The sequence below is a fragment of the Sphingomonas aurea genome (assembly GCF_030678875.1).
Classification (GTDB): Bacteria; Pseudomonadota; Alphaproteobacteria; order Sphingomonadales; family Sphingomonadaceae; genus Sphingomonas; species Sphingomonas aurea.
In genome coordinates, this window is record NZ_JAUUDS010000003.1 from 226521 (window position 1) to 281377 (window position 54857).

The window sequence follows — 54857 nt, forward strand, 5'->3', positions numbered from 1 at the left end:
TCACCCAGGCGGTGGCGCGGATCGCCCTGCCCAACGAGGGGTCGATCGCGCTGCACGAGGCGGTTGGCTTTCGCCGCGCCGGCGTGCAGCGCGAAGTCGGCTACAAGTTCGGCCAGTGGATCGATGTCGGCCTGTGGCAGCGGGAGCTGGCCGAGCCGTCCACGCCACCCGCCGAGCCGCGGCCTTTCGCCGACGTGGGCGTGGTGCGGCTGTAGCGACGCGACACCGGCCTCACCTGCGAGGACCAACGCGGCGGCGACATCACTGGTCGCCGCGATAGGGCGGCAGCGCGATCTTCCAGTGCATGGCGGCGGCACGCAGCGCGAAACCCGCCGCGGCCGCGATGATGGCGGCAAGCGTCGGGTCTAGCCCCGCGGCACCGAGTGCGACGAAGCTGGCGGCCGACAGCGCCGCGGCGGACACGTAGAGTTCGGGTCGCAGCAGGATCGACGGTTCGCTCGCCAGCACGTCGCGGATGATGCCGCCGACACATGCCGAGATGATCCCCATCAGCGCCGCCGGCACCGGCGGCACGCCGTACCGGATGGCCTTTGCGGCGCCGTACACCGCATAGGCGGCAAGCCCGATCGCGTCGAACCAGTCGAGCGCGGCGCCCGCCCACCAGCGGGCCGGGGTCATCCAGATTACCACCGCCACCACTAGGCACAGGGCGGCGACGTGCGGGTCGCGCACCCAGAACACCGGCGCCCCGATCAGCAGGTCGCGCACCGTTCCCCCACCGACCCCGGTGATGAGCGCGAAGAACGCCATCGTCACGAAGGTCTGCCGCGTCCGTGCCGCCGCCAGCGCCCCCGACGCGGCGAACACCGCCAGGCCGGCGAAGTCGAACCAGGGTGCGGCGATCGGCAGCACGGGGGCAAGGGCGGGCGTCAGCATCGCCGGGCCTATACGCGGGGCGCGGCTGGATTCACCAGCCGGTGAAGAAGACTGGAGAGATACCGCCCCCTGCCCCACCTTCCGGCATGCCGGGGAATTGCACGTATCTCCCAATCTGCCGGCTCCAACATGACGGACGAACGATGATCGCCAATGACCGCGCGATCGATACCGGCAGCAACTCAAGTCTTTGCCGATCCTGCGGATTTGCCTGCAACGCGAAGCTGAACCTCAGCGTTAACCTTCGTTGTTTTGCGTTCATGCAACCGACAGCGCAGCGTCACGTTACGCTACCGTATTGTTGGACAGAGAGGAACGAGAGTGATGCGTAAGATGATGCTCGCCCTGGGTTGTGCCGCGATGGTTGCCCCGACGCTGGTCGCCACCGTGTCCGACGCGGATGCGCAGCGCCGGTACAAGTATCGCGAGTGGCGCGACGACCGCGGCCGCACGCGCTGCCGCAAGCCGGACGGCACGACCGGTCTGGTCGTCGGCGGCGTCGCCGGTGCGCTGCTGGGCCGCACGATCGACACGCGCGGCGACCGTACGCTCGGCACGCTGGGCGGCGCCGCAGCAGGCGCGCTGGTCGGCCGCGAGGTCGACCGTGGCAGCAGCAAGCGCCGCTGCCGCTGACATCACGAGGTTTCGTCGGGAGGGGGCGTCGCGGTCGATCCGCGGCGCCCCTTCTCGTTCCCGCTGCCCGTGTGGTTCGCGCTGTCGCGGCGATGAACGCGACGTAGTTATGGGTTCACGCAACCTGGCGTAGAACCGGACCGTTCTCATCCCACCATAAGGAGAGTGAGTATGCGTTTCGCCTTCTTGACCGCGGCCCTGGCCGCCACCGTCGCGACGGCCGCGCCCGCGGTCGCACAGGATACCCGCCGCGAGGCCGACCGCGAGTATCGCGACCAGGTCCGCGACGCACGGCGCGACTATCGCCGCGACATGCGCAATGCCGACGATCGCGGCGACGTGCGCGATGCGCGCCGCGACTATCGCCACGAAGTGAACGACGCGCGGCGCGACCGGCGCAACGACCTACGCGATATTCGCCAGGATCGTGCGCGCGACTGGCGTCGGTATCGCAGCTACGACTACAACCGTTTCGAGCCGGGGCAGCGTACCTATTACGCCGACCGCTATTATCGCGACGGCCGCTACTATCAGCCGCGCCGACTGGGCCGGAACGACCGCGTCTATCGCGGCTATAACGGGCGCTATTACTGCCGCCGCGGCGACGGCACGACCGGGCTGATCGTCGGCGGCGTCGCGGGCGGCGTGCTGGGCAGCCTGCTGGACAATGGCCGGTCGAGCCTGCTCGGCACGCTGCTGGGCGCCGGTGGCGGCGCGCTGCTGGGGCGGTCGGTCGATCGCGGGCAGGTGGTCTGCCGCTGAATAGGGAAGGCCCGGAGCGATCCGGGCCTTTTTTTCTTAGATGATGCCGCCGCCCAGCATCAGGCGGAGGGCGAAGATGACGATCAGCACCAGGTTCATGTTACGGCCGCCGTTGCTCGACGACATGGCGCCGATCGCCGCGCCGACGATGCCGATCGGGATGACGAGCCAGTTCATCCAGCCGAGCAGCGGCACGAACGCGATCAGGCCCAGGGCCAGCGTGACGAAGCCGATGACGATCGAGACCAGATTGAGCAAGTTGCGGCTCCCCTTCCACCCGGCCGCATCATCGCCGCCGGTCACCGATGGTCAACCCCCGTCGCTGCGGCGGGTTGCATCCCCTGCTCCGCCCCGCTTCCGCTTCGACGCCGCGTTTGCCGCGCCGCCGCCTTCGCGCTAGGGCGGCGAGATGCCCTCTCTTATCCTCGTGATGCTCGGCGGCGCGCTCGGCTCGGGTGCGCGGCACCTGACCGGCCGGGCGATGCTCGCGCTGTTCGGGCCGGACCTGCCCTGGGGCACGCTGACCGTCAATCTGGTCGGCGGGCTGCTGATGGGGATGCTGGTCGGCGTACTGGCGCGCATGTCGGCGGCAGAGCCGTGGCGGCTGTTGCTGGCGGTCGGCGTGCTGGGCGGGTTTACGACCTTCTCGTCCTTCTCGCTCGACGTCGTGACACTGGCCGAGCGGGGGCAAGTGGGAATGGCGATGGGCTATGCGCTGGTTTCGGTGGCGGGATCGGTGACGGCGCTGGTCGCCGGGCTGGCGATGACACGGAGCTGGGCATGACCGATACGAAGGACGTCCGGCAGTTCACCGTCGGCTATGACGACGACGACATCCGGCTCGATCGCTGGTTCAAGCGACACTTGCCGGACACCAGCTTCACCACCGTCGCCAAATGGGCACGCACCGGCCAGCTGCGCGTCGACGGATCGCGTGCGACGCCGGGTGACCGGATCAAGGCCGGGCAGATCCTGCGCGTGCCCCCGGCCGAGGCCGCGCCGCTGCCGGGTGCCAAGCCCGAGCGGGTGCGTGCGCCGCTGGCCGAGGACCAGATCGCCTTCATGCGCGAGCTGGTGATCCACCGCGACCCGCAGGCGTTCGTCCTCAACAAGCCGCCCGGCCTCGCCACGCAGGGCGGGACGAAGACGACCCAGCATATCGACGGGCTGCTCGACGCGCTGCGTTACGACGACGAGGGGCGGCCGAAGCTGGTCCACCGGCTGGACAAGGATACGTCGGGTGCGCTGCTGGTGGCGCGCACCGCGCGCGCGGCGGCGTTCTTCGCCAAGGCGTTCTCGGGCCGGACCGCGCGCAAGGTCTATTGGGCGCTGATCGTCGACGTACCCTCGATCGAGGACGGCATGGTCGAGCTGCCGATCGGCAAGCAGCCCGGCACCGGCGGCGAGAAGATGCATGTCGACGAGGAGAACGGCCAGGCGGCGCGCACCCGCTATCGCGTGATCGAGCGGGCCGGCAACCGCGCGGCCTGGGTCGAGCTGCAGCCTTTTACCGGGCGCACCCACCAGCTGCGCGTGCACATGGCGGCGATCGGCCACCCGATCGTCGGCGACGGCAAATATGGTGGTCCGGCGGCGTTCCTGACCGGCGGGATCACCCGCAAGATGCACCTGCACGCGCGCCGCATTCGCGTCGACCATCCCGATGGCGGCCGGATCGACGTGACCGCCGACCTGCCCTCGCACTTCGCCGAGAGCCTCGCCAGCCTGGGCTTCGACCCGGCGCTGGGCGACGCGCTGGAGTTGCAGGAAGACAAGGGCCCGCCGCCCAAGGCGGTGCTGAAGCAGCGTGCCAAGGCGCATGCCAAGTCGGTCCGCAAGGAGCGTCGCGGCGAGCGGCGGGGCCGCGGGTCGCGGGACTGATGCACCCGGCACCGGCGTTCCGCAGCGACGAGGACTGGCTGGCGCTGGCAGGCACGATCGGTTTCGCCCACATCTTCCTCGCCGGGGCGGAGGGCCTGATGGTCGTCCACGCGCCGGTGACGCGCCATGGCGACCGGCTGCGCTTCCACGTGTCGCGCGCGAACCGGATTGCGCCGCACCTGCCGGGGGCTGCGGCGCTGGTCAGCGTGCAGGGCGTCGACGGCTATGTCAGCCCCAACTGGTACGCGGCGCCGGTCGATCAGGTGCCGACCTGGAACTATGTCGCGGTCGAGATCGACGGCATCGTCGCGCCGCTGGACGAGGCGGAACTGCTGGCGCAGCTCGACGAACTGGCGGCGGTGCACGAGCCGCGGGTCAACCCGGCGGCGCCGTGGACGCGGGACAAGACCGATCCCGCGCGGATCGTGGCGCTGCTGCGCGGCATCGTCGGTTTCGAGCTGACCCCGACCGCGATCCGCGGCACCCGCAAGCTCAGCCAGAACAAGACCACCGCCGATCGCGCCGGCACGGTCGCCGGGCTGGACGCTGCCGGCAACGTGGCGCTGGCTGCGGCAATGCGGAGCTAGGCCAGCGCCCACTCCACCGCCGCCAGCGCGTGGAGGCGGGTCGTGTCGAACAGGGGAACGGGGCTGTCGCCCTCGCCGACCAGCAGCATGATCTCGGTACAGCCGAGCACGATCGCCTCCGCACCGCGCGCGACCAGCCGGGCGATGATCGCGCGGTACGCGTCGCGGGAGGCGGGCTCGATACGGCCGGCGACCAGCTCGTCATAGATCACGCGGTGCACGGTGCGGCGGTCCGCCTCGTCGGGTACCAGCACCTCCAGCCCATGCTGCGCGAGGCGCTCGGCATAGAAGGGCTGCTCCATGGTGAAGGCGGTGCCGAGCAGGCCGACGCGGCGATGGCCGGCGGCCTTGATCGCGCGGCCAGCCGCGTCGCCGATATGAAGCAGCGGAATGGCGACCGCATCCGCGACCTGCGGCGCGAGCAGGTGCATCGTGTTCGTCGCGATCAGGACGCACGCGGCGCCGCCGCGCTCCAGCGCCTGCGCGGCGGCCACCATCTCGTCGCCCAGTCGCGCCCAGTCGCCGGCATGCTGGAGCGCAGCGATCCGTGCGAAATCGACCGACAGCATCAGGATGCGTGCCGAGTGGTGACCGCCCAGCCGCGCGCGCACCGCCTGGTTGAGGATGCGGTAATATTCGAGCGAGCTTTCCCAGCTCATGCCCCCGATGATGCCGATCGTCCGCATCCTGGCCTCTATCGCAGCATCAGCCGCGCAGTGTGGCGCAGGACGAGCGTGCCGGCGAGATAGCTGGCGATGGCGAGCGCGATCGACAGCGGGATGATCCACAGGCCGAGCAGTTCGGGCGCGTTCGAGGTCGGGATCAGTATCCCCGCTTCCCAGCCCGAGCCGACGCGCCAGGCACCGACTCGGCCGGGGGCGAAGGGCTTGATCGCGGCCATGGCGGCAAAGATCAGCGCACAGAGATAGCAGAGAATCGCGACGAATACCGCACTGGCGCCCGCCACGCGGCGCGTGCTGCGGCCGAGCAGCGCGACCAGCAGCCGCCGTGGCCCCGAGCCGGAGACGGCGCCGGCCAGTTCATACTCCTCGACGAAGCGGCGGCCGAGCGCATAGGGCGTGTCGAGCCCGGCCAATGCGCGGTCGAGCGCATCGGTGCCCGCCGCCGCGCTCTCGATAAGGTGGCTGCGGATCTCGTCGACCAGAGCGGTACGCTCGGCGGGATCTAGGCGCTGGAGCGACCAGCCCAGGCGGCGGACATAGTCGTTGATGCGGTGTTCGTCGGTCATCGTCATTCCTCCACCAGCTGGTCGATCGTTTGTCGAAATGCCGCCCAGCGCCCGCGCATCGCGGCGAGCAGCTGGCGGCCTTCGTCGGTCAGGACATAATATTTGCGCGGATTGCCCCCCGCCTCGGGCAGCACCCATTCGGCCGCGATCCGGCCGGCTTTCTCCAGCCGTGCGAGCAGCGGGTAGAGCCCGCCCTCGGTCACCAGCTCACCGCCGGCATTGATCGTGGCGAGCAGTTGCAGTCCGTACGCGCGTTGCCGGTCGAGAGCGGCAAGCACCACCAACTCCGCGGCCCCTTTGCGCAACTGCGACTGCCATGATTCGACATCCATGCTGCCTTTTGTCACACGTATACATGCATTGCAAGGCATCATGATGTTGCATCCGTGTTGGCGGCGGGCCAGAGCATGCGGATGATGGGTGAACAGGCATGACGGTAAGGCTGGCGGTATTCGACTGCGACGGGACGCTGGTCGACAGCCAGGCCAATATCGGCCGGGCGATGGATGAGACGTTCGCCGCGGCGGGGCTTGCCGTGCCGCCACGGGCGGCGACGCGGGCGATCGTCGGGCTGAGCCTGGCAGAGGCGATGCGGGTACTGGCGCCCGGGCTGGCGGATGCGGATCATCACGCGCTCGCGGCGGAATATAAGCTGGTCTATCAGCGGCTGCGCCGCGACGACGCGCTAGACGACGAACCCTTGTTCGAAGGCGTGGCAGCGGCGATCGACGGGCTTGCGGCGGCGGGATGGACGCTGGGCGTGGCAACCGGCAAGTCGGATCGCGGGCTGGCGCATGTGCTGGAGCGGCACGGGCTGACGCATCGCTTCGCCACCCTCCAGACTGCCGACCGTCACCCCTCCAAACCCGACCCGGCGATGCTGCTGGCGGCCATGGCGGAGGTCGGCGCGACCCCGGCCAACACGGCGATGATCGGCGACACCAGCTTCGACATGGCGATGGCCAGGGCGGCAGGTGCGCGGGCGGTGGGCGTCGCCTGGGGCTATCACGACACGGCCGAACTGGCGGACGCCGGCGCTGCGGTGATCGCGCAGCACGCCGACGAGCTGGTCGCGATGCTGGAACGGGCACCGGCGTGAGCGTGCCGGACTCGGTCGCGCGGCGGCGCTGGCTGGCCATCACCGGGGTGCGGGTAGCGGGCGTCGGCGGCGCGCTGCTGGGGCTAGTGCTGCTCGGCCGCGCGCAGACGCTGGCGCCGCAGGTGATCGGGGTGGCGCTGGTCCTGTCGGCGATGCTGATGATGATGGTCGTGCCTGCCAGCCTGGCGCGCCGCTGGCGGAGCCCCAAGCGATGAAGCGTTTCTGGACCGAAGTGACGGTCGCCGACGGCGGCGTGCTGCTCGATGGGCGGCCGGTGCGCACGCCGGGGCGGCTGCCGCTGGTGCTGCCGACCGCGGCGCTGGCCGATGCGGTGGCGGCGGAGTGGCGCGCGGTCGAGGGCGATATCGACCCGCGCGCGATGCGGCTGACCGGCTTGGCCAACGCGGCGATCGAGCGGATCGCGCCAGCGCCGGGCGTGTTCGCGGCGGGGCTGGCCAGCTATGCCGAGACCGACCTGCTCTGTTACCGCGCGGATGAGCCGGCGGAGCTGGTCGCGCGGCAGGCGGAGATGTGGGACCCGCCGCTCGACTGGGCGCGCGGGCGGTACGACGTCCACTTCACCCTCGCGACCGGGATCATCCACCAGGCGCAGCCGGCGGCGACCGTCGCGCGGCTGGCCGAGGCGGTGGCGGCACAGGACGCGTGGGTGCTGGCGGCGCTGTCGCCGATCGTGACGCTGACCGGATCGCTGGTGCTGTCCCTCGCGCTGGTCGAAGACGCCATCGCGCCCGGCGCGGCTTGGGATGCGGCAGAACTCGACGCGACGTGGCAGGCGGAGCGCTGGGGACAGGACGCGCTGGCTGCCGAGGCACTGGCGGCGCGCCGGATGGAATATGACGCCGCCGTCGCCTTCCTGCGGCTGACGGATCAGCGGATGCGGACGCGGTAGCGGAGCTGAAACGACGTGCCCGTCGCGAAGGTCGCGCCCAGCTTGACGCGGATCGCGCGAACGTTGCGGTCATAACCATCCGCGTCGGCGACCGGCTGATACGCCCAGCTGGTGCCGTTATAGAATTCCAGCCCGTCGGTGGTCGATGCCAGCGCGGTGAAGGCATAGGTCAGCCCGCTCGCCGCCAGCCCGGTGCCGAGCAGGCTGCCGTCGGAGAACTCCACCGGCCCCTTGCCCGCGTTCAGGTCGGCGACGCGCAGGTCGACATTGGCGGGCAGCTCTTCGAGCAGGACGATGTCGCCCACCGGCTTCAGCAGGTTGGCCGTCGGGTTCTCGGCGCGGGTGCGATAGTCGGCGACGGAGCCGGGCAGCGACCGGGGCAGCAGGTTGCCGAGCGGGTCGGACACCATCGTCACCGTCTTGGTAATGGTCAGCGGTGCCGCGGTGGCGGGCGTGGCGGCCAGCAGCGCGGCGGGGAGGAGCAGGCGCCGCATCACCGCCCTGCCCGCCCGACGCCGAACAGCGTCTGGTCGAACTTCAGCCGCAGCGTGACATAGGGGCCGGCGCGGGTCTGGCGCTCGGCGGAGAAATCGCGGTCGCGATAGCCCGAGATGTTGTAGCCGACGCTGAACCACAGGTTCTTCGCCGGCGAGACGCCCAGCATCGGCCCGACGCTGAACTTCAGCGCGTGGCGACTCCAGGCATGCTGCGCCGATGCCTGCACGCCGATGTCGAGCGAGGGTGCGATGTCGAGGCGGAACTCGGCGCCGGTGACGTCGACATAGCCGGTATATTCGTCGCCGCCGAACTTACCGCGCACCCACTTGGCGCCGTAATAGACGGTTGCCTCGACCCCGTGGCCGACACCCTCGTCGCCGCTGCGATAGTTGAGCGCGAGGTTGTTGATCGCGCGCAGCGACGCCTGATAGCTGCCGCCGATCGCCGGCACGCCCAGCACGTTGCGGTCGGTGAAGCCGGCATCCGCCCGCTCCTTGCGGAACTGAAGCCGGTCGAGCAGCGACCAGCGGCTGTCGAGCGGGCGCCAGGCGAGCGCCAGGTCGGCAGTCGCGCTCGACGCGATCGCACCATTGTCCTGCCGCACCTGGTACCAGCGCAGCGATGAGGCGAGCGTCCGTCCCTCGCCCAGCGAGCGCAGCGCGTTGCTGGTGATGCCGAAGCGGTTGCCGCTGCCGCCGTCGCGATACTCGGCGCGGCCGTTCCACGACCAGCGCGCGGCGCGGAAGGCGGCACCGAGGGTGACCGCGGCATAATCCCCATTGACGCGGTCGCCCTGGGAGAGAGACCCGCCGGAGGCGACCGGCTGGAACGCGTTGATCGCCGCGCCCTCCGCGATGCGGCCGCGCACCGTGCTGCTGGCGTCGAGCGTCGCGTCGACCGTCCAGTTCCGGCCCAGTGGCAGCGACTGGCTCAGTCCGTATTGCGCGAAGGTGCGACCGGCATTCTCGCTGATGCCCTGCTGGTTGAGCGTGCTCATCAGCTTGGCCCCGGTCCAGGGAGCGACGTCGAAGCCGAACTGGGCGGTGCGGGCGGTGAAGTCCTTGCCGTCGGCAATCTCGTAGCCGCCGATCAGGCGGATGCCGGGACGCAGGCGATAGGCGGCGGTGATCTGGTGGCGGACGGGGAAGTCGACGCTCGCCTTGCTGCCGCCCGGCGCGACCTGGGTCTGGGCGGAAAGCGACAGCCGCCCGCCCATCAGCGCCTGGGTGCCGCCCAGCGTCAGCAGGCGGGAGTCGCGATCCTCGCCGTCGAGACCGCGATCCATCGCCCATTGCGTGCCGATAAAGGCGCTGCCGGTGGCGCGACGCCATTCGAGCCGCGCGTCGAGCGCGGTGCGGCGGCCGGCGCTGTCCAGCTGCTGCTGGTGCCAGGCGGTGCCGGTCAGCGACACCCGGTCGGTCAGGCGGACCCGCCCGTCCAGGCCGAGCTTGCGGGTGCCGCCCTCGACGATGTTCTGCTGGTTGACGCCGAAACCGCGATCCTGCTGGCGCGCATAGCCGATGACGTCGAGCGCCGATCCGTGATGCTCCGCCTCGACCAGCCAGGCCCGCCCCGCGTCGAGCCCACCGCGCCCGCCCGCCGCCGCCTCGGCGCGGATCTCGGTGGTGTCGTCGGGGCGCAGGCGGGTGTCGACGGCGAGGACGGTCGCGTTGCCGATCGTGTCGTCGTGAAGCGCTGTGACGCCCACTTCCACCCGGCCGCCAGCGGTGCGTGCGGCGACGCGGCCGCCGGCGGCGACCTTGCGGCTGGTGCCGTAGCTTTCATAGTCGACGACGATGAAGATCGGGTTCAGCTGCGCGTCGCGGGTCAGCACCGGCTCGCGGAAGCGGATCGTGCCGGCAACGGGATCGATGTCGTAATCGATGTGGCGGGTCATCGCGGTCGATGCGACGATCCGTTCCGAGCGGAAGCGGTCGCGCACCTCGATGCGCAGCTTGTCGCTGTTGGGCACGATGTCGCGCGCCGACAGGCGGTACGGGCCGCTGAGGCCGTTGCCGGCGATCTCGTCGCGGGCATAGCGCTCGTCGGTGTGCGCGGCGAAGGCGGTGAAGGTCAGCGCGCCATTCTCGTACGCGGCCTTGGCGCCGTTCAGCGTCCGGCTGTAGCGGCCGAGGCGGGTGTCGGTCAGCCCGGTCTCGAAATCGCCGAACAGCGCGTAGAACTCGCGGCGCTCGAGGCGGAGGTACAGCTTGCCGGCGGTCGGCGCGTCGTAAGCCTGCTGCGATCCGTCGCCATAGACGGTGTAGTAGCGGTCGGGATCGATCGTGCCGAGCAGCCCGCGGCTGCGGTCGCGGCGGCGGTCGCTGTCGTATGCGATCGTCGCCAACCACGATCCCCTGATCCGCCCCTTGGCATAGAGGGCGAGCTGGCCATCGGCGTGCACCTCTCCCGCCCCACGGGTCGCCATCGGGCGGCCGTGGCGCTGGAGCATGTCGTAGCCGAAGGTGCCGGCGCCGAAGCCTACGACCGTCCAGTCCTTGGCCGATGCCGCCAGCCAGGCGCGCAGCTCGGTGGTGCGGACCAGCGTGTCGTCGGTCAGGCTGACGGTGACGCGCGCGTTGCCCGCCTGGGTCGTCGGCTGGAGCGCGATAAAGGCGACGCCGTCGTCGCCGACGACGCGGGCGGTGGCGGCGGGCGTCACGGCGCCGGCGTCCTGGCGCCGCGCCTGCTCCAGCGCGACGTCGAGCGCGGGCGCATAGGGCCGCGCGACCTGATAGGGCACCAGCGTACCGGCACGGACCGGACGGCCGGCCCGGTCGGTGACGCGTACCGCGATCAGCGGCCGGGTGACGCCGTCCGCGACCAGCCGGCCCAGATCGGGCATGGCCGTGACGTGCGCGGCGACGCCCGCGACGTGGACGGAGCGGGTCAGCGTCTCGACGACCTGCCCGTCGGCGCCGAGTACGCGCGCCTCGATCCGGTTGTCGCCCACGGCCAACGGCAGGCCGCTCCAGCGCGAGATGGCGATGGTGCCCTCGGCATTCCTGTCGGTCGCGTCGAAGGCGATCGGGTCGGACAGGGCGCCGTTGATCGACAGGGCGACGCGCTGACCGGGAGCATGCTTGATGACGACGCGGACGGCGGGGCTGCGTGGATTGTGATCGGCCTGCGGAAACAGCATGGCGATGCCGGGCTGCTGCCCCGCGAACCAGTCGCGATCACCACCGGCGGCGGCGGCATCGCTGGCGACGGTGATCGGCAGCACCTCGGCCGCGACCGCGCGACCGGTGGGGCGCAGCTGGAAATCGACGCGCTTCAAGAGGCCACCCTGGCTCTCGACGAAGCGGGAGATGGCGCTGCCGGCCTGGCGCGTGTCGTCGTCGCAGGCCACCGGCTCATAGGCGGCGGGCATCGTCGCGGTGTCGAGCTGGACGACGTGGCGGCCCGGCCGGATGCCCTCGACATGGTAGAGCCCGTCGCGGTCGGTGACGACGAAGGTGCCGTCCTCCAGCATCAGGCGCACGCCGGCAATGCCCCTGCGCCCCGCCGCGGGCGCGTTGCAGGCACCGGCGGTGACGCGTCCGATCAGCGAGAAGCCGTCGGTGAACAGCAGCGGCCGGATGCGGACAGAGGCCGACGCCTCGTTCGCAGTGGCGCCGGCCGAACCCGAGGCGAGGACGCGGTTCACCGCCTCCCCCGGCTTCGCGCCGGGGGCGACCGACATGACGTAGCTGACGTCGACGCTGGATCGGGCGGCGACAGTCGGCAGGGCAAAATCGAGGTTGCGGCCGTCCGCCGACAGCAGAGGCTGCTCGCTGCCCCGCGCGGAGCCATGCTCGTACCGCAGGCCAGCGGGCATGATGTCGGTCAGGTGGATGCCCGACACGGGCGCATCGCCGCGATTCTCCAGCGTGACGCGGAACTGGACGAAATCGCCGGGCGACGCCTCTCGCACCGACGCGGTCTTGGTCAGCAGCAGCACCGTGTCGCCGTGCCGGTCGAGCGGAATGTCGGCGAAGAAGGGATCGGGGTTCGACAGGGTGAAGCGACCGGAAAAGGATGCCGGATTGATGAGGAACGGCCGGCCGCTCGGATCGCGCAGCGCGGCGAGTACCGCAGGGTCCTGCACCGAGGGGGCGGTATAGCTGCCGGGCGGGACGATGCGCAGGTGATAGGTGCCGGCGGCGACCAACGGGAAACGGTAATTGCCCTGCGCGAAGCGATAGCGACGGCCGCTGGCATCCTGCGCGCCGTCGCCGCTGACGACGGTAGAGGGATAGCGGCTGACGCCGTCCTCGCCGTACACGATCGCCGGCCGGTCCTGATCGTCGAGCAGCGTCACCGTCGCGCCGTCGATCAGCGCGCCGGTGGTGGAATCGAAGACATAGCCGGCCGGATCGATCAGCGTCGCGCTGGTCGATGCCAGGCTGTAATCATCCTCGTGGAAACTCAGCACCAGGCGGCTGCCGCGCGCGAAGCTGGGATCGCAGGCGGACAGTTCGGGATGGGTGCCGATCGGCGGCAGGCCGCCGGCGAAGACGCCGGTGTCGACGCCCGTCTCCATCAGCTCGATACGGCCGCTGAAGTTGCCCGACGACACGCTGATCCACGCACCCTCGACCGCGGTCGGGTCATGGTTGCCGCCCGGATTGTCGAGGACGAAGATCATCGCCGCCTGCGGCTCCAGCGTCACCGCCGGCGGCGAGGCGGCGAGCGTGGCGGCGTCGATCGGGGCGGGCGTGAAGCGATGCGTCGCGGCGTCGCAGGCCATCCCGCTCATCCGGTATCCGGGCGGTGGCAGGCGAAAGCTGAGCGAGGTCGCCACCTTGCTGCGCTCGACCGTCATGGCAACGGTGTTCGACTGCACCGCCTGCCGCGCGCCGGTGGTGCCGAACGACAGGGTGGCGGTGTTCTCGACACGCGCGACCTGCCCCCCCGCCGGCACGGCAGGAGCCAGCCCGATCAGGGCCGCGGCAAGGGCAAGGCGTCGCGCGATGGACATGCGGGGTCGGTCCCCGGCGCGTACCCACGCGCCGGAGCGGCTTCTCCTGATCTGTCGGGAATGGGGCCGGCTGGGCGCTAGTTGATCGTCACGCGGAACGATGCGGCGATACGCCCGCCGCCGGCCACGTCGCCGACATTGGCGGTCACCGTCTTCGTGGCGGTATCGAACGAGGCGGTCAGCCCGTCGGTCTCGGCCGCATCGTCGGCGTCGTCATCCTCGGTACTGCCGTTCACCACACAGGCGACGCCGAGCAGCCCCGGCGTGCCGATCGAGATCGATCCGGCGACATAGGTGGTGTTGGCGGGCACCACGTCGGTCAGCGCGACGGCTGTCGCCGGAGTCGTGGTCGTCGCATTGTTGACGAGCAGGCAATATTCCACCGTCGCACCCGGTATCGCCTTGGGATTCAGCGTGTTGACCCCGTCCGACAGGATGCGTGCGGACTTGCTGACGGTGAGCGCGACGTTGCGGACACCGACCTGATAGCCGGAATAGGCGCGCCCCTGCCCATTGCGGGCGATGTCGCCCAGATTGAGCGCACCGTCGCTGTCGTCGTCGGCGAAGACGATGTCGACGGTATTGTCGGCGTTGCCCAGGTTCAGGTCGGTCGCGATCAGCGCCGCGCCCTTCGTCCCGGTCGCGCCACCGGCGGCGGCGGTGACGTGGAGCGAGTCCCACGCGATCGACGCGCTGGGCAGGTTCGGCACGTTGCCGACGACGAACACCGCGACCGAGGCATCGGGTGCCAGCTCGTCGATATAGGTCTGGGTGTCGACGCCCGGATCATAGACGCCGTTGTTGTTGCTGTCGGCGAAGACGCGCAGGTTCAGCATGTCGAAATTGTCGGTGCCGATCAGGAGGCCGGTCAGCAGCCCCGGCTGGTCGGCATCGAGCAGGAAGTCCTGCGTGCCGTTGGTCAGGTTGGTGACGCGGAAGGTGGTGACCGCGTTCTGCTGGTTCAGATTGACCTGGGTGTAGCCGCTCTGGTCGGTGACGACGGTGAAGTTCACCTTGCGGTCGACGACGAAGCTGGCGGTCGTCGAGTTGGTCGTCTGCGCCGTGCCGTTGACCGTATAGCTGACCGACGCGGTGTTGCTGATGACGGTGCCGGCGGCGGTGGTCTGCGCGGCGGGCGTGGTGGTCTGGGCCTGCGCGGCCCCGGCCGCGCCGATCGCAGCCGTACCGGTGAGCAGTGCGGCGACGGCCTTCTTTGCGAACATCTGGCGATTCCCCTGGTGGATGGTGGCGAGCGGGCGGCGGGTCACTTGAGCACCGCCTGAAAAGCGAGGCGGCCGGCGGCGCCGGGCGCGAGCGGCGCGCCGAGGCGCCAGCGGACGCGGGTCACGTCGGCGGCGGTGGCGGCACGGGTGCCGCCGCCCGGCAGCGCGACGTCGAGCGTGGCGAGCGGACCCCAGCGGCGACCGTCGACGGTCAGCTCCGGCGCGGCCGAGCCCTCTGCCGGCGCGCGGTAGGCGATGGCGGCAGGCACCGGATTGTCGAGGACGATGTCGGCGAGCGGCTGGCGCCCGGTGTTGCGATAGGCGAGCTGGAAGACGACGCGGTCGCCCGGCACGACGCGCGTGGCGGGCACCAGCGCGACGCGGGTGGTGCCGTCCGTGGCACGCTGCTTCGCCTCGACCAGGATGTGGGCGGTAACCTCGAGCGGGCCGGCAGCGATCGCGGGCGCGACCATCAGCAGGCCGAGCGCGGATACCGAGACGGCGGCGCTGGAGAGGAAGCTGGGAAACATCGGCGCGGTCCTCATTGGATGCGGGTCTGGAACTGGATGGTGCGCACGGCCGCGACCGGGACGTCGCCCAGGGCAATGCGGACGGTGGTGCCGTCGAAGGCGGCGGCGTCGCCGTCGGCCGCGTCGGTCAGCGTCCGGCCGTCGAGCGTGATGCTGCCGGGAACGAAGACGGTGCCGGCGGGCACGGCGTCGGCGATCGCGACATCGGGCGTCGGGCCGGTGAAATGTGCCTCCAGCCGATAGGTGATGATCGCGCCGGGACGCGGGCGGGCGGAGCCGTCGGCGGCAAGGACCGACTGGAACTTTTCCAGCCGCGGCCCGGCGTCGGCGCCGTCGACCAGCACGGTGCGTGCGGTGGCGCTGGCGCCGGTCTGGCCGATCACCGCGCCCGCGACGACGGTACCGGGTGCGCCATGCCCCTTGGCGGCGGTGGCGGCGAGCGAGACGGTGGTGCCGCTGGCGCCGGCGCGCAGGCCGACGACGACGTGGCGGCTCTCGCCGGGCGCGAGGGTGATGCTGGCGTCGGGCGCAACCGGCTCCGCCCCGCGATCGGCGGTGGCGAGCAGGGTGAAGGCGGCGCTGGCGTTGCCGGTGTTGGTGACGACGAAGCCGACCGGCAGCACCGTGTCGGGCGCGGCCACCGCCAGCTGCGGATGATCCGCGACGACGGTGACGTCGAGCAGTTCGTCGACGGTCATCACGACGGTGTTGCTGGCGACACGATCGGTGCCGGCCGACAGGGCGGCGGTGTTCTCGATCCGGGTGCCGGCGGGCGTCGTCGCGGCGGCAGCCGGCGCGGCGGCAAGCGCCAGCGCCGTAAACCCCGTTCCGATGACTCCTTGCCGCGGCATGTGTCGCCAATTCCCCCTTTCGCCGATTTGTGCGAAACAGGTCAGGCCTGAAAGTCGTTAAACGGACCTTACACCGGCAGAGCGCGACCCGGCCGATTCGACCAACGTCGTAGGTAGGCTATCCGATCGCCCTGGCGATGGCCCGGTCTCTGCGGCCTCAATCCGGCAGGCGCGTCAGTCCAGTGGCATAGGCGGCGGCGCGGGCGGCATAGTGAGCGGCGGACAGCCGCAGCCCGCCGATCGCCTCGGCCGACAGCGTCCGCACCGCGCGCGCGGGAGCGCCGACGATCAGGCTGCCCGGCGGGAACGTCTTGCCCTCGGTCACCAGCGCGCCGGCGCCGATCAGGCAGTCGTCACCGATCACCGCGCCGTTCAGCACCGTCGCCCCCATCCCGACCAGCACATTGTCGCCGATCGTGCAGCCGTGGAGGATCGCATGATGGCCGACCGTCACCCCCTCGCCGATGGTCAGCGGACTGCCCGGGTCGGAGTGGAGCATCGCCCCCTCCTGCACATTGGTCCGCGCGCCGACCAGGATCGGGGTGTTGTCCGCCCGGATGACGGCGCCAAACCAGACGCTGGCCCCCGCCCCCAGATGCGCGTCGCCGATCACGTCGGCGGACGGCGCGATCCACGCGCCCTCGCCCAGCTGCGGTTTCTTGCCGTCGATGGCATAGCGGGGCATCAGCCGGCGTCCCGCTGCTTGGCCTCGGCGCGGTAGCGGTGGAGCAGCGGTTCGGTATAGCCATTGGGTTGCGCTGTCCCCTCGAACACCAACGCGCGTGCGGCCTGCCAGGCCAGGCTGTCGTCCTCGTGCCCCGCCATCGGGCGATAGAGCGGGTCGCCGGCATTCTGGGCATCGACCTTGGCGGCCATGCGGACGAAGGCAGCGTCGACCTGCGCGGCGTCGGCGACGCCGTGGAGCAGCCAGTTGGCGATGTGCTGCGACGAGATGCGCAGCGTCGCGCGATCCTCCATCAGGCCGATGTCGTGGATGTCGGGCACCTTGGAACAGCCGACGCCCTGATCGATCCAGCGAACGACATAGCCGAGAATCCCTTGCGCATTATTGTCCAGCTCTGCGCGGACCTCGTCCGGCTGCCAGTTGCGCCCTGTCGCGACCGGCACCTCAAGCAGCGCGCCCAGCGGCGCCACCGGCTCGCCGCGCCGCTCGGCCTGGCGGGCGGTGACGTCGACGCGGTGGTAATGGGTCGCATGGAGCGTCGCTGCAGTCGGGCTCGGCACCCAGGCGGTGGTGGCGCCGGTACGCGGATGCGCGATCTTCTGGTCGAGCATGTCGGCCATCCGGTCGGGCGCCGCCCACATCCCCTTGCCGATCTGCGCCCGCCCGCCGAGCCCACAGGCGAGGCCAATCTGGACGTTGCGATCCTCATACGCCCTGATCCACGCGGCGTTCTTCATCTCGCCCTTGGGGATCATCGCGCCGGCGCGCATCGACGTGTGCATCTCGTCGCCGGTGCGATCGAGGAAGCCGGTGTTGATGAAGACGATCCGGTCGCGGACCGCGTGGATGCAGGCAGCGAGGTTGGCGGAGGTGCGCCGCTCCTCGTCCATCACTCCGACCTTGATCGTATGGCGCGGCAGATCGAGCAGATCCTCGACCGCGTCGAACAGGTCGTTGGTGAAGGCCGCCTCGTCGGGGCCGTGCATCTTGGGCTTGACGATATAGATGCTGCCGGCGCGGCTGTTGCGCCCGCCGCCGCGCAGATCGTGGAGCGCGATCAGGCTGGTGACGATCGCGTCGAGCACGCCCTCCGGCGCCTCGCCGCCGTCCGCGAGCGTGACGGCCGGCGTGGTCATCAGGTGGCCGACGTTGCGCACGAACATCAGGCTGCGGCCGGGCAGCACCAGCTCGCCGCCGCCGTCCACGGCGGTGTAGCGGCGATCCCCCGCCAGCGCGCGGGTGACGCTGCGCCCGCCCTTGTCGAAGCTGGCGGACAGGTCACCCTTCATCAATCCCAGCCAGTTGGCATAGGCGGCGACCTTGTCCTCGGCATCGACCGCGGCGACCGAGTCCTCCAGGTCGGCGATCGCTGTCAGCGCCGATTCGAGGATGACGTCGGCCAGCCCTGCCGGATCGTCGCGGCCGATCGGGTGGTCGCGATCGACGACCAGCTCCAGATGCAGGCCATGGTGGCGCAGCAACAGCGTGTCGCCGGCGCGGCCGACCAGTTGCGCCGGATCTGCAAGCACCGGATCGCCCCCGGTCCACCCGGTCCACGATCCGGATGCGAGCGGCACCACGTCATCGAGAAACGCCTTCGCCCAGGCGATCACCTGCGCCCCGCGTTCCGGGTCGTGGCCCTTTCCGGTCGCCGCACCGGGCAGCGCGTCCGTACCGTAGAGCGCATCGTACAGGCTGCCCCAGCGCGCGTTGGCGGCGTTGAGCAGGAAGCGGGCATTGAGGATCGGCACGACCAGCTGCGGTCCGGCGAGCGACGCGACCTCCGCATCGACCCGGGTCGCCCCGATCGCGAAGGGCGCGGGTTCTGCAACCAGGTAGCCGATCTCGCGCAGGAATGCCTGATACTCGGCCTGCTCGATGACCGCGCCCGCGCGGCTGTCGTGCCACGCGTCGATTTGCGCCTGGAGCGTATCGCGGACCGCCAGCAGCGCCGCATTGCGTGGGGCGAAGCGCGCGAAGATCGCGGCGGCGCCCTGCCAGAAAGCGTCCGGCGACACGCCGGTGCCGGGCAGCGCCTGCTCCTCGACAAAGGTGGCCAGCAGGCTGGCGACGCCCAGTCCCGCGCGTTCGATCTGCTCGGCCAACCTCGATCTCCCCTTTGTTCTGTCCGCGGCGATAGCCGGTCCGTGTCGCCATCGGTAGTCGTCCGATGACCGATCGCGGCATGCCATCGCCCTGTCGCCTTTGCGACATAGGGGCGGCTTCGCAAGGCCGCCGCTTTGCCGTAGAATGGCGCTACCTGCAGGAGAAATGGGTGCCCGTAAACACACGGTTCACGACCTCGAGGCTAGAGGCCAGACCCGACAACAGGGGCATGGAATGACTGTCGATTTCGACCGGGACCGCAGCGTCGGGGCGGATATGGAGCGCGTGTTCGGCGCCGCACCGGCGCTGACCGACGACACGCGTGTCCGGCCGGTGGCGGAAACCGGCGCCGCACCGCGTCCGCTCGCGCCGCCCGCTTCGGTCGAGCCGTCCGCCCCCTCGCGGCGTTGGCTGCTGCTTGCCGCGCCGGTGCTGGCAGCCCTGTTCGTTATCGCGCTGGCGGTGCGGTTCGCGTTGACCCTGGTGCCGGGCAACACCACCACGCCGGTCGCCGAGCGGCCCGCGCCCGCCGCCTATGTCGCCGCCGCCGCCCTGCCCCGCGCGGTCACCGATCCGGGTGTCGAGGACGGGCGCGAGCGGGTCGAGACGCTGAGCGCCGATGATTTCGGCCCGGCCCCGGTCGACGACCGCCCGGCGCTGCGTCCGGCGGTGGCGGTCGAGCGGGACGAGGACACCGATCGCTCCGCCGCGCCGGTACGGACCCGCCGCGCGGCGGCGGCGCGGCCGGCGGTCCAGAACGACTGCCCGCCCGGCGCGGACGAGGATCACTGCATCTACCGCGACGTGATCGGTGCCGACCGCCGGCTGCGCGCCGCCTATGACGATGCGACCCGTGCCGGCGTGCCGACCGACGAGCTGGTCGCCGTGCGCCGCCGCTGGGATCGCGCCCGCGCCATCTCGCTGAACGAGCCCGACGAGACGATCCGCCGGTATGACAGGCTGGCCGAGCGGCTGGACGACCTGACCCGTACCGAGCAACAATAGGCGATGGGCAGCGAACCGATCCCGGCCATCGAGGTCGTGCGCCGCGCGGACGTGTCGCGCGAGGCGGCGTCGGGCGCGACCGACGGGCAGATCGTCTACGCGATCGGCGACGTCCATGGCTGTTACGAGCTGCTCGTCCGGCTGCTGGCGGCGATCGCCGACGATGCCAAGGGGGTGAGCCGCGCCGGGGCCGGCCAGCGCCAGCCGCTGCTGCTGTTCGCGGGCGACTATGTCGATCGGGGGCCGCAGTCGGACAAGGTGCTGTCGACGCTGGTCTGGCTGGCGCGCCACTCGCCCTTCGACCTCGTGCTGCTGAAGGGCAATCACGAGGCGATGATGCTCGATTTCATCGAGCGGCCGTTCCACGCCAAGGGCTGGCTGCGGGTCGGCGGGGCCACCACGCTCGCCAGCTATGGCATCGCCCTGCCCGAGGGCGAGCAGGCCGTGGCCGACCGGTGCGAGCGGATCCGCGACGAGCTGATGGACCGGCTCCCCGCCTCGCACCTCGACCTGCTGCGCGCGCTGAAGACCAGCGCGACGCGCGGCGACTATCTGTTCGTCCATGCCGGGGCGCGACCGGGCCTGCCGCTCAATCGCCAGGACGAGCGCGATTTCCTGTGGATCCGCGACGATTTCCTCGAGAACAGCCAGCCGTTCGAGAAGATCATCGTCCACGGCCATAGCTGGACCTCTTCGACCCCCGTACTCGCGCAGCATCGGATCGGGATCGATACTGGTGCGTATCGTACCGGTGCGCTGACCGCGGTGCGGCTCGGCACGCCGACGATCGAGTTTCTTCAGGCAAGACAGGTGCAGCCCCCGGCATGAACAGGTTACGGATGTGCGCGGCCATGCTGTCGATCGCATCGCTGATGATGGCGGCGATCCTGCTGATGCTCCCGGCGATCGGCTTCACCACGATCGGCCTGCTGGTCGGCGGTGCGGCGTGCCTGGCGATCGTGGCGCCGTTCGATGCGATGCAGCCGCCCGCCCGCAAGCGGGTGGTGGCGGCGACGCTGGCCTATGTGCTGACCACGATCGCCGCAGCAGGCGTAGTGGCGGTGACCGACGGCGGGCACCGGCCGCTGTTCGTGCTGGCGGCGCTGGCGGCGTGCGGGCTGATCCTGTTTGGCTGGGCGTTCAAGACGCGCAATCGCCGCCGGCGGGCGGGCTGGACCGATTATTTCGACTGAGCGGAGCGGCGTCGCGGCTTGACCTGCGGGCGGTCCCGGTTTCTCCTTCCGCTCCCATGCCCGGGAGTTGCCCCATGCGTCGCCTGATCGCCGTCATCGCCCTTGCCCTTCCAGTCACGGCCGAGGCGGCGCCGACGCAGAGCTGGGGCAAGCCCGGCGCCGCCCGCGCGGCGTTCGAGGCCGGCGGCGTCGAGTGCAGCTTGCGCGCCGCCAGGGCGGATGTGGCCGGACGGCCGGAGACGACCGCCTATGTTCAGGGCTTCGAGGCCCTGGAGCGCGAGAACAACATGCCGGCCATGCCGGCGCCAGCGGGTGACAACGACACGTTCGCACGCGCGAAGCGGCAGGTGCTGCTCCGCCGCATGTACAGCCCCGACAAGAAGGTCGACGCGCTGCAGACCTCGCTTCAGGGCGAGGTCGACGCCTGCCTGACCAAGGCCGGCTATGTCCGCTACACGCTGACCCGCGACCAGGACCGCCGCCTGCGCAAGCTGAGGCCCGGATCGGAGGAGCGGAAACTCTACCTGTTCACGCTCGGCACCGATCCAGAAGTGGTGGAGCGGCAGCGGGTAGAGTGAAGCATCAGAAAAACGGCGATAATGCATTGCCCCTGAGCGACTACATCGCTTTCCGTCCGTTCGAAAAACGATAGGACCGCCATCGCGGCATTATCATTTGGCGCCGAGATCATCCAACGCTCTGAGCAACGCGCACTTGCTCTCAGTCCGACGATTGCCGGCGTTGCGCGGCATTGCCGGCTCACCCATCAGCGCCCGTCGAGCCGCCAATCTCGCTGTGAAATCGTCATGGCTCATGAACCGGCCCTGCCAGCCGGCGGCAGGGTCACTCTTGGAGATCGGCGATGCCATGGTCGTTTCCCGTTTCCTCGCGGATGCGCCGCTACAGATACGCCATGTCGAGATCGGGATGAAGCCGATACCGCGTCTGTGCCTGGCCAAGCATTTCCGGCGCCGTTCCCGATGCATATTGACCCATCCGATCAGCGATCAGATCCTCGATCGGGATGACGACGAACGCTGCCCGGTCCGCAAGACCTTCCACCAGCAACAGGCGACCACGATCGACCATGCCGTCGAACGGCATCTCGGCGACCACTTCGAAACCTAGGCGCAGGTCCGGATGAACCCAGCCGAGCGTCGTATGTCCGACACCTTCCGGCTTGGTAAACCCGAGCCGGAGCAACTCCTCTTCGAGTTCCACCTGCGCCGGTGAGGTAAGATTCACATCACCGGTCATCAGCGCGCTACCCGAGAAATACTCAGCCGCGGCACCGCCGACCAGTACCGGCCGAGGCAGCCCGCGTCGGCACATCGCCTCGCTCACCTGCGCGAGGATCGCCAACGCCCGCAACAGTTCGGGTCGATGCGGAGCCCTCACTCCGCCGCCTCCCTCCCGCGTTCGAGCAGCGGCGCGAGATAGCGGCCGGTGTAGCTGCGCGGTTCCGCCGCGACCTCTTCCGGGGTGCCGGTCGCGACGATCTCTCCACCCTTAACGCCGCCTTCCGGTCCCAGGTCGATGACCCAGTCGGCGGTTTTGATGACGTCCAGATTATGTTCGATCACCACCACCGTATTGCCCTGCTCGACCAGCGCGTGGAGCACTTCGAGCAGCTTGCGGACGTCCTCGAAATGCAGGCCCGTGGTCGGTTCGTCGAGAATGTAGAGCGTGTTGCCGGTCGCGCGGCGGGCGAGTTCCTTGGCGAGCTTCACCCGCTGCGCCTCGCCGCCCGACAGGGTCGTCGCCTGCTGGCCGACCTTGACGTAGCCCAGGCCTACCTCGACCAGCATCGCCATCTTGTCGCGGATGGGGGGCACGGCCTTGAAGAATTCGGCGGCGTCCTCGACCGTCATGTCGAGCACGTCGGCGATGCTGTGGCCCTTGAACTTCACCTCCAGCGTCTCGCGATTGTAGCGGGCGCCGTGGCAGACGTCGCAGGTGACATAGACGTCTGGGAGGAAGTGCATCTCGATTTTCAGCACGCCGTCGCCCTGGCACGCCTCGCACCGGCCGCCCTTGACGTTGAAGCTGAACCGGCCGGGTTTGTAGCCGCGCGCCTGCGCCTCCGGCAGACCGGCGAACCAGTCGCGGATCTGGGTGAAGGCGCCGGTATAGGTGGCGGGGTTCGACCGGGGCGTGCGGCCGATCGGCGACTGGTCGATGTCGATGACCTTGTCGAGATGCTGGAGGCCCGACACCTTGTCGTGCTTGCCCGCCAGGATGCGCGCGCCGTTCAGCGCGCGGGCGGCGCTGGCGTAGAGCGTATCGATGGTGAAGCTGGACTTGCCCGATCCCGACACGCCGGTGATGCAGGTGAAGGTGCCGAGCGGGACGCTGGCGGTGACGCCGGTCAGGTTGTTGGCGCGCGCATTGTGGACGGTCAGCTTCTTGCCGCTGCCCTTGCGCCGCTTCGCGGGCACCGGCACCTCGCGGACGCCGTTCAGATAATCGGCGGTGATGCTGGTCTTCGACTTGAGCAGCTGTTTCAGCGTCCCCTGCGCGACGATCGCACCGCCATGGACGCCCGCGCCCGGCCCCATGTCGATGACATAGTCGGCGGTGCGGATCGCATCCTCGTCATGCTCGACCACCAGCACGGTGTTGCCGAGGTCGCGCAGCCGGCGCAGCGTCGCCAGCAGCATGTCATTGTCGCGCTGATGCAGCCCGATCGACGGCTCGTCGAGGACGTAGAGCACGCCCGACAGGCCGCTGCCGATCTGCGACGCAAGGCGGATGCGCTGGCTCTCGCCGCCCGACAGCGTGCCCGAGGTGCGGTTGAGGTTCAGATAGTCGAGGCCGACATTGTTGAGGAAGCCGAGCCGCTCGACGATCTCCTTCAGGATGCGCTCGGCGATCGCGCGCTGCTGATCGCCCAGATGGTTGGGCAGGTCGGAGAAGAAGGCGAGCGCGTCGACCACCGACAAATGGGTGGCGTGGGCGATGTCCTGCATCGCCACCTTCACCGCCAGCGCCTCCGGCTTCAGCCGCGCGCCACGGCAGACCTCGCACGCCTGGCTCGACTGATACTTGCCCAGTTCCTCGCGCATCCAGGCGCTCTCGGTCTGGAGCATCCGGCGGTTCAGATTGCCGATCACGCCCTCGAACGGCTTGTTGACGTCGTACTTCTTCTTGCCGTCGATGAAGGTCAGGACGACGGGCTTGCCCGCGGTGCCGAACAGGATCTTGTCGGCGACCTCGGGGTGCAGGTCCTTCCACGGCGTATCGAGCGAGAAGTCGAACGCCTTGGCGAGCGATGCCAGCACCTGCATGTAATAGGGGCTGGGTGGGTTCGACTTGGCCCAGGGGACGATGGCGCCCTTCTTGATCGACAGCTCGTGATTGGGAACGACGAGGTCTTCGTCGAAGATCAGCTTCTCGCCAAGGCCGTCGCAGGCCGGGCAGGCCCCCTGCGGCGCGTTGAACGAGAACAGCCGCGGCTCGATCTCGGCGATGGTGAAGCCGCTGACCGGACAGGCGAACTTTTCCGAGAAGACGATGCGGCCCGGCGGCGCGTGGTCGCCCAGCACGACGCTCTCGGGCGTGCGCGGCTCGTATTCGTCCTTGGCGGGGTCGGCGGGATCGACATAGGCGAGCCCGTCCGCGAGCTTCAGCGCCGCCTCGAAACTCTCCGCCAGCCGCGTGGCGATATCCTCGCGCACGACCAGGCGGTCGACCACGACCTCGATGTCGTGCTTGTACTTCTTGTCGAGCGCGGGTGCCTCGTCGATCTCGTGGATCGTGCCGTCGATGCGGACGCGGGTGAAACCCGCCTTCTGCCACTCGGCCAGTTCCTTGCGATACTCGCCCTTGCGGCCGCGCACGACGGGGGCGAGCAGGTAGAGGCGCGTCCCCTCCGGCAGGGTCATGACCCGGTCGACCATCTGGCTGACGGTCTGCGCGGCGATCGGCTCGCCCGTGGTCGGGCTGTACGGGATGCCGACCCGCGCCCAGAGCAGGCGCATGTAATCGTAGATCTCGGTCACGGTCGCGACCGTGGAGCGCGGGTTGCGGCTCGTCGTCTTCTGCTCGATCGAGATGGCGGGCGACAGCCCCTCGATATGATCGACGTCGGGCTTCTGCATCAGCTCCAGGAACTGGCGCGCATAGGCCGACAGCGACTCGACGTAGCGGCGCTGTCCCTCGGCATAGATGGTGTCGAAGGCGAGGCTCGACTTGCCCGAACCCGACAGGCCGGTGATGACCGTCAGCGTGTCGCGCGGAATGTCGACGTCGACGTCCTTGAGATTATGCTCGCGCGCGCCGCGGACGGAAATTTTGGTCAGCATGGATCTCGTTCTACTTCCGTTCTGCGGCCGGGAACAGGGGGCATGAGGGGCAGATAGGAACGAAGAGGCGGCGAAAAAGTACCGCACGCCTTTTCCACTCGACCGGCGGCAAACTCCATGCCAGCGTCCTCGACGGGGATGGCGACCGTCCGAACGGCGGCCGTCAGAGGGGAGCGATTGATGACGACGACACGGAGCAGGGCCGCTGCGCTATGCCTGGGCCTGGCGCTGGCCTCCTGCGGGAGCGATGGCGGCGGCAGCAGCGGCGGCGGGGTCGCGGTCGTTCCCGCCCCCTCCCCCTCGCCAACCGTCGCGGCATCGTCACTGAGCGTCTCGCTGACCCCGATGCAGAGCAACCTGCGCGGCTATGACGACAACAGCGACGTCGCGCTCACCATCGAGGCGACGCGCGCGGGCACCACCACGGACGCGGTCATCCCGGACGTGCAATATGACCGGACCAAGCTGTCGATCCCCGACGGGATCGAGGCGGGCAGCGATGGCCGGTACACGATCCGCGCCCATACGGCGCGCGGGCTGGCGCTGGGCCGGTACAGCGGCGAGCTGACGTTCCGGCTGTGCCGCGACGCGGGCTGTGCCAGCGTCTATCCGGGCACCACCCAGACCGCCAGCTACACGCTGGACGTGAGCATGCGCGAATGGAGCATGTTCCAGCGCAATCCCGCGCACACCGGTTATGTCCATGCCAGCTTCTCGCCGGCCGCGTTCCGCCGTGCATGGGAATGGGCGCCAGCGGCGTACCGGCTGTCGCCGGCATCGTCGCACGACGGCATGGCAATGGTGACCGCGTACAACCGTGATGGCACGACCAGCGTCCATGCCCTCGACATCGCGACGGGGGCCCAGCGATGGGGCTATAATCTGGGGCAGGTGCATTTCGCCAGCGGCCCCGCGATCGGCAACGGCCGCGTCTTCCTGACGACGATGACGGTGTCATCGGACGAGAACCGGATCGTCACGCTGGACGCGGCGACGGGCGAGTTCCGGTCGCCGGTCATGCTGTTCTCGGCGCAATGGTCCTTCTTCCTGCCGCCGACGCCGTTCGACACGTCGTTGTACATGTCTGCCGGCTATCAGGGAAACACCGTCTACGGGTTCGACATCGCCGCACAGACGCAATGGTCGGTCGCGGGCGAAGGTGCCGGCATCTGGGATGGCGAGACCCCCGCGGTCGACGATCGCTACGCCTATTACTATGCCGGAAAGGCGATGGTCCTGATCGATCGACGCACCGGCCAGGTCAAGGAAGCGATGGCCGACCCGTTCTTCCAAGGAAGTGGCAGCAGCTATTATGGCGCTCCCATCCTGGCCCCGTCGTCGGGACTGGTGTTGGCCTATGCCGGTACGCGCGGATCGGCGTCGTCCTCGCCATTGGCGGCCTGGGCTCCGGGAAGCGGACTGCGGTGGCGTTCCGCCGACGCCTATGTCACCACGCCGGCCGTTACGAACGGCATGATCTATCTGGCGCGCAACCAGCCGTCCCGCCTCGACGCCCTGCGCGAGGCATCGGGAGCACCGGTCTGGTCGTGGACGCCGCCCGCCGACGAACGCTTCATCGGCAACACCATCGCCACCGATACCCTGGTGTTCGTCAGCACCGACAAGGCCGTCTACGCCATCGCGATCGACGATCCCGCACATCCGGTGGCATGGTCCGCGCCGACGCCCGGCGCGATGGCGATCACCGCCGACGGCACGCTGCTCGTGACGCAGGAGATGCCCCTGGAATATTCCAGTTCGACCATGCCGCAGAAGCTGGTGGCCTATCGATTGCGATAGCGACACCTTGTCAGGGCTTTCCTCGTGTCCCATGTGTATTATCGCAACAAGACAGTTGGAGGCAGCATTGGGCAAGAAGAAGCATCGCAAGGACAAGCACGGTACGGGCGACAGCCGGCGTGACCCGCTGGCACCGCTGGCCGGGATCGCAGCGGTGCTGGTCCAGCAGGCCAATCGGCCCGAGGCGCGGCAGCTGCTGGCGAGCGGGCTAACCATGGCCGCCGCGGCGGCGAGTGCGGCGCTGATGAAGGGGGCGACCGACACGACCGCCGCCGCGCCGGTGGCGCCGGCTTCTCCGGTACCGCCGGTCCCACCTGTCCCGCCGGTGTCACCGGTTCCGCCCGTCCCCCCGGTGCCGCCCGTGCCGCCCGTGCCGCCCGTGCCGCCGCAGGGAACGACGACCGCGCCCGACCCGCACGAGATCGGCGTCGCGCTGGGCAAGGCGGCAGAGCAGGTGCTGGGCGCGTTCCTGCGCAAGAAGCCGGGGATCTAGCGCCAGATCAGGCTTCCCTCTCTGGGCATGGGAGGGGAGAACCGCGGTCAGCCGGCTCCCGACCGACCTTTGCCGCGCCATGCCAGCGACTGGCGGTTGAGCGCTGCCAGATCCGCATCGCCCGCCACCACGGCGCGGCCCATCGCGACCGCGCGGGCCAGGACGGCGTTGTCGGCATGGGCATAAGCGGGACGGCCGGCGATATGGTCGTACCACCTGCCGCCACAGGCCGTGTCGAGCAGGATGCGCTGGAAGCAGTGGTCTGCCCGCACCGGCCAATGCCGATCGGCCGCAAGCCCGGGCAAGGTCTCACGCGTCAGGCGCAGCCACTCGGTCTGGAGCGCGGCACGATCGGTCAGTGCGCGGGCTCCTGCCAGACGCGAACGTAGTCAATCTCCATCGTCTGGGGCAGCGCGGCGTCGTCGATGCCCTTCGCCCCGCCCCAGTCGCCGCCCATCGCCAGGTTCAGGATCAGGCGGAACGGCTGGTCGAACGGCCAGGCGCCGCGCCCACCGGGCTTGTCGTCGGCGACGCGGAAATAGGCGCGATCGTCGATGCCGATCGTGATCGCGCCCTTGTCCCAGGCCAGCTGATAGCGGTGAAAGGCGGTGCAGGCGGCGGGCACCGCGATCTCCGCGCCGCGCTGGGTACCGCGCGAGTGGACGTAGAGCGCGGTGTGGACCGTGCCGTGCACCACATGCGGATCCCAGCCGACATGCTCCATGATGTCGATCTCGCCGTCCTCCGGCCATGCCGCGCCCGGAGCGAGCGGCAGCATCCAGATCGCCGGCCAGGTGCCGCGCGCGCAGGGCAGCTTCGCGCGGATCTCGAAAAAACCCTGCCGCCAGCCGTCGGTGCTGGTGATCCGGGCGGAGGTGTAATCCTGCCTGCCCCAGTCGGCGTAACGCTGCGGATCGAGGCGCTCGCGCCGGGCGGTCAGGATCAGCCGGCCGCCGGCGACACGCAGGTTCTCCGGCCGGTCGGCGGCGTAATATTGCCGCTCGTTGTTGAACCAACCCTGCTTGTTGAACGCCGTTTCCGATGCCCAGCGACGCCGGTCGAGGCTCTTGCCGTCGAACTCGTCGTGCCAGACGAGCCGCACGGTGGGCGAGCGGCGGAGTGGAGCGTCGATGCGGTAGTTGTTGGCGCCGAGGCTCGGCGGCGGCGCGGGAGCCTGGCCGAGCAGGAGGAGGGCGGCGGCGGCGATGTAGGGGCGCATGGCCGGAGTGTTGTGGATTATGGGAAGCCCGGCAAGCACTTCTGCCCCCCTCCCCCCCGCAAGGAAGAGGCTGGGTGTGGGTGCGAGTCGTAGCGAGCTCCGACGACTGTTGCGTGTTGCCGCCGACCTCTTTCAGGTACGGCATTCGGCCGGACAGCCGTCATGGGAGTAAATCCCATGACGTCGGACGGCGCTTAAGCGCCGCCGGCCGATCTGGCCGCGGGCGCGGCGCTGCTGCGCTGCGCCTGCTGCGGCTCAGATGTGGATCGGCTTGCCCTGAACCGCCATCGCGGCCTCCTTCAGCGCCTCCGCATGGGTCGGATGCGCGTGGCAGGTATAGGCGATGTCCTCGCTGGTCGCGCCGAACTCCATCGCCTGCGCGGCCTGGGCGATCATCGTGCCGGCGAGCGACGAGATGATCCAGACACCCAGCACCCGGTCGCTCTTGGCATCGGCGATCACCTTGACGAAACCGTCGGTGTCGCGATTGGTCTTGGCGCGGCTGTTGGCGGCGAAGGGGAACTTGCCGACCTTGATCTCGCCCGCTTTCTCCTTGGCGGCTTCCTCGGACAGGCCGACGCCGGCGATCTCGGGCATGGTGTAGACCACCGACGGGATCACGTCGTGGTTCACGATGCCGGTCTGGCCGGCGATGTTCTCCGCCACCGCGACGCCCTCGTCCTCGGCTTTGTGGGCGAGCATCAGGCCGGGCGCGACGTCGCCGATCGCCCAGATGCCGGCGACGTTGGTGCGGAAGTCGTGGTCGATGCCGACCTGCCCGCGCTGGGTCAGCTGTACGCCGGCGGCCTCCAGATTCAGGCCGTCGATGTTCGGCTTGCGGCCGATCGCGACGAGCACGGCATCGGCGTCGAGCGTGGTGCCCGCGCCGCCCGCGGCGGGCTCGATCGACACGGTGGCACGGCCGCCGTTCACCGCGACGCCGGTGACCTTGGTCGAGGTCATCAGCTCGAAGCCCTGCTTCTTGAACAGCTTGGCCGATTCCTTGCGGACCTCGCCGTCGAAGCCCGGCAGGATCTGGTCGACATATTCGACCACCGTCACCTTTGCACCGAGCCGCTTCCAGACGCTGCCCAGCTCCAGCCCGATCACGCCGCCGCCGATCACCACCAGATGCTCGGGCACCTTGGGCAGCGCCAGCGCGCCGGTCGAGTCGACGACGACCTGCTGGTCGACCTCGACACCCGGCAGCGGCGTGACGCTCGACCCGGTGGCGATGACGATGTCCTTGGCGGTCACCGTCTGGTCGCCGACCTTTACCGTATGGCCGTCCTGGAACGCCGCCTTGCCCTTCAGCCAGGTCACCTTGTTCTTCTTGAACAGGAACTCGATGCCGCCGGTCAGCTCCTTGACCGCCTTCGCCTTCTCGGCATGCATCTGGTCTAGGTTCAGGGTCGCGCCCTGAATGTCGACGCCGAATTTGGCGAGGTGACCGCCGGTCGCCTCCTCGTACAGCTCGGATGCGTGGAGCAGCGCCTTGGACGGGATGCAGCCGACGTTCAGGCAGGTGCCGCCCAGCGTCTCGCGCGCCTCGGCGCAGGCGGTGCGCAGGCCGAGCTGCGCGGCGCGGATCGCGGCGACGTACCCGCCCGGGCCGGCACCGATCACGAGGACGTCATAGTCGTACTGGTCTGCCATCTTCATCTCCGTTCCCCGGCGGAGGCCGGGGCCCAGTTTCGGCAACGGCATATGGTAAGCGCCGCGCCCGGTTACATCGGCCTTCCCGACTGGGCCCCGGCCTCCGCCGGGGTACAGGCCCGCGATTACAGGTCGATCAGGATCCGGGTCGGATCCTCAATCGCGTTCTTCAGCGCGACGAGGAAGGTCACCGCCTCGCGCCCGTCGATCAGGCGGTGGTCGTAGCTGAGCGCCAGATACATCATCGGCCGCACCACGACCTGGCCGTTCACCACCACCGGGCGATCCTCGATCCGGTGCAGGCCGAGCACGGCCGACTGCGGCGGGTTGATGATCGGGGTGGACATCAGCGAGCCGAACACGCCGCCGTTGGAAATGGTGAAGGTGCCGCCCTTCATCTCGTCCATCTTCAGCGTGCCGTCCTTGGCGCGCTTGCCGAAATCGCCGATCGTCTTCTCGATGCCGGCGACCGACAGGTCCTGCGCGTCGCGGATGACCGGAACGACGAGGCCACCGGGCGAGGACACCGCGACCGAGATATCGGCATAGTCGTGATAGACGATCTCGTCGCCCTCGATCGAAGCGTTGACCGAGGGGATGTCCTTCAGCGCCATGGTCGCGGCCTTCACGAAGAAGCCCATGAAGCCAAGGCGGACGCCGTGCTTCTTCTCGAACAGGTCCTTGTACTTGGCACGCGCCTCGATCACGGCGGTCATGTCCACGTCGTTGAACGTGGTCAGCATGGCGGCGGTATTCTGCGCCTCCTTCAGGCGCTTGGCGATGGTCTGGCGCAGGCGCGTCATCTTGACGCGCTCTTCACGCCGGCCAGTGCCGGCGCGGCCGGCGGAGGCAGCGCCACCGTCCGACGCCGTGCCCGCGGCGGCGGGCGCGGCGGCTGGCTGCGACTTGGACGAAGCGGCGGCGGCGACGTCTTCCTTGGTCAGGCGACCGTCCTTGCCGGTGCCCTTGATCGTCGCAGGGTCGACGCCGTGTTCCAGCACCGCGCGGCGGACCGAGGGAGAGAGTGCGACCGCGTCACCAGCCGGCTCGGCCGGGCTCTCGGTCACCGCCGGTTGCGGGGCGGCGGCCTGCGCCGGTGCGGGCGCGGAGGCGCTGCCGGCGGCGTCGATCGTCGCTATCATCGCGCCGACCTGTACCGTGTCGCCGACCGCGACCGCGTGCTGGCCCATGACGCCGGCAACCGGCGACGGCACCTCCACCGAGACCTTGTCGGTTTCCAGGCTGGCGATCGGCTCGTCGGCGGCGACCTTGTCGCCGGGCTGCTTCAGCCACTCGCCGACGGTGGCTTCGGTGATCGATTCGCCCAGCACGGGGACGAGAACTTCGGTGGCCATCTCTACTTCCTTTTGTGTCCCCGCAAAGGCGTGGACCCAGTTACTGGGCGCCCGCCTTCGCGGGCGCACATTGGGTGGTTACGCGCCGGCCTTGCCGGCCTTCTTGTCACTCTCGCGGCTGCGGCGGATTTCCTCGCGGACGCTGTGGCCGAGCGCGTCGGCGACCAGCGCGCCCTGCTCGGTCGTGTGGCGCTTCATCAGGCCGGTGGCGGGCGACGCGGCGGCCGCGCGGCCGGCATAGCGGGCGCGCTTGACGGTCGATCCGGCGGCGGCGAGCGCCTCCTCGATCAGCGGCTCGGTGAAGAACCAATAGCCCTGGTTCTTCGGCTCCTCCTGCGCCCAGATCACCTCTTCCAGGTTCGGCATCCGCTTCACCCGCTCGGCCAGCGGCTCGCCCGGGAAAGGATAGAGCTGCTCGATGCGGACGATCTGGATGCCCTGGTCTGCCGCCGCGTCTCGCGCCTCGATCAGGTCATAGGCGACCTTGCCGGTGCACAGCACCAGCCGCTTCGTCTCCGCATCCGCCGCGCCGTTGGTGTCGGATATGATGCGCTGGAAGTGGCTGTCGCCCTGGAAATCCGCCGCTTGCGACACCGCCAGCTTGTGGCGGAGCAGCGACTTGGGCGTGAAGACGATCAGGGGTTTCCGGAAGCTGCGATGCATCTGGCGGCGCAGCAGGTGGAAATAATTGGCCGGCGTGGTGCAGTTGGCGACCTGCATGTTGTCGCCTGCGCACAGCTGCAGGAACCGCTCGGGCCGGGCCGACGAATGTTCAGGCCCCTGCCCCTCGTACCCGTGCGGCAGCAGCATGACGAGACCGTTGGCGCGCAGCCACTTGGCCTCTCCGCTCGCGATGAACTGGTCGATCATGATCTGCGCGCCGTTGACGAAGTCGCCGAACTGCGCCTCCCACATTACCAGCGTCTTCGGGTCCGCGAGCGCATAGCCATATTCGAACCCGAGCACGCCGTACTCGGACAGCGGCGAGTCCAGCACCTCGAAACTGCCATGCTCCACGGTCGAGAGCGGCACATACTTATGCTCGTCGGTCTGGTCGACCCAGACGGCGTGGCGCTGGCTGAACGTGCCGCGACCGGAATCCTGGCCCGACAGGCGGACGCCGTATCCCTCGGCCTGGAGCGAGCCAAAGGCGAGCGCCTCGCCGGTCGCCCAGTCGAAGTTCGCAGCCGTAGCGAACATCTGCCGCTTGGCATCGAGAACGCGCGCCAGCGTCTTGTGGACCTGGATCGTGTCGGGGATCGTCGTCAGCGTGCGGCCCAGGCTGTCGAACAGCTTGGGATTGATGCCGGTTTCGGCGGTGCGGCGATCGGTCAGGCGCTCGGTCGGCGCGGACAGGCCGGTCCAGCGGCCGGCGAACCAGTCGGCCTTGTTCGGCTTGTAGCTCGCGCCCGCCTCGAACTCGCCTTCCAGACGCGCGACATATTGCGCGACGTTGTCATCGACCCACTTCGCGTCGACGACGCCCTCGGCCTCCAGCCGCTTGGCATAGATCGCGCTGACCGGCTGATGATCCTTGATGACCTTGTACATCAGCGGCTGGGTGAAGCTCGGCTCGTCGCCCTCGTTATGGCCGAAGCGGCGATAGCACCACATGTCGATGACGATGTCGCGGTGGAACTTCTGGCGGAATTCCATCGCCATCTTGGTGGCGAAGGTCACCGCCTCCGGATCGTCGCCGTTGACGTGGAAGATCGGCGCCTGGACACCCTTCGCCACGTCGGACGAATAGGGCGAGGAGCGCGCGAACTGCGGGCTCGTCGTGAAGCCGATCTGGTTGTTGATGATGAAGTGGACGCAGCCGCCGGTGTTGTAGCCGCGGATGCCCGAGAAGCCGAGGCACTCCCACACGATCCCCTGGCCCGCGAACGCGGCGTCGCCGTGGATCAGCACGGGCAGCGCGGCGGTGTGTTCCTTCAGGTCGTTGGTCAGCGTCTGGATCGCGCGGGTCTTGCCCAGCACGACCGGGTCCGCCGCCTCGAGATGCGAGGGGTTGGCGACCAGCGACATATGGACCTTGTGCCCGTCGAACTCACGGTCGGTCGAGGTGCCCAGGTGATACTTCACGTCGCCCGAGCCGCCGATATCGTCCGGGTTGGCCGATCCGCCGGCAAACTCGTGGAAGATCACGCGCAGCGGCTTGGCCATGACATTGGCGAGTACGTTCAGCCGGCCGCGATGCGCCATGCCGATCACGATCTCGCGCACGCCGGCCTGGCCGCCATATTTGATGACCGATTCCAGCGCCGGGATCATGCTCTCGCCGCCGTCCAGGCCGAAGCGCTTGGTGCCGACATATTTACGGCCCAGGAACTTTTCCCACTGCTCGGCCTCGATCACCTTGTTCAGGATCGCCTTCTTGCCGTCGGTGGTGAACTCGATCGCCTTGTCCTGGCCCTCCATGCGGTCCTGGAGGAAGCGACGCTCCTCGACATCGGCGATGTGCATGAATTCCAGCCCGACATTGCCGCAGTAATTCTTGCGCAGCGTGTCGACGAGCTGGCGGATCGTCGCCCACTCGAACCCCATCGTGCCGCCGAGATAGACCGGGCGGTCGAGGTCATTGTCGGAGAAGCCGTGATATTCGGTGCGCAGATCCTCCGGCATCTCGCGCTTGACGAGGCCGAGCGGGTCGAGATTGGCGGCATAGTGGCCGCGCACCCGGTAGGTGCGGATCAGCAGCTGCGCGCGGATCGCGTCGGCCGCGGCCTTGACGATATCGTCCTTCGACGGCGCCGCGGCGGCGGGTGCGGCAGGCTTGCCACCGCGCGCCGGCTTGGGTGCCGGCTCCATCTGGGTAGGGTCGAGGCCGGCGGTCAGGTCGTCGGTGGTGGTCAGCGGCCAACGGTCGCTCTGCCAGCTCGGCTGCGACGCGCCGCCCTCCAGCCCCTCGAAGAAGCCGCGCCAGCCGGCGTCGACCGAACCGGGGTCGGTGCTGTACTTCGCGTACAGCCCTTCGATGAACGCCGGGCTGACGCCCGCGGCGATGTCGCTGAAATCCTGGCCTTCGTAGCCCATCGTCACTCACCTTTTTGTGCCCCCGCGAAGGCGGGGGCCCAGTACTGTGTTCCCGCCTTCGCGGGAACACAGTGAAGGGCGTTCAGCCCTTCAGCACCTCGAGCAGGGTCGAACCCAGCTCCGACGGGCTGGCCGCGACCTTGATCCCGGCCGCCTCCATCGCCGCGATCTTGCTCTCGGCATCGCCCTTGCCGCCCGACACGATCGCGCCGGCATGGCCCATGCGGCGACCCGGGGGCGCGGTGCGGCCCGCGATGAAGCCGGCCATCGGCTTCTTGCGGCCGCGCTTGGCCTCGTCGATCAGGAACTGCGCGGCCTGCTCCTCGGCGTCGCCGCCGATCTCGCCGATCATGATGATCGACTGGGTCGCCTCGTCGGCCAGGAACAGCTCGAGCACGTCGATGAAGTTGGTACCGTTGACCGGATCGCCGCCGATGCCGACCGCGGTGGTCTGGCCCAGGCCGGCGTTCGAGGTCTGGAACACCGCCTCATAGGTCAGCGTGCCCGAGCGCGAGACGACGCCGACCGAACCCTGGCGGAAGATCGAGCCCGGCATGATGCCGATCTTGCACTCGCCGGGGGTGAGCACGCCGGGGCAGTTCGGACCGATCAGCCGCGACTTCGATCCCGACAGTGCGCGCTTGACGCGGACCATGTCGAGCACCGGGATACCCTCGGTGATGGTCACGATCAGCGGGATCTCGGCGTCGATCGCCTCGAGGATCGAGTCGGCCGCGAAGGGAGGCGGGACGTAGATCACGCTGGCATCAGCGCCGGTCTTCGCCTTCGCCTCGGCCACGGTGTCGAACACCGGCAGGTCGAGGTGGGTGGTGCCGCCCTTGCCCGGCGTGACGCCGCCGACCATCTGCGTGCCGTATTCCAGCGCCGCCTTGGTATGGAAGCTGCCGGTCTCGCCGGTCATGCCCTGGGTGATGACCTTGGTATTCTTGTCGACGAGGATGCTCATCTTAGCTCCCAACTCCATTGTATCCCCGCGAAGGCGGGGACCCAGTACTGGGCTCCCGCCTTCGCGGGAGCACGAGATATCAGAACAACGACTGGTACAAATCGAGCCAGTCGGGGTTCTTCTGTTCAATCAGCCGCAGCTTCCAGTCGCGGTTCCATTTCTTCAACTGGCGCTCGCGAAGTCTCGCATTGTCCAGTGCGTCGTGGACCTCATACCAGACCAGCAGCGTGCAACCATGTTTTCGGGTGAAGCCTTCGACCATGCCGTTGCGGTGCTGGTACGCCCGTGCGGCGAGATCGCTGGTTACACCGATATAGATCGTTCCATTCACCCGGCTGGCCATGATGTAGACGAAGCCGGACCTCTCCATCGCGGGCTTTCCCAACTGGGCCCCGGCCTTCGCCGGGGAACAGCGGAGCTTAGTTCAGCGAGCCATCGATCCCCTTGCAGGCCACCAGCAGCTCCTTCACCGCGTCGACCGACACCTGGAGGTTGCCCTTGGCCTCGTCCGACAGCTTGACCTCGACCACCTTCTCGACGCCGCCGGCGCCGATCACCACCGGCACGCCGACATAGAGATCGTCGATCCCGTACTGGCCGGTCAGGTGCGCTGCAGCGGGCAGGATGCGCTTCTGGTCGTAGAGATATGCCTCCGCCATCGCAATGCCGCTGGTCGCGGGCGCATAATAGGCCGAGCCGGTCTTCAGCAGCGCCACGATCTCGCCGCCACCGCCGCGGGTGCGCTTGATGATCTCGTCGACCTTCTCCTTGGTGGAGAAGCCCATGTCGATCAGGTCGGCGACGGGGATGCCGCTAACCGTCGAATATTCCAGCACCGGCACCATCGTGTCGCCATGGCCGCCGAGAACGAAGGTGTTCACGTCCTTCACCGACACGCCGAACTCCTCGGCGAGGAAGTGGCTGAAGCGCGCCGAGTCGAGCACGCCCGCCATGCCGACCACCTTGTTGTGCGGCAGGCCGGAGAATTCGCGCAGCGCCCAGACCATCGCGTCGAGCGGGTTGGTGATGCAGATCACGAAGGCGTCGGGGGCGTTGGCGGCGATGCCCTCGCCGACCGCCTTCATCACCTTCAGGTTGATGCCGAGCAGGTCGTCGCGGCTCATGCCGGGCTTGCGCGCGACACCGGCGGTGACGATGATGACGTCTGCGCCGGCGATGTCGGCGTAATCGTTCGAGCCCTTGATGTTCGCATCGAACCCCTCGACCGGGCCGCACTGCGACAGGTCGAGCGCCTTGCCCTGGGGCACGCCCTCGACCACGTCGAACAGGACGATGTCGCCCAGCCCCTTCAAGGCGGCGAGGTGCGCGAGCGTGCCGCCGATATTGCCGGCGCCGATCAGCGCGATCTTCTTGCGGGCCATTCCAATCCTTCTCCATCGGGGTCGCGAGCGATTGGACATGCCGCCTACGCCCATTGCCGGGATCGGGCAACCGCTAAAGCGACCCGGTTAAGGATTAGTTTTGATAATGGTTCGCAAGATCAATAAGGCGATCGAGGGCTAACTTGTCCTGCGCTGGCGGGGGGATGGTGTGCGGCGTAGCCGCGCTACGCCGTCTCGCCATGGCCCGCGCCGAGATAGTCATCCGACTGCATCTCCTCCAGACGGCTGACGGTGCGCTGAAATTCGAAGGCGCCGTCGCCGCTGGGGTAGAGGTCAGCGGGCGCAGCATCGGCGGCGGCGAGCAGCTTGACCTTGTGTTCGTAGAGCGCGTCGATCAGCGACACGAAGCGCGCCGCCTCGTTGCGGTTCTCCGGCCCCAAGCGGGGGATGCCGACGAGGATGACGGTGTGGAACCGGCGCGCGACCGCGAGATAGTCGGCCGCGCCGCGCGCCTCGCCGCACAATTTGCGGAACGAGAAGACGGCGACACCCTTCAGCGTCTTGGGAACGTGCAGCGTACGGCCCTGGACGGCCAGATCCTCGGACGGGATCGGCTCGGTCACCTCGTGATCGGTCAGGCGGAAGAAGGCGGCGGAGAGGCTGGCGGTCGCCTCCGCACCGTTGGGCACCAGCCAGGTCTGCTGGCTACCCAGCCGGTCGCGCCGGTAATCGACCGGGCCGTTCAGCGCCAGCACGTCGAGCCGCTCCTGCACCAGCGCGATGAAGGGCAGGAAATGCTCGCGGTTCAGGCCGTTCTTGTACAGCTCCGACGGCGCACGGTTGGAAGTGGTGACGATCGTCACCCCCGCCTCGATCAGCGCGGTGAACAGCCGCGACAGGATCATCGCGTCGGGGCTGTTGGTGACCATCATCTCGTCAAAGGCGAGGAGCGGCGCCTCCTCCGCCAGCGCGGCGGCGACCGGGGGGATGGGGTCGCCCTGCTCCTTGCGCCGCTCGATCGCGATACGGCCGTGCACCTCGAGCATGAACTCGGCGAAATGGACGCGGCGCTTCTGCGGCACGGCGACGTGCTGGAAGAACAGGTCCATCAGCATCGACTTGCCGCGACCCACGTCGCCCCAGAGATAGACGCCGCGCGCGGGCACGGTGCGGCGGCGGAGAAAGCCGGCCTTGCGAGGATGCTCAAGTTCGGTCGCGAGCGCCTGAAGGCGGGCGGCGGCGGCGGCCTGTTCCAGGTCGGGGCGCAGCTCTCCGGCGGCGATCAGCGCCTCGTAGGCGGCGAGGACGGTCATGCCCCTGTTCTCCCGCGAAGGCGGGCGCACGCGGGGGTGCGGGGCGGCATCATGCGCGCGGCGGCTTGCGGATGGTGGCGGAGAAGGCGGCGACCCGGTGCGTGTCCTCGCCCTGCACCACCAGCCCGCGCAGGAACAACAGGCGCCCGGTCTCGCGCAGCAGCTCGACCTGCGCCTCCAGCGGCTCGCCGATCCGACCCTCGCCGATGAACTGGGTGTCGAGGCCCAGCGTCACCGCCGTCCCCGCCGTCACCAGCCCGAAGCCACGCGCGGCGGCGAACAGCGCGATGTCGATAAAGGCCAGCGTGACGCCGCCATGCACCGCATCGCGGACGTTCGAGTGGCGATGCTCCGGCGTCATCCGCACCCGCGCCGTCCCGTCCTCGATCCGCCAGGTGATCGCACCCATCAGCGTGTTGAACCGGGTCGGGTCGGAGGGGCGCCATTCCAGCCAGCCGGGCTGGTCGGCGACGAGCAGGTCGACGAAGGGGTCGGTCATGGAATGGGGCTCGTTCTGCTTGCGGGGGCGGCGTGGCGAAGCCACGCCGTCGGTCCTCGCTCGCGCGAGGCCGGCCGGGGTCGAGCCCGCGACGTGGATCAGCGTCGCTGATCCACTGGCTCGACCTCACACGATCCTTTCAGCCTCCATCTTCTTGATCTCGGCGATCGCCTTGGCGGGGTTCAGGCCTTTGGGACAGACGTTCGCGCAGTTCATGATGGTGTGGCAGCGATAGAGGCGGAACGGATCCTCCAGCTCGTCGAGCCGGTCGCCGGTCATCTCGTCACGGCTGTCGGCCAGCCAGCGATACGCCTGGAGCAGGATCGCCGGCCCCAGGAACTTGTCGCTGTTCCACCAATAGCTGGGGCAGCTGGTCGAGCAGCAGGCGCACAGGATGCACTCGTACAGGCCGTCGAGCTTCTGGCGGTCTTCCGGGCTCTGCAGCCGCTCCTTGCCGGCAGGCGCGGGGGTGACGGTCTGCAGCCACGGCTTGATCGAGCTGTACTGCGCGTAGAAGTGGGTGAAGTCGGGGACCAGGTCCTTGACCACGTCCATGTGCGGCAGCGGGGTGATCCGCACCTCGCCCTTCACGTCCTCGATCGCGGTCGTGCAGGCGAGGCCATTGCGACCGTCGATGTTCATCGAGCAGGAACCGCAGATCCCCTCCCGACAAGACCGGCGGAAGGTCAGCGAGCTGTCCTGCTCCGCCTTCATCTTGATGAGCGCGTCGAGCACCATCGGCCCGCACTCGTCCAGATTGATCTCGAAATTGTCGTAACGCGGATTCTGGCCGCTGTCGGGATCGTAGCGATAGACCTTGAACTTCTTCAACCGGCCCTTCGCCGCCGGCGCACCGGTGGCGGGGTGATCGGTGCCCTTGCTGATGCGGCTGTTCTTGGGGAGGGCGAATTCGGCCATGCTGCGTCCCGATACCTGATATAGCGGTGGCCGTTAACATCCCTGCCGCGTCGCGGCAATGTCATGAACGCTGGCCGGCACCGTCAGATGATGTCGAGGACCAGGCCGCGCCGCCGCGCCTCCTCCGCCTCGATATACCAGTTGGACGGCGCCTTCTCCTTCAGCTCGGATAGCGGCACCTGCGATCCCTCGACCAGCGCGGCGAACCCCTCGTCCTGGATGCGGATCGAGTCCGCGATCTCGTTCAGCTTGGCCTTGAGCAGATAGTCGAGCGTGCTGAGCGGACCGTTCAACTGGATCGTCGAGTTCATCAGCCGCTCGTGGATCATCAGCCGGGTGCCGCGGGTCAGGAAGCGGCTGTCGACGGGAAAGGCCGCCATGAAGGTCGCCCCTGCCGAGTAAACCGCGACCTTGCCGAGGAACAGCGTGTCCCGGCCGGTATATTCGCGGATCAGACGAATGCCGTCCCCCATCGCGCGCGCCATCTCGGGATCGCCGCCCAGCGTGGTGATCGACACGACCAGCGGACCGTCAGCAGGCGCATCCGCCACCTGCTGCTTGAAACTGGCGTACATGGCCTCGTTCACCGGCCCGTAGAGCTGGACATGGGGTGCGGCGAGGAGCGGATAGTTGGCGGCGTTGCCTCGGGTGTCGGTCATGGCGCGGCAAACCCGGTGCGGGTGGCGAGGTTCCGTGGACCCGGCGTTTTCAGCGCTCCTCCAGCGCGTCGGTCGCGGGGCGGCCGACCGGCGCGCCGCCATCGGGCGCAGGCTCCAGCGCGGCGAGCCAGCGGGCGGTGCCGGCTCCGATCGACACCTGCGGCCGCGAGGGTTCGAGGTCGCCCGCCTTCTCCCACCCGGCGATCGTCGCGCGCGCCTCCGCCGCGGCGCGGGCGAGCGGCTGGCCCTTGCGCAGCGCGTGGTTGACCATCGCGTCGCCGAAGAACGTCCAGTCATTATCGGCCCGGCAGCCGAACGAGGTCCGATCGGCCGAGGAGGCGGTCAGGATCACGCTGGTGTCGCTCGCCAGCATCGGCACGAAGGTGCCGGAGAAACAGGCGCTGACCAGCACCAGACGGTTGCCGATGCCCAGCATCGACAGCGTCGTCCACAGCGCCGCCGGCGAGATCGCGCCATATCCCTGGTCACCGTCGTTATAGACGATGCCGATCGGCGCACCGTGCGCGGTCAGATAGAGGACCAGCACGTCCTCATGCACGTCCATCAGTTCCGCGACACGGGCAAGAACGGTGGCGAGCGCGGCGGGCGAGCCCATCGCGAGCGGCGCACCGTCGCGCCCGTCGCTGCCCGCCAGCGTCACGCTGCGCCCGGCGGCGGCGTAGCGGCGGGTGAGGACGCGCCCCGCTTCCCGCGCCTCGCGTGCGAAAACGGGATCGCTGTCCAGCGCGACCGCGACGACATAGGCGTCGACCTTGCCCGGCCGTTGCGGCCCCAGCGACGCCAGCGCGGCGGAGAGGCGGCGATGCTCCGCCAGTTGGCGGGCGGGGGTGCGGTCATGCTCGATCGCGACGGCACCGTCGGCGAGCGCCGCCGCCTCCTCGGGCGTGGCCGTGCCGAACAGCGGGGGATTGCGGCTGTGGGTAGGTGGCGGCTCCTCAGCGGCCAGCAGCGCGGCGACGCCGGCCGTCGCCAGCCCCGCGATCACCGCCCGAATGCGCGCCGTTCCCACAATCACCGGTGTCCGGCGAAATGGATGAGCGGTCAAGCGGCTGTCGCGCGCTCGGCGGAACCCCTTGATAAAGCACGGGGTTGAAGGCGTCGTCACGGGAGAAACCAGCATCATGGTCAAGTTGAAGCCGCTCCGCGATCAGGCGATCGTCATCACCGGCGCGAGTTCCGGCATCGGGCTGGTCACCGCACGCACCGCGGCGCGCGCCGGGGCGAGCGTGCTGATGGTCGCCCGATCCGAAGACGTGCTGCGCGAGCTGGTCGCGGAGTTGCAGGCGGAGGGCTGCCGCGTGGAGGCCAAGGCCGCCGATGTCGGGGATCCTGACGGGGTAAAGGCCGCCGCCGCCTATGCCGAGCAGGTATTCGGCCGCATCGATACCTGGGTCAACGACGCCGGCGTGGCGATCTACGCACGGCTGTCGGATACGCCGCTCGACGAACATGAGCGGCTGTTCCGCACCAACTATTTCGGCATGGTGCATGGCTGCCAAGCCGCCCTGCCCTATCTGCGACGGCATGGCGGGGCGCTGATTACGGTCGGTTCGGTCGCGTCGGAGATGCCGGCGCCGATCATGGGCGCCTACTCGGCGTCCAAGCATGCCGCCAAAGCCTATATCGACGTGCTGCGCATGGAGCTGGCGCAGGAAGGAGCGCCGGTCGTGGTCACGCTGGTCAAGCCGGCCGGCATCGACACGCCGATCGCCCAGCACGCCGCCAATCACGAGGGTGGCGAGGCGCAGATCCCGCCACCTGTCTATGACCCGCAACTGGTCGCCGACGCGATCCTTGCCTGCGCCGTAAGGCCGACCCGCGAGGTGACCGTCGGCGGCGCGGCACGCGCGCAGGCGCTGTTCGCCGCGCACTTCCCGGCGCTGTACGAGTGGCTGGCACCCAAGGCGGCGCGCAGCTTCGTCGACAAATCCCGCGTACAGCCCACGCCCGATAACATCAAATGGGGCGTCCATGCCGGCGAGGAACGCTCGGGCGAGCACCCCGCGGCCCGCAAGACCAGCCTCTACACCGCCGCAGCGCTGCATCCCAAGACGACCGCGGCGGTGGGGATCGGCGGGGTGTTGCTGGCGGCGGCGGGGCTGGCGATGCGGCGGCGGGGTTGACGGAGCAGAGCGGGCGGCCGATCTTCCCGCCATGGCCACCATCGAGTCCGCGCGCATCACCATCGATCCGGCGATCTGCGGCGGTCGTCCGACTGTCACGGGCACCCGCATGCGGGTGAGCGACATTTTGGACATGCTGGCCGGCGGTACGACCGCCGACGAGATTCTGGAAGATTTCCCGTATGTGGTCGAGGCCGACATTCGCGCATGCCTCGCCTTTGCCGCGAGGGCAGCCGATCACCCGATTGTCAGCGCGGCTGCGTGAAGTTCATCGTCGATGCGCAATTGCCGCCCAAGCTAAGCGACTGGCTCAACGACCGCGGCCACGACTCCATTCACGTTGCCTCGTGCGATCTTGGCAACGCTCCCGACCAGATGATCGCCGACTTGGCGGAGGCCGAGCAGCGGACGTTGGTTTCGAAAGACGAGGACTTTCTCCGCCTCCGACTTCCCGATCGATTCAGCTTCGTTTGGATACGCATCGGCAACGCGTCCAATCGCGTGCTGATTGCGCGCCTTGAGGAGGGATGGCCCGCGGTCGAGACAATGCTCGCCCGCGGTGATCGGCTGATCGAGTTACGCTGAAGGCGGGGTGGACCCCGCCCTCAATACACTCGCTTCTTCGGCTTGATGTAGTCGATGTCGTCAGTCATCGTATAGTCGTGGACCGGGCGGTAATCGATCGCGACCGTACCGCCCTTGCCACCCCAGCCTTCGAACGTCGTCAGCGTGTGCTTCATCCAGTTTGCGTCGTCGCGCTCCGGGAAGTCTTCGTGCATGTGGGCGCCGCGCGATTCCTTGCGGTTCTCGGCGGCCTTGATGGTCACCGACGCCTGCGCCATCAGGTTGTCGAGTTCCAGCGTCTCGACCAGATCGGTGTTCCAGATCAGCGAGCGATCCTTGACCGATACGTCCTGCATCCCGGCATAGATCTGCTCCATCTTTGCCACGCCCTCGGTCAGGAGGGCGCTGTCGCGGAACACGGCGCAGTGCTTCTGCATGGTGCGCTGCATCTCGGTGCGCAGCTTGGCGGTTGGCGAGCCGCCGGCGGCGTTGCGGAACCCGTCGAGGCGGCTGAGCGCCAGCTCCTCAGACCCCTTGGGGAGGGGATTGTGCGGCGCGTTCGGCTTCTGGATGTCCTTGATGCGCAGACCCGTCGCACGGCCGAACACGACCAGGTCGATCAGCGAGTTCGATCCCAGGCGGTTGGCGCCATGGACGGAGACGCATGCCGCCTCGCCGACCGCGAACAGGCCGGGGACGACGCTGTCGGGATCGCCGTCCTTGAGGCGCACGACCTCGCCGTGATAATTGGTCGGAATGCCGCCCATATTATAATGGACGGTCGGCGTCACCGGCAGCGGCTGGCGCGTCAGGTCGACACCGGCGAAGATCTTGCCCGTCTCGGTGATCCCCGGCAGCCGCTCGGCGAGCACCTTGGGGTCGATATGGTCGAGGTGGAGATATATGTAATCGCCATGGTCGCCGACGCCGCGACCCTCGCGCATCTCCATCGCCATCGATCGCGATACGACGTCGCGGCTGGCCAGATCCTTGGCGGAGGGGGCGTAACGCTCCATGAAGCGCTCCCCCTCCTTGTTGGTCAGGTAGCCGCCCTCACCGCGCGCGCCCTCGGTGATGAGGACGCCGGCGCCGTAGATGCCGGTCGGGTGGAACTGGACGAACTCCATGTCCTGCAGCGGCAGGCCGGCGCGCAGCACCATCGCGTTGCCGTCGCCGGTGCAGGTGTGCGCCGAGGTGGCGGAGAAATAGCAGCGGCCATAGCCGCCGGTCGCCAGCACCACCTGATGCGCGCGGAAGCGATGGATCGAGCCATCCTCCATGCACAGCGCGATCACGCCGCGGCAGGCGCCGTTTTCCATGATGAGGTCGAGCGCGAAATATTCGACGTAGAAGTCGGCGTCGTACTTCAGCGACTGCTGGTACAGCGCGTGGAGCATCGCGTGGCCGGTACGGTCGGCGGCGGCGCAAGTGCGCTGCACCGGCGGCCCCTCGCCCATATTCTGCATGTGGCCGCCGAACGGGCGCTGATAGATCGTGCCGTCCTCGTTGCGGCTGAACGGCACGCCGGCATGTTCCAGCTCGTAGACCGCCTGCGGCGCCTCGCGGCAGAGATACTCGATCGCGTCCTGGTCGCCGAGCCAGTCGGAGCCCTTGACGGTGTCGTACATGTGCCACGACCAGTGATCGGGCGAGTTGTTGCCGAGCGAGGCGGCGATGCCGCCCTGTGCCGCGACAGTGTGGCTGCGGGTCGGGAACACCTTGGTGATGCAGGCGGTCTTCAGCCCGCTCTCGGCGATGCCCATGGTGGCGCGCAGGCCCGACCCGCCGGCGCCGACCACCACCGCGTCATAGGTGTGATCGATGATCTTGTAGGCGGCAGCGGACATCAGGCGGCGGCTCCGAACGCGATCCTGAGGATCGAGAAGATGGCGGTGGCACCCAGCGCCACCACGAAGAAGTTGAGAAGGACGAGGGCGACGACGCGGCTCTCGTCATGCTGGTAATCCTCGATCACCACCTGCAATCCCATGCGGAAATGCCAGAAGACTGAGAGGATCAGCAGCGTCATCGGCAGCGCGACCCACGCGCTCGACAGCCAGAAGCGCATCGACGCGTAGTCGAACGCCGGCTGGCGGGCGATCGAGACCACCAACCACAGCATCAGGAGGAAGTTGGAGCCGGCGGTCAGCCGCTGCTGCCACCAGTGATGCGCGCCCTCCTTGGACGAGCCAAGGCCGCGAACGCGACCGAGCGAGGTGCCGGAACGCATTACTTGATCCCCAGATAGAGCCAGAACAGCGCGGTCAGCATGACCGATGCCAGCATCGTCGCCAGCGCACCCAGCTTGTTGGTGCGCAGCTCGAACCCGGCGCCGGTGTCGAGCACCAGATGGCGGATGCCGGTCATCATGTGCTGGAACAGCGACAAGGTCAGCCCCACGCCGACGATGTAGCCCAACACGTTCAGCCCGCCGGATTCGACCGTGAACGTGTCGACGAAGGTCGCATAGCTGTCTGCCCCGCCCGCCAGCGCGGCGAGGAACCAGACGAGCAGCATCGCGCCCACCGTCGCCATGCCGCTGCCGGTCGCACGGTGGAGGATCGAGACCAGCATGTGCGGGCCCCAGCGCCAGATGGTCAGATGCGGGCTGAGCGGCCGGGCGGGATTGCGGGATGCCAAGGCGTGCCTCGTATGCGGTGGAGTGGCGGGAAAAAACCTGTTCCGCGCCTATGCGACCCCCGGTCGCGGGATGCAAGCACGCACGCCGCACCGCGTCATCGGAGCACGAGCCATAACCCCGCCTTAACCAATGCGGGATACCTCATGTGCCGCATAATTCCTTTTTCCGCGAGAGTATTGCCCGTGTCCGACAGCAACATGCCCGCGCCGACCACGATCGCCGCCCGGATCGACATCCAGGCTCGCATCCGCGCGTTCGACGGCGGCGACAACAGCCTGTTGGAGAATGCCGCAGCGCTGTGGACGATCATAGAGCCGGAAGCCGACGAGATCGTCGAGGCGTACTGGAGTTCGTGGAACCGCTCGCACCCCGGGCAGAGGGAGTGGACGCCGCTGGACCAGCAGCGCCGGGCCGAGGCGGGGCGCGCCTATCTGCGTAACCGGTTCTGCTCGCTGGCGGGGCGCGACTGGGTGGAGTCGCTCGAGCGCTCGGTCGCCGCCGCCTATCGCTCCGGCATCTCGCCGATGGAGGTGCTGGCGATGTCCTGCGCCAGCGATCGGGCGGCGCTGAACGTATTGTGCCGCCGCCTGCCCGCCGACGATCCCCGCTATCCAGCGATCATCGACGCGCTGCTGCGGCTGTTCGGCATGGAGACGGAGCTGACCGTCGAGCTGTTCGCCGGCTTCGCCGCGCACGAGGCGCGCCACGCCCGTGACCGCCTGACGTCGGAGTTCCACGAGAGCATCGGCGTGACGGTCGAGGTCGCGAGCAGCGATTCGGGCACGCTGCGCACCCAGAGCGGGCGCGTGTCGATGCTGGCGCGCGGCATGCTGGGCAAATCGTCCGAGGTCGCCGCCGCTGCCGAGCAATCGGCGGTCGCGATGCGCGAGGCGGCGCAGACCGCCGCCGGCCTGATCCGCGCGATCGAGGATGCCCGCACCGAGGTCGACGCCGCCGCCGAGATCGCGACGCGCGCCGCTGCGCAGGCCGGCCAGGCGGTCGGCATGTCGGAGGCGCTGTCCGACCATGCCAAGTCGATCGAATCGATCCTGGGTCTGATCCGCGACATTGCGGGCCAGACCAACCTTCTCGCGCTGAACGCCACGATCGAGGCGGCGCGCGCGGGTGATGCCGGGCGTGGCTTTGCGGTGGTTGCACAGGAGGTGAAGAGCCTCGCCAGCCAGACCGCGCGCGCGACCGACGATATCGCCGCCAAGATCGCCGCGATCCAGTCCGCCACCCGCTCGACCGTCGTCACCAACGCGTCGATCAAGTCCACCGTTGCCGAGGTGCAGGAATCGGCCGAGCGCATCCGCTACGCGATGGAGGCGCAGGCGCAGACGGTGACCGCGATCACCGCCGCGGTCGACGAGACCGCGTTGGCGGCCGATTCGATGTCCTCGACTATCGCCGCGATCCGCGAGGATACCGAGAATGTCGCGTCGGAGATCGACGGCGTCGGCCGCGGCTTCGACGCGCTGGACGGGCGGCTGGGGATGCTGCGGTCGAGCGCCGAGGATTTCGTGACCAAGGTCGCGGCCTGACCTCGCACGTCATCCCGGCGAATGCCGGGACGACGACACGGGGTTACAGCCAGGCATGGCCCCTGGCCCCACCCTGCGCTAAGCGCCGGGCATGACGATACTTCTCACCGGATCCAGCCGCGGCATCGGTGCCGCGATCGATGGGGCGCTGCGCGAAGCGGGTCACGACGTGATCGGCCACGGCACCGCCAGCGGCATTCCCGCCGACTTCGACGAGCCGCACGCCGCCGCCGCGCTATGGGACGCGGCGCTTGACCGGGCGGGCGGTGAGATCGACGTGCTGGTCAACAATGCCGGGGTGTTCGAGGCGAACCCGCTGGGCGCGGACGACTGGACCGCCGGGTGGGAGCGAACGATGCGGATCAACCTGACCGCCGCGGCCGAGCTGTGCCGGCTGGCAGTGCTCCACTGGCAGCGACGGGGGGTCGGCGGGCGGATCGTCAACGTCGCCAGCCGCGCCGCCTATCGCGGCGACAGTCCCGCCCACTGGCACTATGCCGCGTCCAAGGCAGGAATGGTCGCGATGACCAAGACGATCGCGCGCGGCTATGCCCGTGACGGCATCCTCGCTTTCGCGGTCTGCCCGGGCTTCACCATGACCGGCATGGCCGAGGATTATCTGGAGAGCCGCGGCGGCGACAAATTGCTCGCCGACATTCCGCTCGGCCGGGTTGCCGATCCCGCCGAGGTGGCGAGCGTTGTCCGCTATCTGGCGACCGAGGCGCCGGCGTCGATGACCGGCGCGGTGCTCGACGTGAACGGCGCCTCCTATGTCCGATAGCGGAGCGATCGGACCGGCCGGCGCCCCGGCGACCGCCAGCGCCGCCGATAGCTGGCGCGTCACCCTGCCCTGCACCCGTGCAGAGGCGGAGGCGATCGACGCCGCGTCGGACCTGGCGATCGACGCGGTGCTGATGACCACCGAGGAAGTGGAGGACGATGTCGAGCGCTGGCGGCTCGACGCCTATATGGACGCCGCGCCTGACGCCGCCATGCTCGCCGCGCTGGGCGCGCTGGTACCGAGTGCGGGTGGTCGCGCGGCCGAGGTCGTGCAGCTGACAGACGAGGACTGGGTGACGCTGAGCCAGCAGGGGCTGGAGCCGATTCGCGAGGGGCGCTTCGTCGTCCACACCAGCGCGCATCCGCCGACGCCGGAGCCGGGCACCCGCGCCTTCCTGATCGACGCGGGCCGCGCCTTCGGCACGGGGCATCACGGGACGACCAGTGGCTGCCTGGCGATGCTCGACCGCATGGCGCTGGACGGCAAGCGGTTCGCGAAGGTGATCGATATCGGCACCGGCACCGGCCTGCTCGCCTTCGCCGCGCTGGAACTGTGGCCTGAAGCGGACGTGACCGCGACCGACATCGATCCCGTCGCGATCGAGGTGACGGCGGCCAACGCGACGCTGAACGGCGTCGAGGGCACGCGGCTGATCGTCGCCGACGGGACGCTGGACGACGCGATCGTGGCGCACGCCCCCTACGACCTCGTCATCGCCAACATCCTCGCCGGGCCGCTGGTGTCGATGGCGCCCGAGATCGCCGCCATCGCCGCACCGGGCGCGACGGTGCTGCTCGCCGGGCTGCTGGAGACGCAGCGCGAGGGCGTGGAGGCGGCGTACCGCGCCTGCGGCTGCACCGTCGAGGCGCGCGACCGGCGCGGCGACTGGACCGTGCTGCGGCTGGCCGCCGGGGCCGAGCGCTACGTCCCGACCCAGCCGTTCGACCCCAAGGGCCGCGACGGCTGGGCGCTCGATATCTGAACGCTTACATCCGGAAGCGCAGCGTCGCGCCCACCGTGCGCGGGTCGCTGGGGCTGCCCAGCACCAGTCCGGAATTGCCCGCCTGGATCGTCAGGTTCTGGACATAGTCGGCATCCAGCAGGTTGCGCGCAAAAACGATCAGCTCGACCCCGCTCTCGAAACGATAGCCGATATTGGCGTTGGTCAGGTTGTAGCCGCCGATCCAGGTGAAGCGCGACAGCGAGGGATCGCCGTTGAAGCCGCTGCGCGACGCAGTGTCGACATGGACGAAGACCTGACCCGTACCGACGGCGCGGACATAGTCGAGCCCCGCCGTCACCGCCCAGCGCGGCAGCGAGGCGAGGCGGCGGCCGGTCAGGTCGCAGGCGCTGGTCGTCGCCGTCTGCGCCTCCAGCGGGCACGGGCCGGCCGGATAGCGGGTGTAGCGCCCATCGGCATAGGCGAGTGCGGCGCGCAGCGTCAGCCCGGGCAGCACCCGCGCGACCGCGTCCGCCTCCACGCCCTTCACCGTCACCAGCGGGATGTTGGACAGGTAGCCGCGCAGCGCCGCGGTCTGGGTCGGGCCGGTGTCGACGATCGTCGCCTGGAAGTCGCGGACCCGCGTGTGATAGGCATCGACGGCCAGCACCAGCCGCCGTCCGAACGCCTGCGCCTTCACCCCGACCTCGTAGGTGGTGTTGCGCTCCGGCCGGACGACGGCGGCGCTCAGCGCGGGCTGGTTCTGCGCGTTGAGCGGCAGGCCCGACATGTTGATGCCGCCCGATTTGAAGCCGCGCGCGTAGCTGGCATAGGTCAGCAGCCCCTCGGCAAGCTCCAGCGCGGCGTTGGCGCGGCCCGACAGGCTGCCGTCCCTGTCATGCGCCTCGTAGGTCTGGCCGCGCAGCACGCCGAGCCGCGCATTGGTCAGTGCGGTGACCTGCGCCGCCGTGCCGGTGATCGCCGGGCCGCCGGTGTTGAAGGTCGAGTAATAGCCGTCCTTGTCCTCGTGCGTGTAGCGCAGCCCGCCGGTCAGGGTCAGCGGGTCGAACACGCGCCAGTTGACCTCGCCGAACGCGGCATAGCTCTGCGTGCGGAAGTCGGTGCGGCCGTCCTGGCCATAGCCGTTCAGCAGGTTGGACGGCACGTTCACCGGCGTCGGATTGGTCGCGCTGGTCGGGATGGTCTGGCCGATCAGCCACCACGCGCCCGCCGGGCCATAGATCGAGATCGGCCGCCCGACGATCTTCTGCCGGAAGCCGTAGAGGCCGACGACATAGCCCAGCCGCTGCTCCCCGTTCGAGGCCAGCCGCAGCTCCTGACTGTACTGGTCCTGGCGCGAGGGGATGTGCTGGCTCAGCTGGATCGGCAGGCCGGTATAGTCGCGGTCGTTCTCCGCATCCCAGTTCCAGAAGCGCCAGGCGGTGACCGAGGTGATCGTCGCCGGTCCGATGTTCCAGTCGGTGATCGCCGCCACCCCGCCCTCGTTGGTGTCGACGCCCAGCGGCCCGTCGATGTCGGTCACGCGGTCCCGATAGTCGAACGAGGGCGGCGCATAGCCGAACAGCCGGGCGAGCGCCGGATACTGCCGCGCCGCCGCCCGCCGGCTGGTGCCGACGCGGAGCGGCACCTGGGTGCAGCAATAGGCCTGGAAGTTGGTGAAGTCGGCGCTGACCCGCATCTGGATGGTGTCGTCCGGCCTGAACAGCAGCTGCCCGCGCACCGCCTGCGTGCCCAGCGTATTGGCAGCGCGGCCGGTGCGGACATTGTCGAGCACGCCGTCGCGCCGCGTCGACACGCCCGACACGCGGTACGCGATCGTGTCGGTGATCGGCCCGGACACCCAGCCCTTCGCCTGGACGAAATCGTAGCTGCCGTACGAGACCTCGGCGAACCCCTCACGCGTGAAGGTCGGCGCGCGGGTGGTGATGTTGATCGCGCCGGCGGTGGTGTTCTTGCCGAACAGCGTTCCCTGCGGCCCCCGCAGCTCCTCGACCTGCTCGATATCGGCGAAGTCGAACGCGGCGGTCGCCGGGCGGGCGTGATAGACCTGGTCGACATAGAAGCCGACGCCCGGCTCCAGCCCGTCATTGGCCTGGCTGACCGCGACGACGCTCGACCCCAGCCCGCGGATGGTGAAGGCGGTGTTGCGCGGGTTGGCGGAGCTGTAGTTCAGGCTAGGGATCAGCGCGGTCAGCCCCTGCGTGTTCACCGTATAGCTCTGGTCGAGCAGGTCGCCGCCGACCACCGACAGGGCGGCGGGCACGCGCAACGCGTCCTCGGGGCGGCGACGCGCGGTGACGATGACCGGGGCGAGGCCGTCATCCGCCTCCTGCGCAGTGTCGGCGGCGGCGGTCTGCGCCGCGGCGGGCTGGACGCACCACAGGCAGCCGGACGCGCACAGGGCGGACAGGAAACGCTTCGTCATCGACCGGGAACCCCTTGGCGGCGCGGTTTGCCCACGCCTTTATGTCCGGTCGTATATCGAGTGTGTATCTGCGCGTATATACAGCTTCGTCATGCCGGGCTAGTTTGGCATGACGAAAGGGGTCAATGTGTCGGGCGCGGCTCCGGGCGGAGATGGGCGAGCAGCTGCGCACAGGCCGGCCGCATCGCCAGCGCCGCCGCCTCGTCCTCCAGCGCGCGATAGGCGGCAAGTATCGCACGCCCCGTCTCAGTCACCCGCGCACCGCGCTCCTGCCCACCGCCGCGTAGCGTCTCGACCAGCACGGGATCGAAGCAGCGGTTCATCTCGTCGACCAGCAGCCAGGCGCGGCGATAGCTCATGCCGATCGCGCGGCCGGCGGCGGAGATCGAGCCATGCGCGATGATCGCGTCGAGCAGGTCCGCCTTGCCCGGCCCCAGCGCGAAGCCGTCGCCGCAGGTCAGCTGGACCTTCAGCTTGAGCGGGCCGACCTGCACGTCATTTGCCGATCATGACGTCGCTGGCCTTGACGACGACGGTCACCGCGTCGCCCTGTGCCAGCGCCAGATCGGCGATCGCCTCCTCGGTGATGCTGGCCGTCACGACGTTGCCGCCGCCGATATCGACCTTGATGGTGCCGTTGACCGCGCCGGGGGTGATCGACACGACGGTGCCCGCGATCTGGTTGCGTGCGCTCAGCTTCATGATCTCGTCCTCGTTCAGCCCTTCGCGCGGGCATAGTCCTGTGTGCCGCGATTCAGCACCGTGTCGGTGTCGAGCACCGTCGCGACGGGCAGATCGGGCTGCTGCTTCAGCGCGTCGTAGAGCGGCGCGAAGTCGGTTTCCACCGTCAGGCGCAGCAGCTCGTCGAAGCTGGGCACGACGAAGTAGTTCTGCTGGAAATCGTCGATCCGGTACTCGGTCCGCATCACGCGGGCGAGGTCGAGCATGATCCGGTCGGGACTGGGATCCTCGAGCGCGAAGCGGCTTTCCGAGAAGCTCGACACGATGCCCGCGCCATAGATGCGCAGCCCCTCCGGCTCGGCGATCAGCCCGAACTCGACCGTGTACCAGTAGAGCCGCGAGAGGTACTTCAGCGCCCCCAGCCCCAGCGCGCGCTGCCCGCCCCGGCCATAGGCGGCCAGATAGTCGGCGAAGACCGGGTCGGCGAGCATCGGGACGTGGCCGAACACGTCGTGAAAAACGTCCGGCTCCTGCAGGTAATCGAGCTGCTCGGGCGTGCGGATGAAGTTGCCGGCGACGAAGCGGCGATTGGCCATGTGGTCGAAGAACACGTCGTCGGGCACCAGCCCCGGCACCGCCACCACCTGCCACCCGGTCAGTGCCATCAGCCGGTCGGACAGGGCGCGGAAATCGGGAATGCCGGGCCGGTCGAGCTTCAGCACGTCCAGCCCCTTCAGCCACGCGTTCGACGCGCGACCGGGCAGCAGCTGCGCCTGGCGCGCGAACAGCGTGTCCCAGGTGGCGTGTTCCTCGGCCGTGTAGCGGTCCCAGTGCTGATCGATCGTCCAGTCGGCGGCGGCCCCCTCGGGCGGCCGGTCGAGGACGTGTGTTTCCTCTGCCATGCAAAGACCCTAGCATGGGGTGTGAGCGAACGGAAACTCCGACGGTTCGGTATCGCCCTGCTGGCGATCGTGACGGTGCCGTCGGCCTATCTGGTCGCCGGCGCGGTCGGTGGGGCCGTGCCGGTCCATCGCGACTGGCGGCCGGCGGCGGCGGGGGTGACGATCTTCGTCGAGAGCAACGGCGTCCACACCGGCATCGTCGTGCCCAAGGTCGCCGCCGGCGTCGACTGGCGGCGGCTGGTGCGGGCGCGGGATCTCGCCGATCCGCGCTATGCCGCCTATGACCACCTGTCGTTCGGCTGGGGCGAGCGCGGCTTCTATCTCGGCACGCCGACCTGGGCCGAGTTGCGGCCCGGCACGGTGCTGGCGGCGGCGCTGGGCAGCGACGATACGCTGGTCCATGTCGAACACCTGCCCCGCCCCGTGCCGGATCCCGACGTGCGTGCGCTGGTGCTCCGGCCCGAGGAATATCGCCGCCTCGCCGCCTTCATCGCCGGGAGCGTTGCACCGGACGGCGAGCGGCGGCACGGCTATGCCGGCTATGACGCCTTTTATCAGGGGCGCGGACATTATGACGCGATCCGCACCTGCAACGCGTGGACCGGCGCGGCGCTGCGCCATGCCGGAGTGAGGATGGGAGCATGGACGCCGTTTCCGGCGACGGTGATGCAGTGGCTGTAGCGGCGCCCAGCAAGGCGCTGTGGGCGGCCGAGGTACCCCGCGCGGCGTGGATGGCGGCGACCTGGTGGCGACACCGCGCCGCGCTCGACGCCGCCCCGCGCGGCGACGGGCGACCGGTGCTGCTGCTGCCCGGACTGTTCAACTCGGACCGGTCGAACGCGGTGATGCGACGCTATCTGGTCCGTCTGGGCTACCGCGCCGAAGGCTGGGGCCTCGGCCGCAATCTCGGCGCGAAGACGGTCGGCGGCGATGCCGAACGGCTGATCGCGCGGGTAGAGCAGGTGGCGCGAATGCACGGACCGGTGACGCTGATCGGCGTCAGCCTGGGCGGGATCATGGCGCGGCTGGTCGCGCACGAGCGCCCCGATCTGGTGCGCGAGGTGGTGACGGTCAGCTCTCCCTTCGCCGGCAGCGGCCGGGCGACGAATGTCTGGCGCGCGTTCGAGCTGTTCACCGGCGAGCGGCTGGATGACCCGGCGGTTGTCGCCCGCTCCGTGCGGATCGCGGGTCCGCTGCCGGTGCCCGCCACGGCGATCTGGAGCCGCAGCGACGGGCTGGTCGCCGGCACCATCTGCCGCGACGACGCGTGCCGGGCGATCGAGGTGAGGAGCAGCCATCTGGGCGTGCAGATGCGGCCGGAGGTGCTGCTGGCGATCGCGGAGGTATTGGCGGAGCGATAGCGGTAAGCGTCACCGCATCCCCGTCCGCCGCATCTGCGCGCGCAGGCGGCCCGGCAGCCATCGGGCGGCGAAGGTCAGGCGCCGCGCGGTCTTGCCGACCGGCCACAACAGCCGCTCGCCATGCGCGGCCGCCCAGGCGGCCTCGGCGACCTGCTCGACGGGGGTGAACTCCAGCCCCGCCGCGGTCACCCGCTCACGAACGGTGGCGTTGCTGCCGGT

59 protein-coding genes (2 of these 59 cut by a window edge) are annotated in these 54857 nt (G+C 69.1%); 23 read left to right on the plus strand and 36 right to left on the minus strand.

Annotated features, from left to right (window positions below; all coding sequences use genetic code 11):
- Positions 1-215, plus strand: partial view of a GNAT family N-acetyltransferase gene (locus tag Q5H91_RS08965; protein ID WP_305173045.1) — the 3' portion only. 346 nt of this gene lie to the left of the window's left edge; the window shows 215 of its 561 coding nt (coding positions 347-561); its start codon lies off the left edge, out of view; the stop codon is at positions 213-215.
- A gap of 46 nt (positions 216-261) precedes the next feature.
- Here the strand turns inward: Q5H91_RS08965 and Q5H91_RS08970 are convergent, their stop codons facing one another.
- Positions 262-897 (minus strand): trimeric intracellular cation channel family protein, encoded by a 636-nt coding sequence (locus Q5H91_RS08970; protein WP_305173046.1) that lies wholly within the window; start codon positions 895-897, stop codon positions 262-264.
- A gap of 324 nt (positions 898-1221) precedes the next feature.
- Between Q5H91_RS08970 and Q5H91_RS08975 the strand changes: the two genes are divergently transcribed.
- A complete protein-coding gene (locus Q5H91_RS08975; RefSeq protein ID WP_305173047.1) occupies positions 1222-1530 on the plus strand; it encodes a glycine zipper 2TM domain-containing protein in 309 nt (102 codons plus the stop codon).
- Positions 1531-1701: 171 nt separating this feature from the next.
- Complete coding sequence (locus Q5H91_RS08980; RefSeq protein ID WP_305173048.1) at positions 1702-2292, plus strand: glycine zipper 2TM domain-containing protein; 591 nt, start codon at positions 1702-1704, stop codon at positions 2290-2292.
- Between the two features lie 36 nt (positions 2293-2328).
- Here the strand turns inward: Q5H91_RS08980 and Q5H91_RS08985 are convergent, their stop codons facing one another.
- The gene (locus Q5H91_RS08985; protein WP_305173049.1) at positions 2329-2550 is read right to left on the minus strand and encodes a hypothetical protein; all 222 of its coding nucleotides are present in this window, start codon (positions 2548-2550) and stop codon (positions 2329-2331) included.
- A gap of 151 nt (positions 2551-2701) precedes the next feature.
- Between Q5H91_RS08985 and crcB the strand changes: the two genes are divergently transcribed.
- The 3 genes from crcB to Q5H91_RS09000 are packed head-to-tail and all read left to right on the plus strand — an operon-like array spanning position 2702 to position 4760.
- Complete coding sequence (gene crcB / locus Q5H91_RS08990; RefSeq protein WP_305173050.1) at positions 2702-3076, plus strand: fluoride efflux transporter CrcB; 375 nt, start codon at positions 2702-2704, stop codon at positions 3074-3076.
- Entirely contained in the window at positions 3073-4173 is a 1101-nt protein-coding gene (locus Q5H91_RS08995) for an RluA family pseudouridine synthase (RefSeq protein WP_305173051.1), read from the plus strand. The genes crcB and Q5H91_RS08995 overlap by 4 nt, the downstream gene beginning before the upstream one ends.
- Positions 4173-4760 carry an FMN-binding negative transcriptional regulator gene (locus Q5H91_RS09000; protein ID WP_305173052.1) on the plus strand — a complete coding sequence of 196 codons (588 nt, stop codon included), beginning with the start codon at positions 4173-4175 and terminating at the stop codon, positions 4758-4760. The genes Q5H91_RS08995 and Q5H91_RS09000 overlap by 1 nt, the downstream gene beginning before the upstream one ends.
- Here Q5H91_RS09000 and Q5H91_RS09005 read toward each other — a convergent pair.
- The 3 genes from Q5H91_RS09005 to Q5H91_RS09015 are packed head-to-tail and all read right to left on the minus strand — an operon-like array spanning position 4757 to position 6341.
- A complete protein-coding gene (locus tag Q5H91_RS09005; protein WP_305173053.1) occupies positions 4757-5446 on the minus strand; it encodes an aspartate/glutamate racemase family protein in 690 nt (229 codons plus the stop codon). The genes Q5H91_RS09000 and Q5H91_RS09005 overlap by 4 nt on opposite strands.
- 8 nt (positions 5447-5454) lie before the next feature.
- A complete protein-coding gene (locus Q5H91_RS09010) occupies positions 5455-6009 on the minus strand; it encodes a hypothetical protein (protein WP_305173054.1) in 555 nt (184 codons plus the stop codon).
- Between the two features lie 2 nt (positions 6010-6011).
- Positions 6012-6341 (minus strand): PadR family transcriptional regulator, encoded by a 330-nt coding sequence (locus Q5H91_RS09015; protein ID WP_305173055.1) that lies wholly within the window; start codon positions 6339-6341, stop codon positions 6012-6014.
- A 98-nt stretch (positions 6342-6439) separates the two neighbouring features.
- On the opposite strand from Q5H91_RS09015, the gene Q5H91_RS09020 reads away from it, so the two are divergent.
- From Q5H91_RS09020 to Q5H91_RS09030, 3 genes are read left to right on the plus strand one after another with little or no spacing between them, the layout of a single operon-like run.
- Positions 6440-7108, plus strand: a complete 669-nt coding sequence (locus Q5H91_RS09020; protein ID WP_305173056.1) for an HAD-IA family hydrolase — start codon at positions 6440-6442, stop codon at positions 7106-7108.
- Entirely contained in the window at positions 7105-7323 is a 219-nt protein-coding gene (locus Q5H91_RS09025) for a hypothetical protein (protein WP_305173057.1), read from the plus strand. Before Q5H91_RS09020 ends, Q5H91_RS09025 begins: the two co-directional genes overlap by 4 nt.
- Positions 7320-8018: an ATP12 family chaperone protein gene (locus Q5H91_RS09030; RefSeq protein ID WP_305173058.1), complete on the plus strand. Its 699-nt coding sequence runs from the start codon at positions 7320-7322 to the stop codon at positions 8016-8018. Before Q5H91_RS09025 ends, Q5H91_RS09030 begins: the two co-directional genes overlap by 4 nt.
- Here Q5H91_RS09030 and Q5H91_RS09035 read toward each other — a convergent pair.
- The 7 genes from Q5H91_RS09035 to Q5H91_RS09065 form a co-directional block, all read right to left on the minus strand.
- Positions 7997-8512 (minus strand): hypothetical protein, encoded by a 516-nt coding sequence (locus Q5H91_RS09035; protein WP_305173059.1) that lies wholly within the window; start codon positions 8510-8512, stop codon positions 7997-7999. The genes Q5H91_RS09030 and Q5H91_RS09035 overlap by 22 nt on opposite strands.
- Complete coding sequence (locus tag Q5H91_RS09040) at positions 8512-13479, minus strand: hypothetical protein (RefSeq protein ID WP_305173060.1); 4968 nt, start codon at positions 13477-13479, stop codon at positions 8512-8514. Before Q5H91_RS09040 ends, Q5H91_RS09035 begins: the two co-directional genes overlap by 1 nt.
- Positions 13480-13556: 77 nt before the next feature.
- Positions 13557-14747 (minus strand): hypothetical protein, encoded by a 1191-nt coding sequence (locus Q5H91_RS09045; RefSeq protein WP_305173061.1) that lies wholly within the window; start codon positions 14745-14747, stop codon positions 13557-13559.
- On the minus strand, positions 14744-15232 hold the full coding sequence (locus tag Q5H91_RS09050) for a hypothetical protein (RefSeq protein ID WP_305173062.1): 489 nt from the start codon (positions 15230-15232) through the stop codon (positions 14744-14746). The genes Q5H91_RS09045 and Q5H91_RS09050 overlap by 4 nt, the downstream gene beginning before the upstream one ends.
- Before the next feature lie 11 nt (positions 15233-15243).
- Positions 15244-16083, minus strand: a complete 840-nt coding sequence (locus Q5H91_RS09055; protein WP_305173063.1) for a hypothetical protein — start codon at positions 16081-16083, stop codon at positions 15244-15246.
- 157 nt (positions 16084-16240) lie between these two features.
- On the minus strand, positions 16241-16768 hold the full coding sequence (locus Q5H91_RS09060; protein WP_305173064.1) for a gamma carbonic anhydrase family protein: 528 nt from the start codon (positions 16766-16768) through the stop codon (positions 16241-16243).
- Positions 16768-18873, minus strand: a complete 2106-nt coding sequence (locus Q5H91_RS09065) for a malate synthase G (protein ID WP_305173065.1) — start codon at positions 18871-18873, stop codon at positions 16768-16770. The genes Q5H91_RS09060 and Q5H91_RS09065 overlap by 1 nt, the downstream gene beginning before the upstream one ends.
- 235 nt (positions 18874-19108) lie before the next feature.
- On the opposite strand from Q5H91_RS09065, the gene Q5H91_RS09070 reads away from it, so the two are divergent.
- From Q5H91_RS09070 to Q5H91_RS09085, 4 genes are all read left to right on the plus strand, one after another.
- Positions 19109-19879, plus strand: coding sequence for a hypothetical protein (locus tag Q5H91_RS09070; protein WP_305173066.1), 771 nt, complete (start codon positions 19109-19111; stop codon positions 19877-19879).
- Positions 19880-19882: 3 nt separating this feature from the next.
- Complete coding sequence (locus Q5H91_RS09075) at positions 19883-20707, plus strand: metallophosphoesterase family protein (RefSeq protein ID WP_305173067.1); 825 nt, start codon at positions 19883-19885, stop codon at positions 20705-20707.
- Positions 20708-20730: 23 nt separating this feature from the next.
- On the plus strand, positions 20731-21072 hold the full coding sequence (locus Q5H91_RS09080; RefSeq protein WP_305173068.1) for a hypothetical protein: 342 nt from the start codon (positions 20731-20733) through the stop codon (positions 21070-21072).
- A gap of 74 nt (positions 21073-21146) precedes the next feature.
- Positions 21147-21650 (plus strand): hypothetical protein, encoded by a 504-nt coding sequence (locus Q5H91_RS09085; protein ID WP_305173069.1) that lies wholly within the window; start codon positions 21147-21149, stop codon positions 21648-21650.
- Between the two features lie 93 nt (positions 21651-21743).
- Here the strand turns inward: Q5H91_RS09085 and Q5H91_RS09090 are convergent, their stop codons facing one another.
- From Q5H91_RS09090 to uvrA, 3 genes are read right to left on the minus strand one after another with little or no spacing between them, the layout of a single operon-like run.
- Entirely contained in the window at positions 21744-21941 is a 198-nt protein-coding gene (locus Q5H91_RS09090) for a hypothetical protein (protein WP_305173070.1), read from the minus strand.
- Between the two features lie 31 nt (positions 21942-21972).
- A complete protein-coding gene (locus tag Q5H91_RS09095; protein ID WP_305173071.1) occupies positions 21973-22434 on the minus strand; it encodes a hypothetical protein in 462 nt (153 codons plus the stop codon).
- 32 nt (positions 22435-22466) lie between these two features.
- Positions 22467-25376, minus strand: a complete 2910-nt coding sequence (gene uvrA, locus Q5H91_RS09100; RefSeq protein ID WP_305173072.1) for an excinuclease ABC subunit UvrA — start codon at positions 25374-25376, stop codon at positions 22467-22469.
- Between the two features lie 180 nt (positions 25377-25556).
- Here uvrA and Q5H91_RS09105 point away from each other — a divergent pair, with 180 nt between their 5' ends.
- Both Q5H91_RS09105 and Q5H91_RS09110 read left to right on the plus strand, forming a co-directional pair.
- A complete protein-coding gene (locus tag Q5H91_RS09105) occupies positions 25557-27176 on the plus strand; it encodes an outer membrane protein assembly factor BamB family protein (RefSeq protein ID WP_305173073.1) in 1620 nt (539 codons plus the stop codon).
- Between the two features lie 55 nt (positions 27177-27231).
- The gene (locus Q5H91_RS09110; protein WP_305173074.1) at positions 27232-27669 is read left to right on the plus strand and encodes a hypothetical protein; all 438 of its coding nucleotides are present in this window, start codon (positions 27232-27234) and stop codon (positions 27667-27669) included.
- A 47-nt stretch (positions 27670-27716) separates the two neighbouring features.
- Here Q5H91_RS09110 and Q5H91_RS09115 read toward each other — a convergent pair whose 3' ends face one another.
- The 13 genes from Q5H91_RS09115 to Q5H91_RS09175 all read right to left on the minus strand — a co-directional run bounded on the left by Q5H91_RS09115 (position 27717) and on the right by Q5H91_RS09175 (position 41670).
- The gene (locus Q5H91_RS09115) at positions 27717-27941 is read right to left on the minus strand and encodes a hypothetical protein (RefSeq protein WP_305173075.1); all 225 of its coding nucleotides are present in this window, start codon (positions 27939-27941) and stop codon (positions 27717-27719) included.
- An 83-nt stretch (positions 27942-28024) separates the two neighbouring features.
- Positions 28025-28888 (minus strand): glycoside hydrolase family 16 protein, encoded by an 864-nt coding sequence (locus Q5H91_RS09120; protein WP_305173076.1) that lies wholly within the window; start codon positions 28886-28888, stop codon positions 28025-28027.
- 255 nt (positions 28889-29143) lie between these two features.
- Positions 29144-30544 carry a dihydrolipoyl dehydrogenase gene (gene lpdA / locus Q5H91_RS09125; RefSeq protein WP_305173145.1) on the minus strand — a complete coding sequence of 467 codons (1401 nt, stop codon included), beginning with the start codon at positions 30542-30544 and terminating at the stop codon, positions 29144-29146.
- A gap of 125 nt (positions 30545-30669) precedes the next feature.
- The gene (gene odhB / locus Q5H91_RS09130; RefSeq protein ID WP_305173077.1) at positions 30670-31899 is read right to left on the minus strand and encodes a 2-oxoglutarate dehydrogenase complex dihydrolipoyllysine-residue succinyltransferase; all 1230 of its coding nucleotides are present in this window, start codon (positions 31897-31899) and stop codon (positions 30670-30672) included.
- Between the two features lie 78 nt (positions 31900-31977).
- Positions 31978-34935 carry a 2-oxoglutarate dehydrogenase E1 component gene (locus Q5H91_RS09135; protein ID WP_305173078.1) on the minus strand — a complete coding sequence of 986 codons (2958 nt, stop codon included), beginning with the start codon at positions 34933-34935 and terminating at the stop codon, positions 31978-31980.
- A gap of 82 nt (positions 34936-35017) precedes the next feature.
- The gene (gene sucD, locus Q5H91_RS09140; protein ID WP_305173079.1) at positions 35018-35902 is read right to left on the minus strand and encodes a succinate--CoA ligase subunit alpha; all 885 of its coding nucleotides are present in this window, start codon (positions 35900-35902) and stop codon (positions 35018-35020) included.
- Positions 35903-35981: 79 nt separating this feature from the next.
- Positions 35982-36272: a GIY-YIG nuclease family protein gene (locus tag Q5H91_RS09145; protein ID WP_305173080.1), complete on the minus strand. Its 291-nt coding sequence runs from the start codon at positions 36270-36272 to the stop codon at positions 35982-35984.
- Positions 36273-36321: 49 nt separating this feature from the next.
- Positions 36322-37284, minus strand: coding sequence for a malate dehydrogenase (gene mdh / locus Q5H91_RS09150; RefSeq protein ID WP_305173081.1), 963 nt, complete (start codon positions 37282-37284; stop codon positions 36322-36324).
- Positions 37285-37469: 185 nt separating this feature from the next.
- Positions 37470-38558, minus strand: coding sequence for a cell division protein ZapE (gene zapE / locus Q5H91_RS09155; protein WP_305173082.1), 1089 nt, complete (start codon positions 38556-38558; stop codon positions 37470-37472).
- Positions 38559-38607: 49 nt separating this feature from the next.
- Positions 38608-39057 (minus strand): PaaI family thioesterase, encoded by a 450-nt coding sequence (locus Q5H91_RS09160; RefSeq protein ID WP_305173083.1) that lies wholly within the window; start codon positions 39055-39057, stop codon positions 38608-38610.
- A 126-nt stretch (positions 39058-39183) separates the two neighbouring features.
- Positions 39184-39975, minus strand: coding sequence for a succinate dehydrogenase iron-sulfur subunit (locus Q5H91_RS09165; protein WP_305173084.1), 792 nt, complete (start codon positions 39973-39975; stop codon positions 39184-39186).
- A gap of 83 nt (positions 39976-40058) precedes the next feature.
- Complete coding sequence (locus Q5H91_RS09170; RefSeq protein WP_305173085.1) at positions 40059-40634, minus strand: ATP-dependent Clp protease proteolytic subunit; 576 nt, start codon at positions 40632-40634, stop codon at positions 40059-40061.
- 49 nt (positions 40635-40683) lie between these two features.
- Entirely contained in the window at positions 40684-41670 is a 987-nt protein-coding gene (locus Q5H91_RS09175; protein ID WP_305173086.1) for a C13 family peptidase, read from the minus strand.
- Positions 41671-41776: 106 nt separating this feature from the next.
- On the opposite strand from Q5H91_RS09175, the gene Q5H91_RS09180 reads away from it, so the two are divergent.
- From Q5H91_RS09180 to Q5H91_RS09190, 3 genes are read left to right on the plus strand one after another with little or no spacing between them, the layout of a single operon-like run.
- Entirely contained in the window at positions 41777-42778 is a 1002-nt protein-coding gene (locus Q5H91_RS09180) for an SDR family oxidoreductase (RefSeq protein WP_305173087.1), read from the plus strand.
- 31 nt (positions 42779-42809) lie between these two features.
- A complete protein-coding gene (locus Q5H91_RS09185) occupies positions 42810-43043 on the plus strand; it encodes a DUF433 domain-containing protein (protein WP_305173088.1) in 234 nt (77 codons plus the stop codon).
- Positions 43040-43363, plus strand: a complete 324-nt coding sequence (locus Q5H91_RS09190) for a DUF5615 family PIN-like protein (protein WP_305173089.1) — start codon at positions 43040-43042, stop codon at positions 43361-43363. The genes Q5H91_RS09185 and Q5H91_RS09190 overlap by 4 nt, the downstream gene beginning before the upstream one ends.
- Before the next feature lie 20 nt (positions 43364-43383).
- Here the strand turns inward: Q5H91_RS09190 and sdhA are convergent, their stop codons facing one another.
- The 3 genes from sdhA to sdhC are packed head-to-tail and all read right to left on the minus strand — an operon-like array spanning position 43384 to position 45982.
- Positions 43384-45189: a succinate dehydrogenase flavoprotein subunit gene (gene sdhA, locus Q5H91_RS09195; protein ID WP_305173090.1), complete on the minus strand. Its 1806-nt coding sequence runs from the start codon at positions 45187-45189 to the stop codon at positions 43384-43386.
- On the minus strand, positions 45189-45572 hold the full coding sequence (sdhD, locus tag Q5H91_RS09200) for a succinate dehydrogenase, hydrophobic membrane anchor protein (RefSeq protein WP_305173091.1): 384 nt from the start codon (positions 45570-45572) through the stop codon (positions 45189-45191). Before sdhD ends, sdhA begins: the two co-directional genes overlap by 1 nt.
- Positions 45572-45982 carry a succinate dehydrogenase, cytochrome b556 subunit gene (gene sdhC, locus Q5H91_RS09205; protein WP_305173092.1) on the minus strand — a complete coding sequence of 137 codons (411 nt, stop codon included), beginning with the start codon at positions 45980-45982 and terminating at the stop codon, positions 45572-45574. Before sdhC ends, sdhD begins: the two co-directional genes overlap by 1 nt.
- Before the next feature lie 198 nt (positions 45983-46180).
- Between sdhC and Q5H91_RS09210 the strand changes: the two genes are divergently transcribed.
- The 3 genes from Q5H91_RS09210 (at position 46181) to Q5H91_RS09220 (ending at position 49290) form a co-directional block, all read left to right on the plus strand.
- A complete protein-coding gene (locus Q5H91_RS09210; RefSeq protein WP_305173146.1) occupies positions 46181-47527 on the plus strand; it encodes a methyl-accepting chemotaxis protein in 1347 nt (448 codons plus the stop codon).
- Positions 47528-47618: 91 nt separating this feature from the next.
- Entirely contained in the window at positions 47619-48308 is a 690-nt protein-coding gene (locus Q5H91_RS09215; protein ID WP_305173093.1) for an SDR family NAD(P)-dependent oxidoreductase, read from the plus strand.
- Positions 48298-49290 (plus strand): 50S ribosomal protein L11 methyltransferase, encoded by a 993-nt coding sequence (locus Q5H91_RS09220; protein WP_305173094.1) that lies wholly within the window; start codon positions 48298-48300, stop codon positions 49288-49290. The genes Q5H91_RS09215 and Q5H91_RS09220 overlap by 11 nt, the downstream gene beginning before the upstream one ends.
- Before the next feature lie 4 nt (positions 49291-49294).
- On the opposite strand, the gene Q5H91_RS09225 is transcribed toward Q5H91_RS09220, so the two are convergent.
- The 4 genes from Q5H91_RS09225 to phhA all read right to left on the minus strand — a co-directional run bounded on the left by Q5H91_RS09225 (position 49295) and on the right by phhA (position 53277).
- Positions 49295-51694, minus strand: a complete 2400-nt coding sequence (locus Q5H91_RS09225; protein WP_305173095.1) for a TonB-dependent receptor — start codon at positions 51692-51694, stop codon at positions 49295-49297.
- 122 nt (positions 51695-51816) lie between these two features.
- Positions 51817-52188: a winged helix-turn-helix domain-containing protein gene (locus Q5H91_RS09230; protein WP_305173096.1), complete on the minus strand. Its 372-nt coding sequence runs from the start codon at positions 52186-52188 to the stop codon at positions 51817-51819.
- A gap of 1 nt (position 52189) precedes the next feature.
- Positions 52190-52396 (minus strand): TOBE domain-containing protein, encoded by a 207-nt coding sequence (locus tag Q5H91_RS09235; RefSeq protein WP_305173097.1) that lies wholly within the window; start codon positions 52394-52396, stop codon positions 52190-52192.
- Positions 52397-52410: 14 nt separating this feature from the next.
- Positions 52411-53277 carry a phenylalanine 4-monooxygenase gene (gene phhA / locus Q5H91_RS09240; protein WP_305173098.1) on the minus strand — a complete coding sequence of 289 codons (867 nt, stop codon included), beginning with the start codon at positions 53275-53277 and terminating at the stop codon, positions 52411-52413.
- A 21-nt stretch (positions 53278-53298) separates the two neighbouring features.
- Here phhA and Q5H91_RS09245 point away from each other — a divergent pair, with 21 nt between their 5' ends.
- Positions 53299-53958 (plus strand): TIGR02117 family protein, encoded by a 660-nt coding sequence (locus Q5H91_RS09245; protein WP_305173099.1) that lies wholly within the window; start codon positions 53299-53301, stop codon positions 53956-53958.
- Positions 53919-54638 carry an esterase/lipase family protein gene (locus Q5H91_RS09250; RefSeq protein WP_305173100.1) on the plus strand — a complete coding sequence of 240 codons (720 nt, stop codon included), beginning with the start codon at positions 53919-53921 and terminating at the stop codon, positions 54636-54638. Before Q5H91_RS09245 ends, Q5H91_RS09250 begins: the two co-directional genes overlap by 40 nt.
- Before the next feature lie 9 nt (positions 54639-54647).
- Here Q5H91_RS09250 and Q5H91_RS09255 read toward each other — a convergent pair whose 3' ends face one another.
- Positions 54648-54857, minus strand: the 3' end of a protein-coding gene (locus Q5H91_RS09255) for an SDR family oxidoreductase (protein WP_305173101.1). The gene runs 585 nt beyond the window's last position; only the last 210 of its 795 coding nucleotides appear in the window; its start codon lies beyond the right edge, outside the window — the gene reads right to left on this strand; its stop codon occupies positions 54648-54650.

Bases quoted from the DNA above. Each gene is read 5' to 3' on its own strand.
- Q5H91_RS08970 (WP_305173046.1), bottom strand. From the start codon at position 897: ATGCTGACGCCCGCCCTTGCCCCCGTGCTGCCGATCGCCGCACCCTGG.
- Q5H91_RS08975 (WP_305173047.1), top strand. From the start codon at position 1,222: ATGCGTAAGATGATGCTCGCCCTGGGTTGTGCCGCGATGGTTGCCCCG.
- Q5H91_RS08980 (WP_305173048.1), top strand. From the start codon at position 1,702: ATGCGTTTCGCCTTCTTGACCGCGGCCCTGGCCGCCACCGTCGCGACG.
- crcB (WP_305173050.1), top strand. From the start codon at position 2,702: ATGCCCTCTCTTATCCTCGTGATGCTCGGCGGCGCGCTCGGCTCGGGT.
- Q5H91_RS08995 (WP_305173051.1), top strand. From the start codon at position 3,073: ATGACCGATACGAAGGACGTCCGGCAGTTCACCGTCGGCTATGACGAC.
- Q5H91_RS09000 (WP_305173052.1), top strand. From the start codon at position 4,173: ATGCACCCGGCACCGGCGTTCCGCAGCGACGAGGACTGGCTGGCGCTG.
- Q5H91_RS09005 (WP_305173053.1), bottom strand. From the start codon at position 5,446: ATGCGGACGATCGGCATCATCGGGGGCATGAGCTGGGAAAGCTCGCTC.
- Q5H91_RS09010 (WP_305173054.1), bottom strand. From the start codon at position 6,009: ATGACCGACGAACACCGCATCAACGACTATGTCCGCCGCCTGGGCTGG.
- Q5H91_RS09015 (WP_305173055.1), bottom strand. From the start codon at position 6,341: ATGGATGTCGAATCATGGCAGTCGCAGTTGCGCAAAGGGGCCGCGGAG.
- Q5H91_RS09020 (WP_305173056.1), top strand. From the start codon at position 6,440: ATGACGGTAAGGCTGGCGGTATTCGACTGCGACGGGACGCTGGTCGAC.
- Q5H91_RS09030 (WP_305173058.1), top strand. From the start codon at position 7,320: ATGAAGCGTTTCTGGACCGAAGTGACGGTCGCCGACGGCGGCGTGCTG.
- Q5H91_RS09035 (WP_305173059.1), bottom strand. From the start codon at position 8,512: ATGCGGCGCCTGCTCCTCCCCGCCGCGCTGCTGGCCGCCACGCCCGCC.
- Q5H91_RS09040 (WP_305173060.1), bottom strand. From the start codon at position 13,479: ATGTCCATCGCGCGACGCCTTGCCCTTGCCGCGGCCCTGATCGGGCTG.
- Q5H91_RS09050 (WP_305173062.1), bottom strand. From the start codon at position 15,232: ATGTTTCCCAGCTTCCTCTCCAGCGCCGCCGTCTCGGTATCCGCGCTC.
- Q5H91_RS09055 (WP_305173063.1), bottom strand. From the start codon at position 16,083: ATGCCGCGGCAAGGAGTCATCGGAACGGGGTTTACGGCGCTGGCGCTT.
- Q5H91_RS09060 (WP_305173064.1), bottom strand. From the start codon at position 16,768: ATGCCCCGCTATGCCATCGACGGCAAGAAACCGCAGCTGGGCGAGGGC.
- Q5H91_RS09070 (WP_305173066.1), top strand. From the start codon at position 19,109: ATGACTGTCGATTTCGACCGGGACCGCAGCGTCGGGGCGGATATGGAG.
- Q5H91_RS09075 (WP_305173067.1), top strand. From the start codon at position 19,883: ATGGGCAGCGAACCGATCCCGGCCATCGAGGTCGTGCGCCGCGCGGAC.
- Q5H91_RS09080 (WP_305173068.1), top strand. From the start codon at position 20,731: ATGCTGTCGATCGCATCGCTGATGATGGCGGCGATCCTGCTGATGCTC.
- Q5H91_RS09085 (WP_305173069.1), top strand. From the start codon at position 21,147: ATGCGTCGCCTGATCGCCGTCATCGCCCTTGCCCTTCCAGTCACGGCC.
- Q5H91_RS09090 (WP_305173070.1), bottom strand. From the start codon at position 21,941: ATGGCATCGCCGATCTCCAAGAGTGACCCTGCCGCCGGCTGGCAGGGC.
- uvrA (WP_305173072.1), bottom strand. From the start codon at position 25,376: ATGCTGACCAAAATTTCCGTCCGCGGCGCGCGCGAGCATAATCTCAAG.
- Q5H91_RS09105 (WP_305173073.1), top strand. From the start codon at position 25,557: ATGACGACGACACGGAGCAGGGCCGCTGCGCTATGCCTGGGCCTGGCG.
- Q5H91_RS09120 (WP_305173076.1), bottom strand. From the start codon at position 28,888: ATGCGCCCCTACATCGCCGCCGCCGCCCTCCTCCTGCTCGGCCAGGCT.
- lpdA (WP_305173145.1), bottom strand. From the start codon at position 30,544: ATGGCAGACCAGTACGACTATGACGTCCTCGTGATCGGTGCCGGCCCG.
- odhB (WP_305173077.1), bottom strand. From the start codon at position 31,899: ATGGCCACCGAAGTTCTCGTCCCCGTGCTGGGCGAATCGATCACCGAA.
- Q5H91_RS09135 (WP_305173078.1), bottom strand. From the start codon at position 34,935: ATGGGCTACGAAGGCCAGGATTTCAGCGACATCGCCGCGGGCGTCAGC.
- sucD (WP_305173079.1), bottom strand. From the start codon at position 35,902: ATGAGCATCCTCGTCGACAAGAATACCAAGGTCATCACCCAGGGCATG.
- Q5H91_RS09145 (WP_305173080.1), bottom strand. From the start codon at position 36,272: ATGGAGAGGTCCGGCTTCGTCTACATCATGGCCAGCCGGGTGAATGGA.
- mdh (WP_305173081.1), bottom strand. From the start codon at position 37,284: ATGGCCCGCAAGAAGATCGCGCTGATCGGCGCCGGCAATATCGGCGGC.
- zapE (WP_305173082.1), bottom strand. From the start codon at position 38,558: ATGACCGTCCTCGCCGCCTACGAGGCGCTGATCGCCGCCGGAGAGCTG.
- Q5H91_RS09160 (WP_305173083.1), bottom strand. From the start codon at position 39,057: ATGACCGACCCCTTCGTCGACCTGCTCGTCGCCGACCAGCCCGGCTGG.
- Q5H91_RS09165 (WP_305173084.1), bottom strand. From the start codon at position 39,975: ATGGCCGAATTCGCCCTCCCCAAGAACAGCCGCATCAGCAAGGGCACC.
- Q5H91_RS09170 (WP_305173085.1), bottom strand. From the start codon at position 40,634: ATGACCGACACCCGAGGCAACGCCGCCAACTATCCGCTCCTCGCCGCA.
- Q5H91_RS09180 (WP_305173087.1), top strand. From the start codon at position 41,777: ATGGTCAAGTTGAAGCCGCTCCGCGATCAGGCGATCGTCATCACCGGC.
- Q5H91_RS09185 (WP_305173088.1), top strand. From the start codon at position 42,810: ATGGCCACCATCGAGTCCGCGCGCATCACCATCGATCCGGCGATCTGC.
- sdhA (WP_305173090.1), bottom strand. From the start codon at position 45,189: ATGTCCGCTGCCGCCTACAAGATCATCGATCACACCTATGACGCGGTG.
- sdhD (WP_305173091.1), bottom strand. From the start codon at position 45,572: ATGCGTTCCGGCACCTCGCTCGGTCGCGTTCGCGGCCTTGGCTCGTCC.
- Q5H91_RS09210 (WP_305173146.1), top strand. From the start codon at position 46,181: ATGCCCGCGCCGACCACGATCGCCGCCCGGATCGACATCCAGGCTCGC.
- Q5H91_RS09215 (WP_305173093.1), top strand. From the start codon at position 47,619: ATGACGATACTTCTCACCGGATCCAGCCGCGGCATCGGTGCCGCGATC.
- Q5H91_RS09220 (WP_305173094.1), top strand. From the start codon at position 48,298: ATGTCCGATAGCGGAGCGATCGGACCGGCCGGCGCCCCGGCGACCGCC.
- Q5H91_RS09225 (WP_305173095.1), bottom strand. From the start codon at position 51,694: ATGACGAAGCGTTTCCTGTCCGCCCTGTGCGCGTCCGGCTGCCTGTGG.
- Q5H91_RS09235 (WP_305173097.1), bottom strand. From the start codon at position 52,396: ATGAAGCTGAGCGCACGCAACCAGATCGCGGGCACCGTCGTGTCGATC.
- phhA (WP_305173098.1), bottom strand. From the start codon at position 53,277: ATGGCAGAGGAAACACACGTCCTCGACCGGCCGCCCGAGGGGGCCGCC.
- Q5H91_RS09250 (WP_305173100.1), top strand. From the start codon at position 53,919: ATGGACGCCGTTTCCGGCGACGGTGATGCAGTGGCTGTAGCGGCGCCC.